This window comes from Acinetobacter sp. BD54 (assembly GCF_044778325.1).
GTDB lineage: Bacteria > Pseudomonadota > Gammaproteobacteria > Pseudomonadales > Moraxellaceae > Acinetobacter > Acinetobacter baumannii.
In genome coordinates this window covers 1-41,878 of sequence record NZ_JANJEP010000020.1, presented here as the reverse complement: position 1 = coordinate 41,878, position 41,878 = coordinate 1, and the positions used below count along the sequence as shown (strand labels likewise).

General features: G+C 39.9%; 39 protein-coding genes, 2 tRNA genes, 1 other RNA gene and 2 pseudogenes. 36 read left to right on the top strand and 8 right to left on the bottom strand.

The window, feature by feature from the left end; translation table 11 throughout:
• From NQ782_RS19255 to NQ782_RS19165, 19 genes and pseudogenes are all read left to right on the top strand, one after another.
• Positions 1–479: pseudogene (locus NQ782_RS19255) on the top strand (phage tail protein); the annotation flags it as partial.
• Between the two features lie 52 nt (positions 480–531).
• The gene (locus NQ782_RS19250) at positions 532–1,449 is read left to right on the top strand and encodes a phage tail tube protein (protein ID WP_267581305.1); all 918 of its coding nucleotides are present in this window, start codon (positions 532–534) and stop codon (positions 1,447–1,449) included.
• Between the two features lie 69 nt (positions 1,450–1,518).
• The gene (locus NQ782_RS19245) at positions 1,519–2,034 is read left to right on the top strand and encodes a hypothetical protein (protein ID WP_267581304.1); all 516 of its coding nucleotides are present in this window, start codon (positions 1,519–1,521) and stop codon (positions 2,032–2,034) included.
• Positions 2,035–2,536: 502 nt separating this feature from the next.
• Positions 2,537–2,836 carry a DUF4258 domain-containing protein gene (locus NQ782_RS19240; protein ID WP_032021506.1) on the top strand — a complete coding sequence of 100 codons (300 nt, stop codon included), beginning with the start codon at positions 2,537–2,539 and terminating at the stop codon, positions 2,834–2,836.
• An 8-nt stretch (positions 2,837–2,844) separates the two neighbouring features.
• Complete coding sequence (locus NQ782_RS19235) at positions 2,845–3,303, top strand: DNA-binding transcriptional regulator (protein WP_032021507.1); 459 nt, start codon at positions 2,845–2,847, stop codon at positions 3,301–3,303.
• Positions 3,304–3,414: 111 nt separating this feature from the next.
• Complete coding sequence (locus NQ782_RS19230) at positions 3,415–3,852, top strand: surface-adhesin E family protein (RefSeq protein ID WP_032021509.1); 438 nt, start codon at positions 3,415–3,417, stop codon at positions 3,850–3,852.
• Positions 3,853–3,942: 90 nt separating this feature from the next.
• The gene (locus NQ782_RS19225) at positions 3,943–4,704 is read left to right on the top strand and encodes a hypothetical protein (protein ID WP_032021510.1); all 762 of its coding nucleotides are present in this window, start codon (positions 3,943–3,945) and stop codon (positions 4,702–4,704) included.
• A 68-nt stretch (positions 4,705–4,772) separates the two neighbouring features.
• Entirely contained in the window at positions 4,773–5,174 is a 402-nt protein-coding gene (locus NQ782_RS19220; RefSeq protein WP_032021511.1) for a J517_1871 family lipoprotein, read from the top strand.
• A 61-nt stretch (positions 5,175–5,235) separates the two neighbouring features.
• Positions 5,236–9,744: a tape measure protein gene (locus NQ782_RS19215; RefSeq protein ID WP_267581303.1), complete on the top strand. Its 4,509-nt coding sequence runs from the start codon at positions 5,236–5,238 to the stop codon at positions 9,742–9,744.
• A gap of 90 nt (positions 9,745–9,834) precedes the next feature.
• Positions 9,835–10,422 carry a hypothetical protein gene (locus NQ782_RS19210; protein WP_267581302.1) on the top strand — a complete coding sequence of 196 codons (588 nt, stop codon included), beginning with the start codon at positions 9,835–9,837 and terminating at the stop codon, positions 10,420–10,422.
• Between the two features lie 92 nt (positions 10,423–10,514).
• On the top strand, positions 10,515–10,913 hold the full coding sequence (locus tag NQ782_RS19205; RefSeq protein ID WP_000277446.1) for a hypothetical protein: 399 nt from the start codon (positions 10,515–10,517) through the stop codon (positions 10,911–10,913).
• Positions 10,913–11,419, top strand: a complete 507-nt coding sequence (locus NQ782_RS19200) for a DUF1833 family protein (RefSeq protein ID WP_000368382.1) — start codon at positions 10,913–10,915, stop codon at positions 11,417–11,419. Before NQ782_RS19205 ends, NQ782_RS19200 begins: the two co-directional genes overlap by 1 nt.
• Entirely contained in the window at positions 11,416–11,778 is a 363-nt protein-coding gene (locus NQ782_RS19195; RefSeq protein ID WP_002057089.1) for a hypothetical protein, read from the top strand. Before NQ782_RS19200 ends, NQ782_RS19195 begins: the two co-directional genes overlap by 4 nt.
• Positions 11,771–15,196, top strand: a complete 3,426-nt coding sequence (locus tag NQ782_RS19190) for a host specificity factor TipJ family phage tail protein (protein ID WP_267581301.1) — start codon at positions 11,771–11,773, stop codon at positions 15,194–15,196. The genes NQ782_RS19195 and NQ782_RS19190 overlap by 8 nt, the downstream gene beginning before the upstream one ends.
• Positions 15,197–15,262: 66 nt before the next feature.
• Positions 15,263–15,538 carry a holin gene (locus NQ782_RS19185; protein ID WP_267581300.1) on the top strand — a complete coding sequence of 92 codons (276 nt, stop codon included), beginning with the start codon at positions 15,263–15,265 and terminating at the stop codon, positions 15,536–15,538.
• A complete protein-coding gene (locus NQ782_RS19180) occupies positions 15,522–16,031 on the top strand; it encodes a lysozyme (RefSeq protein ID WP_114166607.1) in 510 nt (169 codons plus the stop codon). Before NQ782_RS19185 ends, NQ782_RS19180 begins: the two co-directional genes overlap by 17 nt.
• Entirely contained in the window at positions 16,031–16,399 is a 369-nt protein-coding gene (locus tag NQ782_RS19175; protein ID WP_267581299.1) for a hypothetical protein, read from the top strand. The genes NQ782_RS19180 and NQ782_RS19175 overlap by 1 nt, the downstream gene beginning before the upstream one ends.
• A gap of 314 nt (positions 16,400–16,713) precedes the next feature.
• Positions 16,714–16,782: pseudogene (locus NQ782_RS19170) on the top strand (lysozyme); the annotation flags it as partial.
• 124 nt (positions 16,783–16,906) lie between these two features.
• A complete protein-coding gene (locus NQ782_RS19165) occupies positions 16,907–17,101 on the top strand; it encodes a hypothetical protein (RefSeq protein WP_000084538.1) in 195 nt (64 codons plus the stop codon).
• Here the strand turns inward: NQ782_RS19165 and NQ782_RS19160 are convergent.
• The gene (locus NQ782_RS19160) at positions 17,098–18,312 is read right to left on the bottom strand and encodes an integrase arm-type DNA-binding domain-containing protein (RefSeq protein ID WP_057691460.1); all 1,215 of its coding nucleotides are present in this window, start codon (positions 18,310–18,312) and stop codon (positions 17,098–17,100) included. The two genes, NQ782_RS19165 and NQ782_RS19160, sit on opposite strands and share 4 nt — an antisense overlap.
• A gap of 321 nt (positions 18,313–18,633) precedes the next feature.
• On the opposite strand from NQ782_RS19160, the gene coaD reads away from it, so the two are divergent.
• The 5 genes from coaD to NQ782_RS19135 all read left to right on the top strand — a co-directional run bounded on the left by coaD (position 18,634) and on the right by NQ782_RS19135 (position 21,247).
• The gene (gene coaD / locus NQ782_RS19155; RefSeq protein WP_000047853.1) at positions 18,634–19,125 is read left to right on the top strand and encodes a pantetheine-phosphate adenylyltransferase; all 492 of its coding nucleotides are present in this window, start codon (positions 18,634–18,636) and stop codon (positions 19,123–19,125) included.
• Position 19,126: 1 nt separating this feature from the next.
• Entirely contained in the window at positions 19,127–19,390 is a 264-nt protein-coding gene (locus tag NQ782_RS19150; RefSeq protein ID WP_001979799.1) for a YfhL family 4Fe-4S dicluster ferredoxin, read from the top strand.
• Positions 19,391–19,417: 27 nt separating this feature from the next.
• Positions 19,418–19,772: RNase P RNA component class A (rnpB, locus tag NQ782_RS19145), an RNA gene on the top strand.
• Positions 19,773–19,836: 64 nt separating this feature from the next.
• Positions 19,837–19,913, top strand: a tRNA-Met gene (locus tag NQ782_RS19140).
• Positions 19,914–20,062: 149 nt separating this feature from the next.
• Positions 20,063–21,247 (top strand): porin, encoded by a 1,185-nt coding sequence (locus NQ782_RS19135; protein WP_057094037.1) that lies wholly within the window; start codon positions 20,063–20,065, stop codon positions 21,245–21,247.
• A gap of 52 nt (positions 21,248–21,299) precedes the next feature.
• On the opposite strand, the gene NQ782_RS19130 is transcribed toward NQ782_RS19135, so the two are convergent.
• Complete coding sequence (locus tag NQ782_RS19130; protein WP_001061609.1) at positions 21,300–22,280, bottom strand: LysR family transcriptional regulator; 981 nt, start codon at positions 22,278–22,280, stop codon at positions 21,300–21,302.
• 103 nt (positions 22,281–22,383) lie between these two features.
• Here NQ782_RS19130 and NQ782_RS19125 point away from each other — a divergent pair, with 103 nt between their 5' ends.
• From NQ782_RS19125 to NQ782_RS19095, 7 genes are all read left to right on the top strand, one after another.
• Entirely contained in the window at positions 22,384–23,496 is a 1,113-nt protein-coding gene (locus NQ782_RS19125) for a tartrate dehydrogenase (protein ID WP_001129656.1), read from the top strand.
• A gap of 20 nt (positions 23,497–23,516) precedes the next feature.
• Positions 23,517–25,169 (top strand): BCCT family carnitine transporter, encoded by a 1,653-nt coding sequence (locus tag NQ782_RS19120; RefSeq protein ID WP_002059763.1) that lies wholly within the window; start codon positions 23,517–23,519, stop codon positions 25,167–25,169.
• A gap of 11 nt (positions 25,170–25,180) precedes the next feature.
• Entirely contained in the window at positions 25,181–26,155 is a 975-nt protein-coding gene (locus NQ782_RS19115; RefSeq protein ID WP_057094035.1) for an alpha/beta hydrolase, read from the top strand.
• 42 nt (positions 26,156–26,197) lie between these two features.
• Positions 26,198–27,313, top strand: a complete 1,116-nt coding sequence (gene cntA / locus NQ782_RS19110) for a carnitine monooxygenase subunit alpha (RefSeq protein WP_001277084.1) — start codon at positions 26,198–26,200, stop codon at positions 27,311–27,313.
• A 64-nt stretch (positions 27,314–27,377) separates the two neighbouring features.
• Positions 27,378–28,829 (top strand): NAD-dependent succinate-semialdehyde dehydrogenase, encoded by a 1,452-nt coding sequence (locus NQ782_RS19105; RefSeq protein ID WP_000096957.1) that lies wholly within the window; start codon positions 27,378–27,380, stop codon positions 28,827–28,829.
• A gap of 47 nt (positions 28,830–28,876) precedes the next feature.
• Positions 28,877–29,833: a carnitine monooxygenase, reductase subunit CntB gene (cntB, locus tag NQ782_RS19100; RefSeq protein ID WP_032038612.1), complete on the top strand. Its 957-nt coding sequence runs from the start codon at positions 28,877–28,879 to the stop codon at positions 29,831–29,833.
• A 157-nt stretch (positions 29,834–29,990) separates the two neighbouring features.
• Positions 29,991–30,067: transfer RNA gene (locus NQ782_RS19095), tRNA-Met, on the top strand.
• A 43-nt stretch (positions 30,068–30,110) separates the two neighbouring features.
• On the opposite strand, the gene NQ782_RS19090 is transcribed toward NQ782_RS19095, so the two are convergent.
• The 6 genes from NQ782_RS19090 to NQ782_RS19065 all read right to left on the bottom strand — a co-directional run bounded on the left by NQ782_RS19090 (position 30,111) and on the right by NQ782_RS19065 (position 36,525).
• Positions 30,111–31,139 (bottom strand): hypothetical protein, encoded by a 1,029-nt coding sequence (locus NQ782_RS19090; protein ID WP_057094033.1) that lies wholly within the window; start codon positions 31,137–31,139, stop codon positions 30,111–30,113.
• Positions 31,132–32,757, bottom strand: a complete 1,626-nt coding sequence (locus tag NQ782_RS19085) for an NAD+ synthase (protein WP_000834616.1) — start codon at positions 32,755–32,757, stop codon at positions 31,132–31,134. Before NQ782_RS19085 ends, NQ782_RS19090 begins: the two co-directional genes overlap by 8 nt.
• 384 nt (positions 32,758–33,141) lie before the next feature.
• Positions 33,142–33,702, bottom strand: a complete 561-nt coding sequence (locus NQ782_RS19080) for a hypothetical protein (RefSeq protein ID WP_002031436.1) — start codon at positions 33,700–33,702, stop codon at positions 33,142–33,144.
• 90 nt (positions 33,703–33,792) lie between these two features.
• Positions 33,793–34,653: a pirin family protein gene (locus NQ782_RS19075; RefSeq protein WP_002046558.1), complete on the bottom strand. Its 861-nt coding sequence runs from the start codon at positions 34,651–34,653 to the stop codon at positions 33,793–33,795.
• Between the two features lie 171 nt (positions 34,654–34,824).
• Positions 34,825–35,277 carry a protoporphyrinogen oxidase HemJ gene (gene hemJ, locus NQ782_RS19070; RefSeq protein WP_000339890.1) on the bottom strand — a complete coding sequence of 151 codons (453 nt, stop codon included), beginning with the start codon at positions 35,275–35,277 and terminating at the stop codon, positions 34,825–34,827.
• An 18-nt stretch (positions 35,278–35,295) separates the two neighbouring features.
• Positions 35,296–36,525, bottom strand: coding sequence for a beta-ketoacyl-ACP synthase II (locus NQ782_RS19065; RefSeq protein ID WP_000832710.1), 1,230 nt, complete (start codon positions 36,523–36,525; stop codon positions 35,296–35,298).
• Between the two features lie 296 nt (positions 36,526–36,821).
• On the opposite strand from NQ782_RS19065, the gene NQ782_RS19060 reads away from it, so the two are divergent.
• The 5 genes from NQ782_RS19060 to NQ782_RS19040 form a co-directional block, all read left to right on the top strand.
• Positions 36,822–38,147 carry an EcsC family protein gene (locus NQ782_RS19060; protein ID WP_000160004.1) on the top strand — a complete coding sequence of 442 codons (1,326 nt, stop codon included), beginning with the start codon at positions 36,822–36,824 and terminating at the stop codon, positions 38,145–38,147.
• A 200-nt stretch (positions 38,148–38,347) separates the two neighbouring features.
• Positions 38,348–38,722, top strand: coding sequence for a 30S ribosomal protein S12 (gene rpsL / locus NQ782_RS19055; protein WP_000246374.1), 375 nt, complete (start codon positions 38,348–38,350; stop codon positions 38,720–38,722).
• A gap of 159 nt (positions 38,723–38,881) precedes the next feature.
• Positions 38,882–39,352 (top strand): 30S ribosomal protein S7, encoded by a 471-nt coding sequence (rpsG, locus tag NQ782_RS19050; protein WP_001138055.1) that lies wholly within the window; start codon positions 38,882–38,884, stop codon positions 39,350–39,352.
• A 178-nt stretch (positions 39,353–39,530) separates the two neighbouring features.
• Positions 39,531–41,669 carry an elongation factor G gene (gene fusA, locus NQ782_RS19045; protein ID WP_000113824.1) on the top strand — a complete coding sequence of 713 codons (2,139 nt, stop codon included), beginning with the start codon at positions 39,531–39,533 and terminating at the stop codon, positions 41,667–41,669.
• A gap of 94 nt (positions 41,670–41,763) precedes the next feature.
• The coding region (locus NQ782_RS19040) for a GTP-binding protein (protein ID WP_041172161.1) at positions 41,764–41,878 on the top strand (115 nt) is incomplete at its 3' end.

Sequence of the window (41,878 nt, the reverse complement as noted above, 5' to 3'; positions counted from 1 at the left end):
TTATTAAAGCCGCTTCGCCAGTCGTTAAGCTTTTCCAAAGTCATATTGAGCTAAATAACGATGCAGCTAAGCAACCAATCACTTTCGATAAGTTGGGTACTGGTGATTACTTAGTGAAAGGCTCATTAGGTTTTGCTCAGGAAGGCTGGTACATCGAAGTACCTAAGGATGCCAATGGTAATACGGTAGTAGCAGTTGAATATTCAACCTTAGAAAATGGTGATCTTTCTATTAAAACTTATAAACGTAAGTTTGATGTGGAAAAGGCAGCCATTGTAGCTGATCTCGAAAATCCGCTCGATATTCCAGAAGGCCGCTGGATTGATATACGTCTGCATGAAGAACCTGAGCCGGAGCCTGAAGAGCCGTTGAGTGAAACACCAGTGGATTTCCAGCCGACTAACTTATCTCAGGCAGTTGCTGCAGCAATGAATGGTGTAGAACCGCCCGAAATCTCAGATACAAACGAAACACTTTAATAACCCGCTAACTCAGCGGGTTTTTTATTGCCTAAATTTTGGAGAACCATAAATGAGTTCAGGCGCAAAAATTCGATTATATGCTTGTGAAGAAGCAGTATTGGGTACAACCCCGGCAAAACCGATCTGGTACACGGTTCGCCGTGTTACTGATAGTTTGACTGAAAATGTTACTACTGAAGATAGCAGTGAAGTAGTTGATTCACGTTTTCGCCAAGGTGCTGTTGTAACGGAAGCCGAAGTAACAGGTCAACTAGAGTTTGAATTATCGCTCGGCACCTTTGATTTGTTCTTAAACGTTCTAGCATTCAATAACTGGGCTGGTAATGCTTTAAGTTTTGGTGGTGGAGTCCGTAAGTCACTTACCTTAGTAAAAGTCTTTGAAGATATTGGTCAAGTCTTTATTTATCGAGGTATTCAAGTGAATACAGGTGAAATGACGATCCAGACCACAGGTAAAATCACTGGTAACTTTGGTTTAGTGGGTAGCTCATTTACGCGACAGCAGGTTAATCCTGTTACCAATCCTATTCCAGCATCGACTCGCCCTCTAGTGAGTATGCCGAACGTTGAAAAGCTACTTATTAATGGTCAGTCAATTCAAGGTAAAGCTTGTCTGCAGACACTCACCATCAACTTTAGTAATAATCTGGAAGCGATCCGTTGTATCGGTTCTGGTAAGTACACGCCTGAGTTCTACTTGGAAAAAATGATGGATATTGGTGTAAATGCCAATTTCATGTTTTCAGCAACATCTGCTGCTTGGATAGATGCCATTAAAACCCGTGATGTATTTACATTGACCTTTGATATTACAGACAGCAAAGGCAGTAAGTACTCGTTTAACTTCCCGCAACTTGAAGTTAAGGAAGCAAATCACCCGGATGGTGGTGGCGATGACATCATTACAATAGATATCAATTTTGCCCAAGTGCGTACTAGTCCAACAATTGTACGTGCTCTTGTGTAATCAACTTAATCAATAACAAAGCCTATGGAATCCCATGGGCTTTTTTATTACTAAAAATTAGAGGTTGTTATGGCTTTAAAAGTCGGAATTATTAAAAGCTCAGACGTATCAAAATGGTGTGAATACAAAGGGGTTGATGGAGAGGTACAGGCAGAGTTCAAAGTCCGGGGTGTTGCGTATAAACCCTTTCAAGTAGCAATAGAGCGAGCAGGTAACCAGATCTCGTCTAAAGGTTATGATGTAATGGTCAAAGATGAAAACCCCAAGCTCTATCACGAACTGTTAATGGATGCATGTGCTGCCCATTTAATTGAAGACTGGAAGGGCGTGGTTTTTGCCGAAATCATAGACGGTAAAACGGTCGAGTCCGAAAAACCTTATACACCTGAGAATGCTTCGAAATTACTGAATATGGGTGATATCGGCATTCAAATCTGGTTGTTCATTAAAGAGCAGGCCCAGAAGATTCAGGAAGAAGCCGACAAGGACAAGGCTTTAATTTTGGGAAAGTCATCGAGCTCTACAAATACCAAAAAACGTATGCGTCGAAAACGCCGCACGAAATCGAACAAATTAAAATCTTAGGTGGTCGAATTCCTGATCCTCCAGAATATTCATATGCGGCTGAATCTATTCTTTCGGCATTTAGCACTATTTGCAGATCTAGGCGTTATGAGCAGGGCATTCCCTTATCATTAGACCAGCAGGCAATCAATGTATATGCTGAGCATAATGATTTGCCTGTGGCTGCTCATATTTTTAATGACTGTATTTTTGCTTTGGATAACTTGTTTTTGGACGAGGCACACAGGAAGCATTCTGCTAAAAACAAAGGTAAATGACCTATTTGGGCTATTGCCAAGAATAGCAAAGCCCAAATAGGTCAAAACCTCAAACAATTAAGTAGTTGTTCGTAAACGCGACTCAAAATAACGTAGTTGATGTTACAAAATACTTAATCTGGATTGACAGAAATTTACCTTTAAGGTATTGCACGTAAATATCAAATGATGAATAATCACCTTACCGTCAATATTTGACGGTTCAGCATTCTTTTACTCTTTTCGAGAACTTGGTGTTTGCTTGTATGTGTTTAACATTAACTGAAGCTAAACAAAAACTTAGAGCATTTGCTAGAGATACTAGCAAAATCAGGTTAACTGCACATGCAAAAGAGAGAATGAAAGAACGCTGTATCTCTATGAAGCAAATTATTTGCTGTTTTGAACATGGAGAAATTACTGAGGGGCCGTACCCAAATACTCGTGGTGATTGTCAGTTAAATGTTTCTGTTCGTACTGCAGGCGAATACATAACAACTGCTGTGGCAATCAAACAGAGCGAGAACGGTGAATTCTCAGTAGTAGTCACTACATTTAGAGAGTAGGCTAAATTATGTATCACTATGAAGAATGCGGTTTGAGCAATATTTGGCTGCGCAATGGATTTACTATTGAAAATGATGAAGACTATGGCGAACTCGTATCAATTGAGTCTGTCCATGAACTTCATAATGCCATTGGGTTGTACTTAATTACTCAAAAGCCTGACCTGAATGGTGAGGAAATTCGTTTTTTACGAAAAGAATTGAACTTATCACAGAAAAATCTTGCTGGGCTTTTAGGTGTCGGTGAAACTAGTATTAGACATTGGGAAGCTGATCGCGGTTTAATTGGCAAACCTACAGAGCTTTTACTTCGTGCTTTATATAAAGAGCATGTGCAGGGTGATGGTGAATTACGAAATATGATCGAATCATTAAATCACCAAGAAAGAACATTAGTCCCAAGTGAAATTAGCTTCTCATATGGAACTAATCATTCTTGGCATCAAAGTAATTGTGAAATAGCTTAGTTAGTCTTGTTTGATAAAAACCACCTTCGGGTGGTTTTTTAATGTAGCTTTATGTCGAATGTGTGATTGATAACTTTCTGGTATTCTTTCTTCATTCATGAGGAGAGAATAATGAATAAATTAGTATTTTTAGCACTTTTATCGTTGGGTACAAATTCTCTTGCTGCAACATGGGAAAAGGTTGGGGATAATGATGCATCTGTATTTTATTTTGATTCAGATAGTATTACACCTATAAATTATAATGGTAAAAGTATTATTAAGGCTTGGGAAAAAGTTATAGTTAAGAAACCAATTGCCAAAACCAAAGTTAATGATGAAATACTATCGCTAACTTATTTTGATTGCGAAAACAGACTTTCTGGTGCTAAACAGATAGTCACTAGACGAAATGGTAAAGTATTCGATGAGTTAACAACTTCAATAAATTATCCAAAACTAGAAGATCTTGTACCTGAAAGTGCCTCAGAAGTAATGTTAAATTCTATATGCGCAACTTATCAAATCAATACAGGCACACGTAGCTATATGAAGATGAATGGAGAATAAATCCAACAAGAACCCGCCAAGTGCGGGTTTTTCTTTATGTGACATTTAGTAACCAGTTTGTTAAATTACCCCTAAACAAGGGGTATTTTTATGCTTAAAGACTATCTTGGCCCTGCTGCCGAGCATAAACTCAAAGCCGATGAGGCTATTAAAGAAAAAAGGTTTGATGATGCTTGGCGACATCTTAACGAGCAGAAAATAAATTATTTCAAGCACGCAAAACAATGTAACTTTACTGAAAAGCAAACTTTGGGGCTTGATGCTATTGTGCATATCACAATGGGAAATTTACTTAGAATAGAAGGAAAACATTTACAAGCTTTGTATCACATTGCTTATGTTTATAAAGTGGGTAAGCTAGAGAACCCTTTGAATGATAGTAATGATGATCGATTAAGAGTTTACTATAAAAGAGCAAAGAAGGATGATGGATTCGAGAACTTTAAACAAGGACTAGATCTATTTCCTAGTTATGATTATCAGTCAGTACAACATTTTTCAAGCAGCCTTTTGAGTTCTGAAAATGGAACAAAAGAGATTGTTACTTCTCCTCAAATTGAGGAAAAGCCTATTATAAAAATTCCAGAAAACAATAAAGATGTTATAAACAATAGGTTTTTGGCTGAACGAAAGAATAAAAAAAAGGAAGAGCATATTGGGATTCCTCCTCCATTAAAAAAGCCAGAGAAGAAGCAAATTAGGGAGTTTGAAAAGACTAATAATCTAATAAAATCCACACCTACTGAAAGTAAGTCAAATAATGAAAAAAGGACAGGGATAAGCTCAGGATTCGCTATAACAGTGATTTGTGTTGTGATGGGTTTAATTCTATTGCTGTGGTTGCTATCTTAAAAAGAGACAAAAACAGAAGCTAACCAAAGTCGATGTTAAATTCTATCTGAAGATAAGGGTTTGGAAATATGCAAAAGATAATTTTATTAGGCCTTGCGATCTCATTAAGTGGCTGTGTTACTCCAGTAACTCAAATGATAAATAATAAATTCAGTGATATTGTTCCAACAAAGCCGCAGGCTACAGGTATTTGGACAACTTCGGTTGGTCCAGGGCTTTCTACGATTAAGTTGAATGAAGATGGCAACGGGATTCTTTGTGAAGACACAAGTGGCAACATAACTCTGAATAAGATTAAGTATTCAAATGGTCAACTTTATTCTCAAAATGGAATGGTCTTAAAAGTTATAGCCCTTAACCAAGAAGTTTTAGAAGCAAAAACAACATTATCTGCATTTAATATAGATATGGTTTACAAGAAAGATAATGCCTTAAAAGCTGCATCACTTAAATGCGCTAAAGAAATATAGATTCAACTAAACCAACAGCCCGGCCAAGTGTCGGGTTTTTTATTGCCTGGAGAAAAGTGATATGGCACAAGAATCCCGTTTGGTCATTGTTATTGATTCGCAAAATGCTGAACGCAATGCTAAAGCCTTAGCTGCAGAAATGTCTAAGATTACTGAAAAAGGCGATTCAGCTACCCGTACCTCTGAAGAGCTAGGCAAGCAAATTAAGGTCACAAATAATATTGTTCAAAATTTTAATACTACAGTTAATAATTCATCTTATGTAGTAAATAAAACTGCTGAGGCTACTAAACAAGCTACACAACAAGCTCAAAAATATGGGCAAGAAATAAAAACGACAACACAAGAACTAGATAAACAGGAAAAATCTGCTCGTTCTTACAGTACTGCTATTAAGTCATTAGCAGGATATATGGCTGGATTGGTAACGATTAATGCAGCCATAAATAATATGGATACTTATACAGGTCTTCAGAACCGTCTTAAATTAGTCACTAATAATCAAGCTGAACTAAATAAAGCAACTGAAGATACGTTCCAGATCGCACAAAAAACATATTCAGCTTGGGATTCTGTTTTACAGGTTTACCAACGCTTTAGTGATAATGCTAAAACGCTGAATCTTACAATGGATGACACAGCGCGTTTGACTGAAACAGTGTCAAAAGCAGTGGCGATTAGTGGTGCAAGTGCAGAGGCAGCTGATGCAGCATTGGTACAGTTCGGGCAAGCGCTTGCCAGTGGTACTTTGCGCGGTGAAGAGCTTAACTCGGTAATGGAGCAAACCCCAGCTTTAGCAAAAGCTATTGCTCAGGGCATGGGTATTACTGTTGGGCAATTACGTTCAGTAGCTGCAGAAGGAAAGATTACTTCACAAGAAATTGTTAAGGCTCTTAAAAATGTACAAGATGATGTCGATGCATTATTCGCAAAAACAGATATAACCATTGGTCAATCACTCACACTTTTAAATAACGAAATCACTAAATTTGTGGGTGAGGCTGGCAAAGGCAGTGGTGCCGCACAGGTATTAGCTGGATCCGTTCAAACTCTTGCAAGTAATTTAGATTTAATTGCAGATGGAGCATTGGTGGTTGGTATTGGTTATATCACTCGTGCAATTTTGATGAAGAGCGCAGCGGTTAAAGAGGGAATGGCATCAACATTAGCAAGCCGTCAAGCCTCTGTATTAAATGCTCAAGCAGAATATGCAGAAGCTACCGCTACTTTGAATGCAGCTAAAGCTCATCTAGCAAATGTACGAGCTACAAATGCAGAAACCCAAGCTAAATTTGGTGCTACTGCAGCGGCGACTCGGTATGCACAGGCACAAGCCGCAGTAACTGCTGCTACAAATGCACAAACTGCTGCACAAACACGGCTCTCAGCAGCTTCCTCTTTAGTTGGTAGTATTGGTAGCCGAGCATTAGGACTGATCGGTGGTCCAATTGGAGCAATTACCTTAGGTGTATCCGCTCTAGCAGCAACATATACTTATTTTAAAGGTAAGGCAGAAGAAGCGAATAGAACACTTGCTGAACAAGCCGAAGTGGCTAACCGTACAGCTGAAGAATTAAAAGGCTTAAAAGGTGAGGCAAAAACCAAAGCTATTAACGACTTAACAACGGCCTTTAAAGCTCAAAATGAGGAGTTGAAAAAAACAGAAATGGCTGTTGGTTCAGCTTTAATTGATATTCAAAACTTCGGTAAAGGTAATGTTGAACTTACAAGGATTTCTAATGAAGCTCGATTGGGCACAATTAGCTACAAGGAGGCTATGGAGCAACTTGCTAAACAGAAGTTACCCCCAAGCCTAAGAGATGCATTACAGGAGCAAATCGACAAATATAATGAAGCTTATGATAAGGCTGATAAGACCAAAACAGCCATTAAATTGTTTGGTATTGAAGTTACCTTAACGGGTAATAAAGCCCAAAATGCAGCAATTGAGCAACAGAAGCATGCTGAAGCTATCAAGAATACAAAACAGGCTGCAGATGAGGCTCAAAAGTCCTTACAGAAATTGTATGCAGATAAATTGTGGGATACACAATTTGTCGAGATAGTAATGAAAAAGGGTTTTTCTGAATCTCAGGCTAATGATTTACTGAAGCTTTGGAAAGATTCAGTAGCTAAGGGTCTTAAGGCAGTAGACCAAGAAGCGTTGAAGTCATTAGTGGATACTTGGAAATCAGAAGAATCAATCAAAGCCATCACGGATGCTAGAACTGATTCTATACGTGAGCAAAACAAGGAGAGTAAGAAGAGACTTAAAATCACGCAGGCTGAGTTGGAGGTAGCCAAACGCTCTGCTGCTTTAATTGAAGCAAGTGGTTTAGGCAAGTATGCAGAAAGCAAAGGAATACCATCAAGTGTAATTGCAGGCTTGTTGGCTCAAGAATCCAAAGGTATTCGAGATGCCAAGAGTCATACTGGTGCAATAGGATATTTTCAAACAACAAGTGGCTATCGTAAACAGAATAACATGTCTGTTGCAGATAGTTATGATCTGGAAAAATCGGGGAAAATTGCAATTGATAATATTGCTAAGGTTTATGAAAAAACAGGTAACCTGGCTCAGGCAATACTTTCACATAATGCAGGTGAGGCAGGTGCAGAGCAGTTCATTAAAACAGGCAAGGTATCTGGCAGCAAGGCAAGAAATAAGGAGGTATCAGAATATGTAGGCAAGGTTTCCCGTTATTCCGACATCATTGCTGGTGGTGTTGGCAAAGGTGGCTTGTCCGAAGGTGATAGTGACAGGGCTTATGGAGAGCAAATCAAAGCGCGTTTAGAGTTGATCAAGCAGGGTTTAAACCTACAAGATCAATATGAAAGTGAGCAGGCGAAGCGAACTAAGGCGCGCAATGAAGAAATTAATCTAGCACTGCAGACAGGTCAGGCTAACCTAATCCCAAAGATCAAAGAGCGTTTTGATGCGGAAGATCAATTGGCTCAAAAACAATTTGATTTTGAGGTGAATGGCCATGAGTGGACTGAAAAACAAAAGCTTGAGCACACATATGAAACCAATTCATTACGTCTGGTTGCTGAGGGGAAATTAACAGACGAACAGCGCAAAATTGCGATTGATTCATTTAAGTTACAGATGAAGCAAGAAATTGCATTATCAGAATTGGCGAAAGAGCAGCGCTTGTTTCAAGCTGAGCAGTTCATGATGGCCGAAATGGAGCGTATAAAAAAACGATATGCTCTTGAGTATGATGAAATATCGAAAATCACTGATCTTGAAGAGCGCAGAAGGAGGATGAGTGCATTTCAGGCGGATTTTATTCGCAATGGTGTTGGAAGCCCTTTAACTGATAAATATGACACTTCTGGTCAATTTCTTAAGTCCATGAATTATGCCAAGCCCCAACAAACCAATATGCAAGTATTGGATGAAGATTACGCTCAAACTTATCAGAAGCTAAAAGACAATCTTAATGCTGTTTTAGAGTCAGAGAAAGCAAGCTATCAAGAGAGATTGGAAGCGGAGCGAGTATTCAAGGAAGCCAGACAGCAAATGGAGGATGAGTACCACCTAAAGGCGATTGATGCAAGAAAAGCAGATCACGACAGTCAATTGCAGTTATACAGTCAGATGCTTTCATCTGCTTCAAGCACATGGGGGAATTTGACTCAAATTGTTAAGGATGCTCGTGGTGAAAACTCACGCTCTTATAAAGCAATGTTTGTGGCTCAACAATCTTTTGCTATAGCTTCAGCAATTATCTCCGCTCACTTGGCTGCTGCACAAGTGATGGCTGATCCATCCGCATTAACATTGGCTCAAAAAACTACTTATGCCACGATGATAACTGGACTTGGTTATGCAAATGCCGGGATCATTGCTGGACAAACTATCGCAGGATTCTCTGACGGTGGCTATACAGGAAATGGGCTTAAACACACTCCAGCAGGCATTGTCCACAAAGGCGAAATTGTATGGTCCCAAGAAGACATTAAAAGATGGGGTGGTGTTGGTTTAGTTGAGAAAATGCGTAAGAGTTCAAGCCCTGAAGCTTTCCTCAATAACAATGCCTCTGCTGATAGTGTCATGCGCCGTGCAATGATGAGCTCTAATGCCTTTATAGAAAGCCAAAAGCAATCTGACATCTTTAATCAACCGGTTCAAGATACTCAGATTATTTATAAGGGTAATAGAGACGCACATAAGTTAGCTTCTTCGGTAAATTCTGATCTATTCCATGATGGCAAGGTCTATTTTTCTTCAAATGGCTTGGTTCAGGATCGCTCAAATCTGGATGATGTGCAGGACTTTACCTTAGGGCAATCTTCACGTCCTCAAGCTGAGATTATGCCTTCAATTGAGCCAGCTTCACCGACAATCAATTTTAAAATTGAAGTGATTAATCAGGTGAGTGGAGCAACAGTTGAAGCTGAACAACTGGATGAGAAAACAGTCCGGATCATTGTTACAGATGAACTGGATAAGCAGCTTCCAAGAAAGGTACCGAAACTTGTAAGTGACCAAATCGCAAATCCAAACTCAACCATTAGTCGGTCTTTGACTGAGAATACGACAGCAAGACGGAATCGTACTTAATAATTTGAACCCTTTTCGGAGGGTTCATTTTCATAATATTTAAATTTCAAGGTGATAGAGTCTGTTGGCATTAAAATTGATGGCTAAGACATGAAAAAAATAATTGTAATTTCTACAACACTTTTAGGCCTTACGGGATGTGCCATTCCTGCGGTAAATAATCTCGTAAAATCTACAAATATGTATCAAGATGAAATAGCAGGTGATACAGCGAATTTAAGGGTTTATAGAAGTAATGTACCCATGGTGCAGTTCTATATTACTTATCAAAATAATGAGGGTGAAAAAATTTCAAAAAACCTAATAACTAAGCAGATTTCAAATAATTTAACAAAGTATGGCTCTATGCATGAGCCCAAAAAATTAAATATGCCTAAACCCACAATCAGTTTAAATAATGGTGAAGAATTTTTTGAGTTTAAAGTACCCGCAAATAAGAAGTTAACTTTCAGGCTTACTTCTGTTATTGGGTCAACTACTATGTATAGTTGTGATGTAAAAATGGACTATCAGTTGAAAAGCAATGGAAATTATGAATTGATCCGTTTTAAACAGATCAAAGATTTTGTGAATCCAGCTTTACTGACTGAACCATCTCAAGATGGAGCCTACTGCAAGTTTGTAGTGAAAGAGATTTTTGAAGATGGTAAAGAAACTATTATTAAATCGATTTCTTAATGTTAAATTGTTTTTGTAATTAATTTAAATATCTAAAACTTATTTCATCAAACCACCCTTCGAGGTGGTTTTTTATTACCTGAAGGAAAGTTATGTACAAGTTAAAGCTAAATCCTCAGACCAGCGGCTATGGCGTAACACCAGGTGATGATGTAAAGCGTCAGCAGATGGATGGCGGGCGTGGTCGCTATTACATCGATGTAAAACGTAATAGCCATATTGTCGATGTGAACTGGAATTTAAGTAAAACCGATTTCAATAAAATGATGGCGTTCTGGCGGGTCTACCAGAATAAACCGGCCTCATTTTATGCAGATCTGGTGATTGATCAGGGAGCACGTCAGCAATACCTATGTAACTTCATTCCGAACTCGTTCAAGACCAATGAAGTGAATGGCAATCTTTACCGGGTAAATGCACAGCTCGAAGTTGTTCAAAACCAGCCTAACCTTACGGCCGATATAGCTTTGATTAAGGATTGGGAGGTCTAATGGATAACGAATATGCCAAGTTCTTTTTCAACCGGAAAGTTGATGTCTATCAACTGGAGTGTATTGAGCTTTCTCATCCTTCTTTTATGAACACATACCGAATAGTTCGTAATGATGATCGCGGGGTGTATGTACAACATAAGGAAGGATCCGGTCAGGTCTATTATGAATTTTTGCCAGCATCTATTCAAAGATCCGGAATGCTGGGTGATCTGGACCAGACTTTAACAGTCTCTATATCTGGTTTAGGTGATGTAATGCCTGATGAGTTTGAACGGGTAATCGAAGGCCAATATCCAGATGTAAAGCCAACAGTAAATTACCGGATTTACAGTTCAGACAATCTGAATTCTCCAATGTTTTATTTACTCGGACTGCAACTCTCCAGTGTTGCAATGAACCATAAAGCTGTGACATTCAAGGCTGAATCACCACGATTAAATACCACTAAAACTGGGGACATTTTTGCACTGGATCGCTTTAGTGGTTTGAAGGGGGCTATATGAAAAGTCATGATCATTTGCTCGATAGGCAATATGACGAGGATCACTACAACTGTGTTCACTTTGTTCATGAAGCTGCAATGGACCTATACGGCATAGATCGGGCGGAAGCGCTTGAACTCTTTATGCAGCCTAAGGGCAAAATTACTTTTTTATCTTCACGGTTAAAACTTTTAAATCCGCTACCCATGCCCAAGGAAGGCTGCATAGTCGCCTTCCATCCTAGACAAAGAAATAAGCCCCCGCATGTGGGGCTTTTTCGTGGGCAAAAGATTCTTCATCTCATGGAAAGCGGAGTCACTTATTTGCCTGAAGAGTTCGTGATGGGAATGGGGTTTAATCGGGTCAGTTATTATGATTAAAGTTATTTATAAAAAAGATGCTTTGTCTGAAGAAAAGACAATTGAGCAGGCTCAAACCATTGGGCAATGGCTCACTTCAAAATATGAACATATGCCTGAGCATGTCCGTATCTTTCATACCACAAGCAATATGGATCATGCGGAAATTTCATTTGCGAACGAAGTCACACCGAAGAATGCTTATGAGTTAAAGCAGCTTGATTTCTTACCGGGTACTTTTATCGTAGTTGAGAACCCAAAATGGGTTGCTGCTATTGTTTCGATTGTGATTAGTATTGCGATCGCATTTTTAATGCCGACTCCATCGATAGCCCAGACTACTCAAAATACTAACCAGTCTTCTTCAGCAAACAATGAACTTTCTAACCGGGAAAACAAGATCCGGGTGAATGGTCGTATTGCTGATAACTATGGAGCTGGGTGGAATACTCCCGACCTAATCGCAGTACCTTACAAGGTATATGAAAACAACGTTGAAGTTGAGCATGTAGTGGGTTGTATTGGTCGTGGACACTATAAAATTAACGGTGCATATGACGGTGAAACCAACATTGTTGATATTGCTGGCGCATCGGTAGAAGTCTTTCGACCAGGTGTAGATATTGTTTCAGGTGAGCCATATTTCTCGCTTGGTACCGAAATTACCACGCCGCCACTAACGGTTCAGCATCAAACTTCTGTTAATGGCCAAGTTCTCCGTCCAGCAGACACACAGTCTTTAGAAGGTACGAACTACCTTCATTTTGCATATCCAAACGAGATCCTACGGGCAACAGCAAACAATACGGATTTAACCACTAAGTTTGTAAGTAATGACCGTGTAGAAATCACCAATGCCTCATTTACGTTTAACGGCCAGACTTATGATTTAAACGGCACTTACAGCGTTCTATCAGTAGCTGATGATCGCATGACGTTATCAAATCCGGCGGCCGTTAATGCTAACTGGTTAAAGGTTAAAGAGTTAAGTAACCAGCAAACAGCAGCTTTGTCACCAAAGATCAGTTCAATAGGTGAAAAATGGATTGGTCCATTCATTCTGGACAATGTTGAACGTAGTCGGGTGCTGTGTAATTTTGTGGCCACCAATGGACTTTATACCGTTTCAGCAGGGGGGAATCAGGCCGCTGTTAACGTCACGATTGAAGTTGAAGTAACACCGGTTAATGAATCTGGTGCAGCTATTGGCAATCCGATGCTGAAACAGATCATTTTGAAGGGTTCGGCAAAGTCACGTCAGACCGTTGGTGCAACACTTGATATGGTCACGTTTCAGGGGCGTTGTAGTGTCCGTGCACGCCGATTAACACCAACACCCGCGGTTACAACGGTAGTGGATGAAGTAAAGTGGCAGGCGCTTTACGGTGCATATCCTTTGCAAAGCACAGTGTATGAACATGAAACGGTTTTTCGTGCGCGTACTTATGCAACCACTGGAGCTTTATCTGTTAAGTCCCGCAAGATCAATTTTGATCTCCAGCGAATGTTGCCGACTTATAAAAACGGGGCAATGACAACAGAGCTATATCCAACGTCTAGCTTTGCTGATGCTTTGGTATCTATGGCACTCGATGACAAGATTGGCCGCCGTTCGATCGATGAGATTGATCTTGAAAACATCTATCGGACCTATAATGATGTAGTTGATTATTTTGGTACGCCGCTAGCGGCTGAGTTCTGTACTACCATTGATGATACGAATCTATCTTTTGAAGAGCTGGTTACCAATCTTTGTGATGCGGTGTTTTGTACTGCATATCGGCAAAACAATAAGCTCAAGCTTTATTTTGAACGGCCAACTGATAACTCGGTAATGCTGTTTAACTTCAGGAATATCATTCCGGATAGTTACAAGCATGACCTGACCTTTGGCGTGATGGATGACTACGACGGACTGATCTATGAATACACGGATCCGACCGACGATAGCCGTATCAATATCTATTTACCGGATAAAGGAGCCAAAAACCCAAAAGAGGTGAAATCTGTTGGTGTACGAAACAAGTGGCAAGCGCATTTCAATGCATACCGGATTTGGAACAAGATGCGCTTCCAGCGCAAATCCATTACCTTTGATGCGGCACCAGAATCAGAATTATTGGTTTTACGTGACCGGATTGCTGTAGCGGATTATCGCAATGGTATTCATCAAAGCGGTGAGGTGGTACAGCAAGAGGGCTTAATTCTCACCTTAAGCCATGATGTAGATTTCATTGCAGGCAAGAGCTATGTGATTTATTTGCAAATGGGGGATGGTACCGTGGACCTGATTCCCGTTACGCCGGGTTCAGCCAAGAACAAAGTAGTTTTAGGCCGTTTACCGAACGGGGCCTTAAAGCTTAGTCCTGATGATTTTGTAAATACTATCTACACGGTGGTTAATGACGATACCAAAGGCTCATTGCCTTATCTGGTAGCGAAAAGAGAACCGGCTGACCAGTTCTCTAATACCATTACTGCAATTAATTACGATGAGCGCTATTACCTCAACGATAAAGACTTTATTGATGTACCGGTTGATGATTCACCGATCTACATTCGATATGACCAGCTTGATATTAATCTCGCACGTTTATATCAAATGCAAAGAGGTGATTTACCAACGACTGGAGAAATTAGCTTTGTAGTTGAAGCTGGTGCGCTGGTTTCAAGCTCAAGTTCTTATCGACCGGAAACCAGATTTGTCTATAAATTCGACTATAAGTCTAGTCCTGCAAAACGAGAGTATATCGTTCCTGCTGCAACTGAATTACCAGCGATAGATACAGGGGAGTTCCCACCTGATCTGGTGGTGAATCTGACGATTAAAGGTGCTGTAGTTGGACGTGGTGGTGATGGCGGTTTACCTCATTTGGCATTTGGCGCTTGGGAAACCGATCCGGATTACAACTTTACCAAAACCCGCCGTGATGGGTTTCAGGGAGCACCCGGTTTATTGAACCGGCACAGCAAACTAAACCTGATTATTGATGGCGGTACTCTAGCTCGAGGCGGATCTGGTGGCGGCGCAACACCAAGCGGTATTTATACAGGATTATCGTATGGAGTTCAGGGTATTCCCGGTGGAGCTGGAGCACCTTTTGGTCGGGTTATGACCGGACAACCTATTACTAACGATTCACAAGACTGGCGTTGGTACTTTAATGGAGACTTTATGGTTGTCAAAGTAACCGATGCCGAAGCTTCGGTACCCGGTAAAGGTTACCGAACCCAAAATGACCGTTATGGGTCTCCATTATCAGGTGATGGTGGAAACTGGGGCGAACGAGGTACCAAATCCACCAATGATGGAACATGGAACTGGCAATACCATGGCACAACTGAAGGCCAGCCGGGGCCGGGTGGACCTGCAATTGTTGGGGTGGCGCCGCTAACAACTCAATTGATTAACGGAGGGAAAATCTTACAAACCCTTTAAACTTTAAAAGAACTTTGAGCACCCAATTCGGGTGCTTTTTTTATTGCCTATTTCTGGAGAAACAAAATGTCTGAAACTCAGTCTGCACTTGAAGCTAGTGCAGCAACATTAACATCAAAAGTAACAGCAACCAGCGGTGTGGGGTCATTTATCGGATTTGCAGCAAAGATCGATGTTATCGCATGGGGCGGCTTGCTAATTGCTGCACTTGGCTTAGCAATTCAAATTTATTTTGCAATTGCCCGTAATCGCCGTGAAAAGTTGGAGCACGAAATGCGAAAGGCTGAATACAAGTTGCGTATAAAAAACTTAAAAGGTGACTGTGATGTCAAACAAGACTAAATATATTGCAGCAGTCTTAGCAGCTTCGGCTGCTTTTTTTGTGGGCGTAAAAAACGATGAAGGGTTTACATCAAAGCCAGTGATACCCGTTAAAGGGGATCGTCCAACACAGGGCCATGGTTCAACATTCAAACCAGATGGCTCACCCGTAAAAATGACAGATCCACCAATTACACGTGCGACCGCAGATAAGTGGTTGCGAAATGATGTGGCTAAGCGTGAAGTCGCGTTTAAAGATTCATTGAAGGGCGTGAAATTATCACAAACTGAATATGACCTATACCTCGATTTCACGTATCAATACGGGATTGGTGCATGGTCTAGCTCATCAATGCTGAAAAATCTAAAGGTAGGGAAGTATAAGGCAGCTTGCGAATCGTTATTGAAATGGAAATATGTTGCAAAGCGCGATTGCTCAATCCGTTCTAACGGCTGCTATGGGGTTTGGACCAGACAGCTTGAACGACACGCAAAATGTATGGGAGCGCAGTGATGTGGATTGTATTTGCTGCTAAATATTGGCGAGAAATCATTATTGTGTTTCTCGCTTTTTTATTGGCCATATCTTTGGCTGTACTCAATTACAAAACTGGTCAGTTAAAAGAAGCTGAACAAAAGTGTCAATCGCAGATCCAAGAGATTGAGCGCAAGAATTTAAAAGCACTTGCGGAAAAGCAAAATCAGATCAATAAAGTGAGCGCAGACTATGAAAAAGTCAAAGCAGAGCAAAGCACTAAAGTCGAATATATTGAGCGTGAAGTGCAAAAGATCGTTGAGCGTCCTGTTTATAAGTCTAGCTGTGTTGACGATGCTGGGGTGCAGCAACTCAATGAACTCATTAAAGCCGGTAATACCAGCTAACCTATTGCAACCATGCCCAGATCTGAACGAATTGGCGGGAACAACGGGCAAAGATTTAATGATCTGGTCAGTTGATACAGTTGCAAAATATAATGACTGCAAAGCAAGACACGGTGCGATTGTGAAGGCTCTTAAGTAAGAGCCTTTATTAATGTGTAATTATTTGCTCAATAATCTGGATAATTGCACATTTTGAGCAAAATTATTCTCATCTCTTTTTCTCTCGAGGTTTTATCATACAGCAATTAATGATTATGGTCACAGAAGTTGGAAAGCTTGAGCACACATGTAATTTGCTTGCTGAGGTAAACTAAGGCGGTAAGGTTATGAAGGGCCTTGTTCGTCGCCGAGAAGCAGAGCGAGCACTCTTTTTAAAGAAGTAACTAATATGTGCAAACGTACCAAAGTTGCATCGATCATCACATTGCTGTGTTTAATCTTCTCAGGTTGCACAGCTCACACAATTAATAGTAACGTTAATGTCTCGATTTGTGTAAGGGCTTTGTGATGTCGCAAGTCATGATCATGGTTTCGGAAGCGGGCAGAATGGAGAATACTTGCAATCTACCCGCTGATTTAGATAAGAATGGGAATGTTCTTAAAATTTATGACTACTCATTAAAAGAGTTGCCGATTAATTTAGATGGCACAGTGACTTACAATGGCAAAAGATGGACCTTTGATAAGAAGCAAAATTATTAGTCTTTCCAGCTATCAACAATATCAGCCCAGTCTTGCATCATTTTTCGCCTAGCATCCAAGTGCTGTGAATGGTCATAAGATGCTTTGGTTTTGTTAGATTCAGCATGAGCAAGCTGTTTTTCTACCCAAGCTTCCTCATAGCCCTTTTCATACAGTAGGGTAGAAGCTGTAGCTCTAAAATCATGAGTGGTAACGCCTTTTAAGCCAATATATTCAAGCATACTGTTAAGCGTTTCTTTAGCTAACATGCCATCATTTTTCTTACTGAAAATAGCAGGGAAAACTAATTCGCTATCACCAGAGATTGTATATTGACGCTTAAGTACTTCATATACTTGGTCAGATATAGGGAGAATATGGATTCTGGATTTCTTCATTGCCTCTTCTGGAAATCTAATAAGTCGTGTATCAAACTCGACCCATTTCCATTGCATTTTTCTAATTTCAATTGCCCGAAGCATTGTATATAAGAGAATGAAGCCAGCATTCTTAACAGTCTCTGTTCCATTGTATTTAGGCAATTGAGTTCTTGCCTTTTTTCTATCTTCTTTAGTTAAGGCTCTTGCATGTTTTACACGAGGGCGCTTGATCACATCACGTACAGCATAAGTAGGGTCGTTCTCAAGCCTTAAAGTAGCAATTGCATAACGGGTTACAGCACCAATGAATCTTCGATTTTGTAAAGCAGCAGATTCACCCGTCATTTTTCCATTGGTTTCTTTAGTAACACGATTAATCGTATTATTTAAAATCTTCAATACGTCAGCCGCAGTCACATCTTTAATATTTTTTTTGCCAATAACTGGGCATATATCTTTTTCTAAAGCAGTATCGAACTTCTCTTGATAAATTTCAGACTTCAACGTCATACGTTTTTCTTTAAATTCGGCTGCAATAGCGTTGAATGTATTTTTTCCTTCTTCTAATGCCTTGGCCTTATTATTTTGTCTATCTTCTACTGGGTGTATGCCTTTGGCTAATTTTGCTCGCATTTCATCCTTTAAGATTCTAGCGTCTGCCAAAGTAATAGCCGGGTATTCGCCAAGACTCATAGAAGATTCTTTACCATTAAAAACAAACTTAAACCGCCAAACTTTAGCTCCTGAAGGACGAACTTCTATGTAAAGTCTATCTGCATCCAATATTCTGTAGACTTTTTCTTTGGGTTTTAGTGCTTTAATCTTTAGGTCGGAAAGTTTTACAGAGGCCATGAGGTAAGGGTAAGTAGTTTGTTACCCGCATTATTACCCGTTTTTTTGGAGGATGTAAACAAACTATAAGGAACTAATAAGAACAGCAACTTTTATAATTCAATAACTTAGCTTTAAAAAAGGAACTATAGAGAATTAAAATAAACATCGACACTTATTATTCTTTACTACTGTTGCTTTCGCCATAATTCAAACTTCCACAATTGTCCCTATTGTGCCGTAAACTGATGCCAAGGTGAAGTTTTTTCCCACATATCAATATTTCGTCTCATGTATAACTTTTGCTAAAATAGGCGCACAATACAATTAGAGTACTAGCGGATGTCTAAAACGCGTGTAATTTATCCTGGAACATTTGACCCTATCACGAATGGGCACGTTGATTTAGTTACTAGAGCATCAAGAATGTTTGATGAAGTTGTAGTAGCGATTGCAATTGGACATCATAAAAACCCTTTGTTCAGCTTAGAAGAAAGAGTTGCACTGGCGCAATCATCATTAGGCCATCTATCAAATGTTGAGTTTGTAGGTTTTGATGGTTTGTTGGTTAACTTTTTTAAAGAACAAAAGGCCACAGCAGTACTTCGTGGTTTAAGAGCAGTTTCTGACTTTGAATATGAATTTCAACTGGCCAATATGAACCGTCAGCTTGATCCACATTTCGAGGCGGTGTTTTTAACACCTTCTGAACAGTATTCTTTTATTTCTTCGACATTAATTCGAGAAATTGCTCGTTTAAAAGGAGATGTAACCAAGTTTGTTCCGCAAGCTGTGGTTGAAGCTTTTGAACGTAAACATCAACAAGGTTGGTAACGTGTCGTTATATATCACTGATGAATGCATAAACTGCGATGTTTGTGAACCAGTTTGTCCCAATGAAGCGATCTTTATGGGCGAAGTGATTTATGAAATCAATCCGGATTTATGTACAGAGTGCGTTGGTCACCATGACCAGCCACAGTGCCAATTATTTTGTCCAGTAGACTGTATTCCAAAAGATCCGCAGCATGAGGAAACGGAAGAACAGTTACTCGACAAATATAAAAGATTAATTGCTCAAAAAAGCACAAGCAATTAGTCAATAAATTTGTTAATATGCGCCCTCGAAGTGAGCCGGATGGTCGCTGCTGTGGAGGTCTCCGTGACTGAAGCAGGAGAGGAAAGTCCGGGCTTCATAGGGCAGGGTGCCAGGTAACGCCTGGGCGGTGAAAGCCGACGGAAAGTGCAGCAGAGAGTAGACCGCCTCATTCGTGAGGTAAGGGTGAAAGGGTGCGGTAAGAGCGCACCGCGTGTCTGGTAACAGTTCACGGCATGGCAAACCCCACCAGAAGCAAGACCAAATAGGAATCCTAGGTGCGGCCCGTACTGGATTCGGGTAGGTCGCTTGAGCGTATGAGTGATTGTACGCCTAGAGGAATGACCATCCTCGACAGAACCCGGCTTATAGGCTCACTTCACCTAATTTTATTGAAAATTTTTCTTGACGCGCGGTTAAGAAGCTAAGATAATGCGCGCACAGTTTACGGCTATGTAGCTCAGTTGGTTAGAGCACCGCACTCATAATGCGGGGGTCACAAGTTCAAGTCTCGTCATAGCCACCATTTTACAGACCACGCTCCTGCGTGGTCTTTTTTTATGCTTGTTTTTTTGATTAAACACAGTTTGTAAAGACCGACTTCATACTTCTGGCATTGTTTGTCTAAGCCAATTTCTTCATGTTCTTATAACACTTAACAAGGATGTTGAAGACATGAAAAGGTCATTATTATTTTTAGGAATTTTAAGTTTAACGGCGGGAGTAGAGGCTTCTGCGGCTGATTTAAGTTGGGGAGATCCAACTTTAGATTCGGGTCAATTTAAAGTTTCTGGCGCAGTACGTTCTCGTTATTTGCATAAAGATTATGTAGTTGATGCAAATGAAGGTTCTCAAAATGATGACTGGCGATTAACTGATATTAAATTAGTGCTAGGTTATGAAAATCCAGATTGGATTGCAGGTGCGGATGTCCGTTGTTATCAATATGATCGCTTGTGTGATGCGATTTTTCTAAAAAAAGCTTGGGTAGGGTATAAGTTATCTGACCAACAAAGAGTCACGGCAGGTTTGCAGCCTGTTGATTTTGGCTTTGGTGAATTTTGGGGAAGTAGTTATTACGAAACGCTTTTAAATACCGTTGGTTTAGAAGATATTGATAATCTGGGGATTAAATATAAATTTGCAGATGACAAATACAATTTAACCTTAGGATTCTATCCAACTGATGGAGGAAATTATAAGGGGACATCAAAAGACTCAAGCCGATATAGTGGTAATTTCGTTGAAGCTGATGATTTAACTACAGGAACCAATATTGAAGAAAAAAATATGTGGATTGCTCGAGCTTCTAGAAAATTTGAGCTTGATAAAGCTCAAAAATTTTCGACCGAGTTAGGTGGTTCAGTTTGGTATTCAGATTTAGAAAATAAAAGAACAGATGAAGATGGACACCGCAAATCATGGAATGTATTTGCTCAAACGCAATATCAAGCATGGCAATGGATGTTCTTAGCAGGTAAGCAAGATGTCACTAATGGCGATAATTTATTGCCAAATAGCTCAACCATTGGAGCATTTGATTATCCGTATCAAGTTGCTAACAAAGGCAAATATCTAGTCAATGAAATTAACTATACCTTTGCTCAGCCATTCCACAAAATTGAAAATATTAAGCCCTATATCTCTCATAGCCGCTTTTTCAAAGATGAGGATGGATATAAAGACTCTGAGCGTTTAATTGCAGGCGTTTATTTTAATTACAAAGCCATTGGTATTCAGGGTGAATATATTATGAGTAAAAATGATCCAATGGTAGGTGGTGGGGCGAATGGCCTTGCACAAGGTAGCAGTAATGATTGGGATAAACTGTTTTATCTTTCAATTGGATATTATTTCTAAAAGTTAAAAGTAAACTATTGCCCTAAGTGAACAGGCCCACTTAGGGCTTTTTTTATAGAAAGACTTTTTCAGGCGGTGGTTCTCGTTTGACCGCTGGTGAAATGAGTTGACCACGGCTTAGGTTTTGCACATGCTGTAAACGATTGAGCAATTCATTTTGAATAAACAAAATACAGGTTTGCAGTTTGGAGGAGCTTTTGAGTCGTGATGGATAAACTGCCCAGACATCTGCATCTTGCCAGTACTCAGGCAAAATATGCTGAAGTTGGCCGGTAATCAATTCATCTGCAACATCCCAAATCGAACGGAAAATAATACCGTGACCTTCTATGGCAAGTTGATGAATAATTTCGCCGTTATTTGAAACAAAGCGGGGTTTGATATGTACTGAGACATCTTCGGAAGCATGCCTAAATTTCCATAAAACCGAGGATTGGTCGCGTTCACTAATTGTTAAACAGTCATGTGTTTGTAAATCTTCAATACTGTCAGGTACGCCGTGTTTAAGTAAATAACTCGGTGACGCGCACAAAATACGAAAATTAGAAGCCAGCTTCTTCGCAATCATATTGGGTGCAATTTCATTACCAATTCTAATGTCTAAATCAATACTGTGTTGAATCAGGTCTTTGGTGTTGTCGATGGTATCAAAATGAATCTGTAGTTTTGGATACAGCATCATTAATTTAGACAAAATTGGTGCGACATGTTTTCTGCCAAAACCAAAGCTACTAATAATATCCATACGACCCGTAGGCGTACTGAGCGGGTTATTGACCAGTTCACAAACTTCATCAAATTCTTCAAGAATATTTGAAACTCTCTCAAGAATGAGTTTGCCATCTTCTGTCAGGCTAACGTGACGTGTACTGCGATGAAAAAGTTTGCAGCTCAACGTGTTTTCTAAAATATTAATTCGCTTGCTAATAAAAGCTGGCGATGTCCCGAGTTCCTCAGCAGATTCGACAAAACTTTTTAGTTTGGCGACTGTGCAAAAAACCTTTAAATCCGATAGGTTAGGTAGATTATTCACGATCCGTGTCCATTGGAGTGATAGTTCTGTTGTTGATCATTTTTGCTTAAAACATCATGTTTAAGCCATACAAGGATATTAGTCGAAGGTGTGAAGGAAGCTTATGGCAAAAAGATATAAAGTTGCCACGATTGCAGGCGATGGCATTGGTTTAGAAGTTCTACCAGAAGGTATTAAGGTTGTAAAGGCAGCAGCAGAGAAGTACGGCATTGATCTTCAGCTAGATGCTTTCGATTGGGCAAGCTGCGATTACTACCTTGAGCACGGCAAAATGATGCCAGATGACTGGTTCGAAACTTTGCAGGGCTACGATGCAATTTATTTTGGCGCTGTAGGCTGGCCAGATAAAGTGCCTGACCATATTTCGCTTTGGGGTTCGCTGCTCCAGTTCCGTCGTGGTTTTGACCAATATGTGAATTTACGTCCAGTGCGCTTAATGCCGGGTGTGAAATGTCCATTGGTAGGTAAAAAACCGGGCGATATCGACTTCTACGTGGTTCGTGAAAATAGTGAAGGTGAATACTCAGCGATTGGCGGTAAAGCTTTTGAAGGAACAGACCGCGAGTTTGTTTTACAAGAAGCCGTATTTACACGTCATGGCGTAGACCGAATTTTGCGTTATGCATTTGAGTTTGCAAATCAGCGAGATGCGAAAAAAATTACCGCAGCGACCAAGTCAAATGGTATTGCAGTGAGCATGCCGTACTGGGATGAGCGCGTTGATGCGATGGCAAAACAGTATCCACAAATTCAAGCTGATAAACAGCATGTTGATATTTTAGCGGCTCGTTTTGTTTTACAACCTGAACGTTTTGATGTGGTTGTGGCATCGAATTTATTTGGCGATATTCTTTCCGATTTAGGTCCTGCATGTACGGGAACCATTGGTTTGGCAGCTTCTGCAAATTTAAACCCAGAAAGAAAATTTCCATCACTGTTTGAACCTGTCCATGGTTCAGCACCAGATATTTACGGTAAACAAATTGCCAACCCAATCGCTGCGATTTGGTCGGGTGCCATGATGTTCGAATTCTTTGGAGAAGAAGACGAGCGCTGTATCCAAGCGGGTCAAGATATTATGCAGGCGATTGAGAATGTATTAATTAATGGCCCAAAAACAGCCGATATCGGCGGTCAGGCAAAGACTTATGAGGTAGGAGATGCAATTGCATCATGTGTAGCCCAAACTAAAATGGACGTATTCGCTATGGAATAACGCCATCCAAAAATGGATGTATGGATATGGATAATCAAAACACAAAAATTTATACGGATAAATTCCTTGCCGTAACCAGCTTACTGTTTGTATTTATTTCAGTTGCTGGTTTGGCGATTTATTCGCAAGAATCGATAAAGATTGCTGCAACGTGGATGCAGTGGACGACATCGGTATTTACAACCCCAGTATTACTGTTTGCTTTTTTAGCTATCATTTTTACTTTTGGTCTTGCCTTTAGTAAATACGGAAAAATTAAGCTTGGAGAAGGAAAACCTCAATACACCACGATGTCATGGATTTTTATGTTCATCTTGTCGGGTATTGGGTCTTCTACATTGTACTGGGGCTTTTTGGACTGGGCCTACTATTATCAAACTCCGGGTTTGAGCTTACCGCCTGAGTCAGCAGAAGCATTGAAATATAGCGTGGCTTACTCGTTTTTTCACTCTGGCTTAAGTGCTTGGGCAATTTATGCTTTGGCATCAATTTCTTTGTGCTACAGCTACCATGTGAGAAAAAACAAGGGTTTAAGTTTAGCTTCAGTGATTGAGGCTGTGACAGGCTTTAAATCAACTGGAGTGGTTGGTCGTTTGGTCGACTTAATGTTTTTGCTTTGTATGTTTGGCGCATTGACGATTTCATTGGTACTCACTGCCGTGACATTTACCAATATTTTGTCTCAGCTCACAGGTATTCCAAATACCTTTATGACCAAGGTCATCATTATTTTGGCAGTTTCAGTTCTGTTCGCACTCAGTTCATATGTAGGTATGGACAAGGGCATGCAGCGTTTAAGCCATATGGTGTGCTTGGGTGTAGTGTTATTTGCAATTTATGTACTTTGCTTTGGTCCGACTCAATTCATTTTGAATAATTCATTAATGAGTTTCGGGTTAATGGCAACTAACTTTGTCGATATGAGCTTGTTTACCGATCCAATGGGTGACGGCAAGTTTACCCGTGAATGGACTGTTTTCTACTGGTTATGGTGGATTTCATATGCACCAGGTGTGGCACTCTTTGTAACGCGTGTTTCCAAAGGCCGTACTATTAAAGAAGTGATCTTTGCCATGGTCATTGGTGGCAGTGTTGGTCTTTGGTTCATCTTTGGTGTATTTGAAAACTATAGCGTTTATAGCTTTATTCATGGGGCTGTAAATGTGCCACAAATCTTGAGCCAACAAGGTGGTGAGGTTGCGATTGGTCAATTGCTCAGCCTATTACCTGCCGGAAAACTCATGATGTGGATTTTCCTCGGCATTATGGTGGTGTTCTTGGCAGCGCATATGGATGCAGTTGGGTATGCGGTTTCAGCAACATGTACACGCGGTTTAAGTGAAGGGCAAGATCCATCGCCAAATGCACGCTTGTTCTGGTGTGTCATGCTGACCTTGGTTCCAATTGCCATGATCTTTAGTAAAGCACCATTAGATACCATGAAAACGGCAACTATTGTGACGGCTTTACCATTCATCGTGATTATTCTGATTCAGACCTATGGCTTAGTGAAATGGCTCATACAAGATTATGCCAAAGTCCCATCACATTTAATTGAGCAACAAGGTTATGATGATCAGGAAATTGGTTTAAACCAGACTCAAGATGAACATGCAAAACGGATGCAGCTTGAGCTTGCAAGCTCAATCAAACTGGATAGAAAAACCAGCTAGAGGGAACGGTAATGACGACATATGAACAGGCTACTTATGCCTTAAGTGAAGAAATGCAAAGCCTTGTGTATTGGAGCAGCATTTATTCACCAGCAGATGCAGATATTGACTCAGTCCGTGCGGCATATGATGCCATGTGCCGACACTACACTTTGCCACGTGATGACAAGTTAGATGTAGAAGATCAAGTGATTGCAAATGAAGAGCATCCTGTGCCTGTTCGTGTGTATTTACCAAAAACAAATCGACCTGAGTCTGGTTGGCCATGTGTGTTGTATCTACATGGTGGTGGTTGGATGGTGGGTGGACTCGATTCACATGAGTTTATTACCAGTTATTTGTGTAAGGACTTAAATGCGGTTGTTATTAGTGTGGATTACCGCTTGGCACCAGAGCATCGCTTTCCAGCAGCCTTTGAAGATTGTTTAGCAGTCTATCACTGGCTTAAACAACATGGTTCAGCTTGGCAAATCGATAGTGAAAATATCGTTCTAGCAGGCGATAGCGCGGGCGGTAATTTAGCAGCTGCCCTTGCAGTGGAACTACAACATAGTGGTTTACAAGCTCAAGGGCTGGTATTGGTTTATCCATGTTTAACGACAGCATTTGATACTGCATCCGCACAAAAGCACGCCCATGCGCCGTTGTTAACGACAGAAGATATGCATTTTTATTTAAAGGAATATGCTCCGAACTCACAAGATTGGCAGGATTTACGTCTAGCCCCTTTATTGGCGACGGACTTTTCAGATATGCCTACAAGTTTTGTGGCTGTTGCAGAATATGACCCTTTAAGTGATGACGGTTATCTCTTTACCCAAAAACTGGAACAAGCAGGCATCCCTAACGAGTTTCATTTAGGTAAAGGTTTATTACATGGCAGTTTACGTCTGATGCGTGACTGTCCGGAAGTTCAACATTTATATCAAAACATGCTTAGTGCGATACGCCGCATGTTTGGCAGTGTCGAAAAGACATCAATTTAATATCGAGTCATTTGGACGAAAAGAATTTAATGGAGTAAAAACATGAGTGCAGTTGAAAAATTACCTGAAGATTTTTGCGCAAACCCAGATGTTGCATGGACTTTCCCTAAAGTTTTCTATACTTCATCTCAAGTTTTTGAGCACGAGAAAGAGGCAATCTTTGCTAAAAGCTGGATTTGCGTTGCACATGGTAGTGAGTTGGCTCAGCCAAATGACTATATTACCCGTAAAGTAATTGGTGAAAATATTGTCATCATTCGTGGTAAAGATAGTGTTCTACGCGCATTTTATAATGTGTGTCCACACCGTGGTCATGAACTTTTAAGCGGTAGTGGTAAAGCAAAAAATGTAATTACCTGCCCATATCATGCATGGACGTTTAAGCTAGACGGTAGCTTGGCATTGGCACGTAACTGTGACCACGTTGAATCTTTCGATAAAGAAAACTCAAGCATGGTGCCTTTAAAAGTCGAAGAATATGCAGGTTTCGTATTTATTAATATGGATGAAAATGCGACTTGTGTAGAAGACCAGCTCCCGGGCTTTGCTGAACGTTTAAATCAAGCATGTGGTGTGATTAAAGATTTAAAATTGGCAGCACGCTTTGTGACAGAAACACCAGCAAACTGGAAAGTGATTGTTGATAACTACATGGAATGCTACCACTGTGGACCTGCACATCCAGGCTTTGCTGACTCTGTACAAGTCGATAAATACTGGCACACAACGCATCAAAACTGGACATTGCAATATGGTTTTGCACGTTCATCTGAGAAGTCATTCAAACTTGATCCATCAGTAACAGATCCTGAGTTTCATGGTTTCTGGACTTGGCCTTGCACCATGTTCAACGTACCACCAGGCAGCAACTTCATGACAGTTATTTATGAATTCCCTGTTGATGCAGAAACAACTTTGCAGCATTACGATATTTACTTTACGAACGAAGAACTGACTCAAGATCAAAAAGATTTGATTGAGTGGTATCGCAATGTATTCCGCCCGGAAGATTTGAACTTGGTAGAGAGCGTACAACGTGGATTGAAATCACGTGGTTATCGTGGTCAAGGCCGTATCATGACTGACAAGCAACGTTCTGGTATCAGTGAGCATGGTATTGCTTACTTCCAACATCTTGTGGCGCAGTACCATCAATAAAAACAAAGGGATTTATTCAGGTGTAAACATGACTTACACCTGATTCTTCAGTTAGGAAGACGATATGTCGAGTTTACAAAGTACTGAACTATTTCAGCAACAAGCCTATATTAATGGGCAATGGCTAGCTGCACAGTCAAATGCCACGGTTCCGGTGAGTAACCCAGCTACAGGCGAAGAAATTGGCACAATTCCTAATATGGGAGCAGCGGAGGCAACCCAAGCAGTTGAAGCTGCCTATACGGCTTTACAAAGTTGGAAAGCTTTAACGGCCCAAAACCGTGCTGATATCTTATTGGCTTGGCATAAACTGGTTCTCGATCATACCGATGAACTTGCTTTAATCATGACCATTGAGCAAGGCAAGCCTTTAGCAGAAGCAAAAGGTGAGGTCCGCTATGCTGCATCATTTATTCAATGGTTTGCCGAAGAAGGCAAGCGTATTTATGGTGATGTGATTCCAACCGTAAATAACCAGCAGCGCTTTATTATTAGTAAAGAACCTGTGGGTGTGGTGGCTGCGATTACGCCGTGGAATTTCCCAATTGCCATGATTACTCGTAAAGCAGCGCCAGCTTTAGCAGCGGGTTGTACGGTCGTGATTAAGCCAGCCAATGAAACACCTTACTGTGCATTAGCGATTGCAAAGCTTGCAGAAAAGGCAGGTATACCAGCTGGTGTGATTAATGTTGTTACTGGTAAATCTCAAGAAATTGGCTCGGTATTTACTTCACATGAAAAAGTGAAGAAGTTAACTTTTACTGGTTCAACGCCAGTGGGACGCTTACTGATGCAGCAGTGTTCAAGCACCATTAAAAAATTGGCGCTTGAGTTGGGCGGAAATGCTCCTCTGATTGTGTTTGATGATGCCGATTTAGATAAAGCTGTACAAGGTGCGATTTTTGCCAAGTTTCGTAATGCAGGCCAGACCTGTGTTTGTGCTAACCGCATTTATGTACATGACAATATTTATCAAGCTTTTGCCGAGAAGTTTGTACAAGAAGTACAAAAGTTTAAAGTCGGTAATGGACTTGAAGATGGCGTACAAATTGGCCCATTAATTAATGAAAAAGCAGTTTTGAAAGCACAGCAGTTAATTGATGATGCAGTGAGCAAAGGCGCTAAGATTGCCTGTGGTGGTAAGCAGCATGCTTTAGGACAAACCTTTTATGAACCATCAGTTTTAACTAACGTTGACCGTACAATGGAAATTGTCCAAGAAGAAATTTTTGGTCCAGTTGCGCCGCTCATTCGCTTTACAGATGAAGCAGATGTGGTTGCTCAAGCAAATGACACTATCTTTGGTTTGGCTGCGTATGTTTATAGCGAAAATATTTCACGTTTATGGCGAGTGTCAGAACAGCTTGAATATGGAATGGTCGGTATGAATGCCACTGCAATTTCAAATGAAGTTGTACCATTTGGCGGTGTGAAACAATCAGGTGTTGGGCGTGAAGGCTCAAAATATGGTCTTGAAGAATTCATGACCATTAAATACATGTGTTTAGGGCTTTAAGGATAAGCCCTAACAACAAAAATATGCGGTAAAAGAAGGATTCTAATATGGCGAGTCATTATGAAATGTTCCCAGCGGTTGTTACTCGTGTGGAACAGCTAACCCCTTTAATCAAACGGTTTACGTTCAAACGTCAAGATGGGCAGAACTTTCCTCGATTTAGTGGGGGAAGCCATATTATTGTCAAAATGAATGAACAACTTTCCAATGCCTACTCATTGATGAGCTGTACGCAAGATTTATCAACTTACCAAGTCTGCGTTCGTAAGGATGTGGAAGGTAAGGGTGGATCAGTTTTCATGCATGATCAGTGCAATGAAGGCTGTGAAATCCAGATTTCAGAACCAAAAAATTTATTCCCGCTAGCTGAAACAGGCAATAAACATATCTTGATAGCTGGTGGTATTGGTATTACACCATTCTTACCTCAAATGGATGAGCTGGCAGCACGTGGAGCAGAGTATGAGCTACATTATGCTTACCGTTCACCTGAACATGCAGCTTTACTTGATGAGCTAATACAGAAACATGCAGAGCACGTATTTAGTTATGTCGATTCAGAAGGCAGCATGCTTAATTTAGAAGAATTAATTTCATCGCAACCAAAAGGCACACATGTATATGTATGTGGACCTAAACCTATGATTGATGCTGTGATTGATTGTTGTAACAAGCACCGTTACCGCGATGAATACATTCATTGGGAACAATTTGCCTCAACAGTTCCTGAAGATGGTGAAGCATTTACGGTGGTGCTTGCCAAATCTAATCAGGAAATTGAAGTACAAAGTAACCAGACTATTTTACAAGCCATCGAGACATTAAATATTGATGTGGAATGCCTATGCCGAGAAGGGGTTTGTGGTACATGTGAAACCGCTATTTTAGAAGGTGAAGCAGAACACTTCGATCAATACTTAAGTGATGCCGAAAAAGCTTCACAAAAGAGCATGATGATTTGTGTATCAAGAGCCAAAGGCAAAAAATTGGTATTAGATCTTTAATATATTTCTGTGGCCGATCAATTGCTTAAAGTAAGAATTTGCTAAAAAATGAACAAATAATAGTGATCTGAATCATATTTGTTCATTTGGTGGGCATAAAGAGTTTTGAAGTATTGACCTGCTATACAGAACTATAGATAATGCGCACACAGTTTACGGCTATGTAGCTCAGTTGGTTAGAGCACCGCACTCATAATGCGGGGGTCACAAGTTCAAGTCTCGTCATAGCCACCATTTTAAAAACCACGCTCCTGCGTGGTTTCTTTTTATCTATTTTTTACTCACTAAAATGTTTTTCAATTATATCGAGTGTTTTTGAGCTTTGATAAAAAGGAGCTAAGAGCGCTTGAAGTAACGGTTCCAAAATACCGTGCTCATTAAAGGTATCCATAACTTTTGGATAAAAACGTAAAGCTTCAGTTTGTAAGTCAGTTTCGGATAAACCAATTGCACTTAATACTTCAAATAAACTCTGATCTTTATAAAAATCATAAAAAACTTCGACACCATACAAAATAAGACCTTGCATAAATTGTGACTGTCGTAATTCTTTCCAGTATTCATAAATTAAAACAAAGAACTCCTCAACATCGAGAGGAGTGAGCTGTTTCATAAACTCATAGATTTTTTTATGTCTAATATCTTCCCAGATATGACGTACTAAGCTTTCTAAATCTTCAGCCGATAAAAGGCTTAATTCTGCCAGTTGTTCATGAATAAAGCTGGCAATCCACGTTTCAAGCTTATGCTCAAGACGTTGTTGCTGTAAAAAAGAGAATTTTTTGAGTTTATGTTGCCATTCAAAATGGTAGTCATCCACTCTAGAGGCCGTTAGAAATTTAGGTAATTTTTGTTCTAAGGTTGAAGTGGCAATATATTGGCAAAGTTGTTGAACAGAAGGGCTAGTTCTTAAAAACTGATTGAGATAATGTGGAATATGCTCCATTTCCAAAAACTTGGAAAGCCACATTTCAAACTGGTGATCGGATACCAAGTCTTGTAGCTGAACTGGAGATTTCATGGCAGATAAATAAATACGCTGTGCAATTTCCCCAATAAACTCAAGCAAGCCTGCACCAAGCTGCATTTCAAAAGCATAGCGTTTCACAACGGCTTGTAATTGTTCTAAATCCACAACTTCATAAAGTTTAATTTCATCGGCATGTTGCATAAAAAGCTGAATAAATTGCCGGAAATAAATAGGTGAGTTTTCTATAGATAATTGTTTTTTGAAAAATTCCACCTGCTCAAGCAAAAGTGCTTGAGCAAGTGCTGTAGTTTTTGATGAGTTTTTCTGCTCAGTCATTCGCTGTCCAACCGTTGACAATCGGATAACGTCGTTCGCGACTAAATGCACGAGAAGTAATTCTCGGGCCAATCGCACCTTGACGACGTTTATATTCATTACGATCAACTAAACGGATGACTTTTTCAACAACTTCTTTATCAAAACCTTTGGCAATAATATCTGCCTGACCTAAATCTTCTTCAATGTATGCATAAAGGATAGCATCCAATACATCATACGCTGGTAAAGAGTCTTGGTCTTTTTGATCTGGACGTAGTTCTGCTGAAGGTGGGCGAGTAATTACACGCTCAGGAATAACCGGAGTTTCACTTAAGCTATTACGGTATTTTGCTAATTCAAACACGATTGTTTTATAAACATCTTTGAGAACAGCAAAGCCACCCACCATGTCACCGTAAAGTGTGCAATAGCCAACTGAAAGTTCAGATTTATTACCTGTAGAAAGGACTAAATTACCAAACTTGTTAGATAAGCCCATAAGTAATGTGCCACGAGCGCGCGCTTGTAAATTTTCTTCAGTCGCATCGGCTGGTGAATTACCAAAGAACGGATACAAAGTTTGCATGAAGCTATTTACGATTGAATGAATTTCGGCAATACCGAAAGTCACGCCCATACGGCGAGCTTGTTCCGCTGCATCTTCTACACTAATTTGAGATGTGTAAGTATATGGCATCATCACAGCTTGAACTCTCTCAGCACCGATTGCATCAACTGCAATAGCAAGCGTAAGGGCAGAGTCAATACCGCCAGAAAGACCTAAAATTACTCCAGGAAAACCTGAGCGTTCTACATAGTCACGTGTTGCCATGACTAGACCTTGATAGATCTCTGCAAAAGTTTCTAGTGCAGGAGCAGACTCGACAACTTTATATAATTTTGTATCGCGGTCAAATTCAGCAATATAGAGATCTTCTTTAAAGCTAGGTGCTTGTAAAGCAATTTCACCATTTTGATTGCTGACAAAACTTGTACCATCAAAAATTAAATCATCTTGTCCACCAACTTGGTTAACATAAACAATATTTAAATGAAGCTGCTTTGCAAGCTCACTTAATGTCTGTTTACGATGCTGTGGTTTACCCACTTCATATGGCGATGAATTAAGCACAAGTACAGTATCAACATTTAATTGGCTTAATTGTTTTACTGTATTGATTGACCAGATATCTTCACAAATGAGTACACCAAACTTATGGCCTAAATACTCAAATACCAAGTGCTGATGGCCTTTTTGGAAATAACGTTTTTCATCAAAAACGCCATAGTTTGGCAAGTTATGTTTATTGAAGACACCTAAAACCTGACCGTCTTTCATGACAGCAGCTGAATTATAACGTTGGCCATCTTCTGTCTGGTTTACGAAGCCGAAAACCATCACAATATCTTTAACTTCACTAAGTTGAGCAAAAGCCTTTTGCATCCGCTTATTTAAATTTGGACGTAACAATAAGTCTTCAGCTGGATAACCAATCACAGAAAGCTCAGGAAAAATAATCAGGTCAGCGTCTTGTTTTTTCGCCTGATTTGCTTGCTCAATCATCTTTTGGGTGTTTGAGTCAATATTGCCAATATGCGGAGAAAACTGAGCAAGGGCAACTTTAAAACTTTTCATTCAAACCTAATCCTAGATCATAACGAATATAAATACACATAGTGTTGATTTTTATGGATATAATTTTTCAACGATGTGTATAGCACGATAATAAACACGTAAAATAGTAAACAAAAATGTCAAGATCAATAATATATACCAATCACATATTTTCTGCGTAAAAATAACGAGATTTTCTGTATACAATAGAAACAAGCTTCATTATTTTTATTGTTTGTATACTGCCTTATCACTCGAAAATTTGAAATAAGTTTTTATACTTATTTTCAATAATTTGACATTAATAAATTCAGATCTCAACTTTATTTTTATGTTTTTTGTTTATCAAATTTCTATTGATAAGTTAGCAAAAAAGTTACGTTGAAAACAAACTGGATTATTTGGTTACAAATCAAGTTGAGGTAAACAAATGATATTTGGCAGTTTACCTGAACAGATATCTCTAGCAATTTCTCCTTGCTGCTCAATATTGTAAGAACTAAATGCTTTCTGAGGATCATAAGTATATTTATAAGGATTGTAATACTTAAAACTCAAATAGTAGGCGGATTGCAGTAACGCACCTTTTAGTAATACATGAATACCTCGTTGGTATTGCATAACATGAGCTAGCTCATGAATAAAAATCCCTTGTATGAATTTAGACTCTAGCGCGTAATTACTGCTGTAGTCAGAAAGATTGACGTATATATTCCCATTTGGAGCCATCAAAATTCCATGCGCTTGCCACGGTAAGTAACGAGTAGCAATAATTTTAGGACGTTCACAATCTAGCAAACCCCCAAACACCCTTTGTGCTAAAGCTTTTTCTTCAGGTGTAAGAAATCGAATTGGATAGCTTTTTAAGTGACGAAATATAAAAAGGGTGAAAATAATAAATTGTCGATATATGACAAATTTAAAAGCGTTGAGAGTGAACATAGTTTTGCTAGTAAATAAGTTCATCTATTGGTTTGTAGCATAACATACATCAACTATGTTGAAAGACAGACGCAAATAACTGTCATTTGTTTCTCATGCGGCAGCTGGTCTGTTTTACTTGGCAAATCTTCCATTTTTAATATCATCATAGGCTTGTAAAATCTCATCATAAGTATTCATTACAAATGGACCATGACCATTAATCGGTTCTGTGATGGGTTGTCCTGTCAAAATAAGTAATTTGCAACTTTGCAGGGCAGTAATAGAGAAATGCTCTCCTTGGTTTGACATGACTGCTAGGCCTTGTTCCTCTAAAACGTCTTCATCTTTTTGAAATTGTGCCCGACCTGAACGTAAATAAACTAAAGCTGTTTCACCAGATTGAGCAGGAAAGGCAGCTTGCTGACCTGCATGGAGCTCTACATCTAATACGGTAATAGGAGTGTGAGTAAGTGCAGGGCCCATAACATGCTTAAACTGCCCTGCAATAATACGTACAAATCCAGCTTCATTTTCCAGTTTCACCATAGGTATTTCAGCTTTCTTTAAACTTTGATAGCGCGGAGAATTCATTTTATTTGCTGCTGGTAAATTGACCCAAAGTTGAATCATTTCAAAAGGACCACCAGATCGAGAATACTCTTCACTAAACAATTCCCGATGAATCACACCAGAGGCTGCGGTCATCCATTGCACATCGCCAGCACTTATAAATCCACCTCCACCAGATGAATCTTTATGTTCCAGTTCACCTGCATAAACAAGTGTTACCGTTTCGAATCCACGATGGGGATGATCATTAACTCCTCTACGTTTCATAGAAGGTGCAATTTTTCCGGGACCTAAATGGTCGAGTAGTAAGAAGGGTGAGAGGGTATTGCCTAACTCATGGTAGGAAAAAACAGAAAGAACTGGATAAAAATCACCGACCGCAAAGCGAGTATCGTTACGATGAATAAAAGCCAGACTTTTCATGCTTTATCCTTTCTGTTGATTGAATTTATAAAAAAGATGAGATGTTTTTATAAGAATGTATTAAGACTGGTATAAAAGTCTTTTGCTCTGAATAATAAATTATGAATAGGTTGAGTCAGTAAAATGCATAAGAGAATGAGATGAGAGTCCTAGATAATAAAAAAACCCCAGTTAAAACTGAGGTTTTACAACAACTAAAATCACAACAGCAAATAAAATTAAAGTTGGCATTTCATTGAAGAAACGCCAGAACTTATGTGATTTGTAGTGAGCATTTCCAATAAGCTTTTTGCGATAGTAACCACAAACTAAATGGTAGATCACTAATAAAGCCACTAATCCAACTTTTAGATAAAACCAAGTAGCTTCATGGTAATGTCTAGTTGCATCGCCCCACTCTACAAGAAAGTGTGCGGTAATTAATGTGGCAATCATAGATGGCCACATAATACCTCGATACAACTTACGTTCCATTACTTCAAAGCGTTGATGGCTTGTAGCATCATCACTCATTGCATGGTAAACATAAAGACGTGGTAAGTAGAACAAAGCAGCGAACCAACAAACCACAGCAATAATATGTAATGCTTTTACCCACAAAAAGGCATCAGAAGGTGCATCCATCGATAATCCTACGCGGGATTATGCATCCCACTTCTTGAAAATTAGGCAAGCGTTAACACCGCCAAAGCCAAAACTGTTACTCATTACAGTATTCAATTTTGTATCACGTTTTTCAAGCACAATATCAAAGCCTTCAGTACCTTCATCAAGCTCAGTCACGTTGATGTTTGGCGCGATAAAGTCATTTTGAAGCATTAATACAGAGTAAATTGCTTCATGAACACCAGCAGCACCTAAGCTGTGACCAGTCATAGATTTAGTTGAACTAAGTGGTGGAACTTTACCTTCACCGAAAGCACGTTCCATTGCTTTAAGCTCAGTCACGTCACCTGCTGGTGTAGAAGTACCATGCGTATTTACATAGTCAATTTTATCTACGCCGTGTTGTTTCGCTTCTTCAAGAGCCATCAAGATACAGCGAGTTGCACCTTCACCACTTGGAGCTACCATGTCAGCACCGTCACTGTTTGCAGCATAAGCAACAACTTCAGCAAGAATATTTGCACCACGTGCTTGAGCATGTTCAAGAGATTCAAGAACAACGAAACCGCCACCGCCAGCAATAACGAAACCGTCACGGTCTTTAGAATATGGACGAGACGCTGTTTCAGGTGTGTCGTTGTATTTAGAACACAAAGCACCCATTGCATCAAACAATAAGCTTTGAGACCAGTGATCTTCTTCACCACCACCAGCAAGCATAAGATCTTGTTTGCCTAGAGCGATAAGGTTATATGCATAACCAATTGCGTCTGCAGAAGTTGCACAAGCACTTGCAATTGAGTGAGCAATACCTTGAAGTTTAAATGCTACACCCACGTTTGCAGTGATTGTATTTGTCATGTTACGTGGAACAAAGAAAGGACCAACTTTACGAGCACCTTTAGTTTCTAAAAGCTCAGTCATTTCTACAACAGAAGCAGTTGAACCACCGCCTGAACCACCAGCAATACCATAACGTGGATTATCTGCTAAATCTTCTGCTTTTAAGCCAGCATGTTCAACAGCTGCAACAGCAGAGTTATAAGCGTACATTGCACATACGCCCATGAACCGTTTTAATTTACGATCAATATTGTCAAAATCTTGTTCTGCCGCAGCGCTGACATGACTTTTAAAATTGAGTTCAGCATAAGTTGGGTTAAAACGTGTCCCGGAGATTCCATTTTTAAGTGAATGAGTAACTTCTTCTAAAGAGTTACCGATACATGAGTTAATACCCATACCAGTGATTACAACACGTTTCATCTACAGGTCCCTTTATGGTGATATTTAAAGTCTATGATCATGAGCAGCTATTAAATGATAGGAGAATATAGCTGTAAGAACAGTAGACCCATGTTTTCGTTGCTACCATGATAGCAGAAAGGTTTTTTATTTCTTATGGCAAATCTTTATGTCAATTTTGCATTTAAAAAAAATAACCAAATACACAGTATGTTGCATTTAGGGTTAACTAAAATACACACATTCAAGTTGAGATAAATCCACATTCCACCTAGTATTTATCTCTAATTAGATAAATTAAAAAATCGAGGTACTGGATGACAAAATTTAATAATAATCAATCTGACAATTTGTTTTCTCAGGTCTTCGGAGTGGCTAAAAAGCTCAGTTCTACTGGTTTAAACATCTTGCAGCAAAGTCAAATTGGTGAGGTAAGTAAATTGGTTGAGCCACTTTCAAATGGCAAAACAGTAGAAGGTAGTGCCAGAAATAAAAGTCCGTTTGAAGTGGAGCAGTATGAAAGCCCACAACAAATGTTACGTGAACATTTACCTAAAGTTACTCGTCAGGTATTTGGACGCCATTTTAGAAAGGTCAATGGTATCGCTACATTTATTTCACCTGACTGGAATGAAAAAATATCAAGCTATTTATTTGATTGGTTGAATGACTTTAGTTCGAAAAGTACGTTAACTGAAAAAATTTTAGAAGAAGCGGGGGCTAAAGACTTATTTGAGCTTACAAAAGATACCTCGCGCTCCCAACGTTTAAGTCAGGCACTTATTGAACAAAATAAATTGATTGCCAGTATTCAAGGTGCAATTACGGGCGTATCTGGAATGGTTGGAGCAGCCATAGATATTCCAGTTTCATTAGTCCTTGTTTTGAGAACAATTTACCAAACAGGTAGATCACACGGCTTTGATTTAACCGAAGCAACTGACCAAGACGTTGTTGAATTTATTTTTAAAGAAGTTGATATCAGCTTAATTGCGGAAAAGCAGACTTTACTCTTGGCACTTAAAGCCTTACGAAATATGTTGGAGACTCAAGATATTCAACAGTTCCAGCAAGTACTTGGCTCTTCAAATGATATTGAAACCTTAAAAAGCTGGTTAGTTGATGAAAATGGTGAGTTTAAATGGAACTGGTTAAATAAAGTTCCGCAACTTGCTGTGGTAGGCAAGTTTACTCCAGTAGCTGGTGCAGTGCTTAGTGCTGTTTATAGTTGGAAGTTACAAGAAGATGTAGGCCATAAGGCACAAGCTATTTTCGGTGCAGCAAGACATTATTTAAATGAACATCCAAATGAGCATTTATCACCATTACAGGCGTACTATGCGGCGGTAACTCTAATTCAAAAAGCGAGTCCACGTCTTTTAAATGTGGGTGAAAATGGTAGTGTCCATGCTACGCAGCATCATAAAATTGAAAATCATGATGTAATTTCAAAAGTATCTGTTGTGGTCAAATCAAATACTTCTGAAAAAAGCGAAGAAAAAGTTCAAGAAAATGTTCACCAAGGAATTGAGCATCTTGCAGAGAAACATGTAGTTGAACATGAACATAGTGAACAAAAGCCAGCATTAGAGCCTGAAAGTGAAGAAAATGATGATGTTATAGAGGGGCAAAAGTACTCTTAACAATACAATTACAAAGGTAGGGTTTGAAAACTAAATTTCACCCCTATTTAAATTTGTAAATAATCCTGTCAATCATTGATATGGTCAACATTTGGCAACTGCTGCCATGTTGACCATTTTTGCATCTTGGCTTACAATTATGTGCCCTTAAAAAGAGGTGTTTTCTTTTTAAGGTTTTTTAATAACGGGAGAATTGCCATATGGCAACAACGAATCAGTTGATCCGTAAGGGTCGTACGACTTTGGTTGAAAAATCCAAAGTTCCTGCGTTGAAGGCTTGTCCACAACGTCGTGGTGTTTGTACACGTGTTTATACAACTACACCTAAAAAACCTAACTCAGCTATGCGTAAGGTTTGCCGTGTTCGCTTAACTTCAGGTTTTGAAGTATCTAGCTACATCGGTGGTGAAGGCCATAACTTACAAGAGCACAGTGTTGTTCTTATCCGTGGTGGTCGTGTTAAAGACTTACCGGGTGTACGTTACCATACCGTTCGTGGTTCTTTAGACTGTGCTGGTGTTAAAGATCGTAACCAATCACGTTCTAAATACGGTGCTAAACGTCCTAAGAAGTAATTCTGGGAAACTAGTCCAAAAGCCCTTTAGCGTTTCGCTTGTTTGAATTCTTCATAGATTTGTAATTCAAGCGACGTATAGTAAGGCCAGCGTCGTGTACATGACACTTGTACAAACTGCTGGATCATCCTGAAGTGTCATATTATTAGGTGTATTAAAATGCCAAGACGTCGCGTAGTCGCTGCTCGTGAGATCCTTCCAGATCCTAAATTTAGCAGCCAAACAATCGCTAAATTCATGAACCACGTAATGCAAGATGGTAAAAAATCTATTGCTGAAAGTATCGTTTACGGTGCTTTAGAACGCGTTCAAGAAAAAAACAAAGTAGACCCAGTTGAATTTTTCGAGACTACTCTTGAAAAAGTTCGTCCTATGGTCGAAGTAAAAGCACGCCGTGTTGGTGGTGCTACTTATCAAGTACCTATGGAAGTACGCCCATCCCGTCGTACTGCCTTAGCAATGCGTTGGTTAGTAGATGCTGCTGCTAAGCGTTCTGAAAAAACTATGGCTTTACGTCTTGCTGGCGAGTTGCTTGATGCAGCTGAAGGCAAAGGTGCTGCGATCAAAAAACGTGAAGACGTGCACCGTATGGCAGAAGCTAACAAAGCCTTCTCTCACTACCGTTTCTAAGCGGATAAAACAGTCCCTAATCAGGAGAATACTCATGCATACAGTAGCTAGATTCAACATTGCTCTCTACCAAAGTGGGGGCTTTGCGGGTATTTAAGTTGCCCCGCTTGAGTATTCGTGCGCATCAATTTAATTGGTGCGCCCTGTTTTAAAGATAACATTTAGGAATGTAGACATCATGGCTCGCCAAACCCCAATTACTCGTTACCGTAACATCGGTATCTCTGCGCACATCGACGCAGGTAAAACAACTACAACTGAACGTATTTTGTTCTACACAGGTGTATCTCACAAAATTGGTGAAGTACACGACGGTGCAGCAACAATGGACTGGATGGAACAAGAGCAAGAGCGTGGTATTACAATTACCTCTGCTGCAACAACTTGTTTCTGGTCTGGTATGGGTAACCAATTCCCACAACACCGTATCAACGTAATTGATACACCGGGACACGTTGACTTCACAATCGAAGTTGAGCGTTCTATGCGTGTTCTTGACGGTGCTTGCATGGTTTACTGTGCAGTTGGTGGTGTACAGCCTCAGTCTGAAACTGTATGGCGTCAGGCTAACAAATATAAAGTGCCTCGTTTAGCATTCGTGAACAAGATGGACCGTACTGGTGCAAACTTCTTCCGTGTTGTTGAACAAATGAAAACACGTCTTGGTGCGAATCCTGTGCCAATCGTTGTGCCAATCGGTGCTGAAGACACATTCACTGGTGTAGTTGACCTTATCGAAATGAAGGCAATTATCTGGGATGAAGCTTCTCAAGGTATGAAGTTTGAATACGGCGAGATTCCAGCTGACCTAGTTGATACTGCTCAAGAATGGCGTACAAACATGGTTGAAGCTGCTGCTGAAGCTTCTGAAGAGTTAATGGACAAATACCTTGAAGAGGGTGATCTTTCTAAAGAAGACATCATCGCAGGTTTACGTGCTCGTACATTAGCTTCTGAAATCCAAGTAATGCTTTGTGGTTCTGCATTCAAGAACAAAGGTGTTCAACGTATGTTGGACGCTGTAATTGAATTCTTACCATCACCTACAGAAGTTAAAGCGATCGAAGGTATCCTTGACGATAAAGACGAAACTAAAGCGTCTCGTGAAGCATCTGACGAAGCTCCGTTCTCTGCGCTTGCGTTCAAAATCATGAACGACAAATTCGTAGGTAACTTAACATTCGTACGTGTTTACTCTGGTGTTCTTAAACAAGGTGATGCTGTTTATAACCCAGTTAAATCTAAGCGTGAACGTATCGGTCGTATCGTGCAAATGCACGCAAACGAACGTCAAGATATTGATGAAATCCGTGCAGGTGATATCGCAGCGTGTGTAGGTCTTAAAGACGTTACTACTGGTGATACATTATGTGATGAGAAAAACATCATTACACTTGAACGTATGGAATTCCCAGATCCAGTAATTCAGTTAGCGGTTGAACCAAAAACTAAAGCTGACCAAGAAAAAATGTCTATCGCTTTAGGCCGTTTGGCTAAAGAAGACCCTTCATTCCGTGTTCACACTGATGAAGAATCTGGTCAGACAATTATTGCTGGTATGGGTGAGCTTCACCTTGACATCATCGTTGACCGTATGAAGCGTGAATTCGGTGTTGAAGCGAATATCGGTAAACCAATGGTTGCTTATCGTGAAACGATTAAGAAAACTGTTGAGCAAGAAGGTAAATTCGTACGTCAAACAGGTGGTAAAGGTAAATTCGGTCACGTATATGTTCGTTTAGAACCGCTTGACGTTGAAGCTGCTGGTAAAGAATACGAATTCGCTGAAGAAGTTGTTGGTGGTGTAGTACCTAAAGAATTCTTCGGTGCAGTTGACAAAGGTATTCAAGAACGTATGAAGAATGGTGTCTTGGCTGGTTACCCAGTTGTAGGCGTTAAAGCTGTTCTTTTTGACGGTTCTTACCACGATGTCGACTCTGACGAATTGTCGTTCAAAATGGCTGGTTCTTACGCATTCCGTGATGGTTTCATGAAAGCAGATCCTGTTCTTCTTGAACCTATCATGAAAGTTGAAGTTGAGACTCCAGAAGACTACATGGGCGATATCATGGGTGACTTAAACCGTCGTCGTGGTATGGTTCAAGGTATGGACGATCTTCCTGGTGGAACAAAAGCAATTAAAGCAGAAGTTCCACTTGCTGAGATGTTTGGTTACGCGACTCAAATGCGTTCTATGTCTCAAGGTCGTGCGACATACTCAATGGAATTTGCTAAATATGCTGAAACTCCACGTAACGTGGCTGAAGGCATCATCGCTAAATTCCAAGCTGGCGGTAAAAAAGGTGACGACGAGTAATCTTTCGATTACTATAAGCCCTAACTAATTCTTAGTTAAAAACCAAGTGCTCATGGAGCGACCCTCCATGAGTAGTTAATAAAGGAAGATCATCATGGCTAAAGCCAAGTTTGAACGTAATAAACCACACGTAAACGTGGGTACAATCGGTCACGTTGACCATGGTAAAACAACTTTAACTGCTGCGATTGCAACAATTTGTGCAAAAA

What these genes read in the sequence shown, in the direction of transcription:
- NQ782_RS19210 (WP_267581302.1), top strand. Translation starts at nt 9,835, where the DNA reads ATGAAAAAAATAATTGTAATTTCTACAACACTTTTAGGCCTTACGGGA.
- NQ782_RS19235 (WP_032021507.1), top strand. Translation starts at nt 2,845, where the DNA reads ATGTATCACTATGAAGAATGCGGTTTGAGCAATATTTGGCTGCGCAAT.
- NQ782_RS19125 (WP_001129656.1), top strand. Translation starts at nt 22,384, where the DNA reads ATGGCAAAAAGATATAAAGTTGCCACGATTGCAGGCGATGGCATTGGT.
- NQ782_RS19215 (WP_267581303.1), top strand. Translation starts at nt 5,236, where the DNA reads ATGGCACAAGAATCCCGTTTGGTCATTGTTATTGATTCGCAAAATGCT.
- fusA (WP_000113824.1), top strand. Translation starts at nt 39,531, where the DNA reads ATGGCTCGCCAAACCCCAATTACTCGTTACCGTAACATCGGTATCTCT.
- rpsL (WP_000246374.1), top strand. Translation starts at nt 38,348, where the DNA reads ATGGCAACAACGAATCAGTTGATCCGTAAGGGTCGTACGACTTTGGTT.
- NQ782_RS19080 (WP_002031436.1), bottom strand. Translation starts at nt 33,702, where the DNA reads ATGAACTTATTTACTAGCAAAACTATGTTCACTCTCAACGCTTTTAAA.
- cntA (WP_001277084.1), top strand. Translation starts at nt 26,198, where the DNA reads ATGAGTGCAGTTGAAAAATTACCTGAAGATTTTTGCGCAAACCCAGAT.
- NQ782_RS19085 (WP_000834616.1), bottom strand. Translation starts at nt 32,757, where the DNA reads ATGAAAAGTTTTAAAGTTGCCCTTGCTCAGTTTTCTCCGCATATTGGC.
- NQ782_RS19220 (WP_032021511.1), top strand. Translation starts at nt 4,773, where the DNA reads ATGCAAAAGATAATTTTATTAGGCCTTGCGATCTCATTAAGTGGCTGT.
- NQ782_RS19065 (WP_000832710.1), bottom strand. Translation starts at nt 36,525, where the DNA reads ATGAAACGTGTTGTAATCACTGGTATGGGTATTAACTCATGTATCGGT.
- NQ782_RS19245 (WP_267581304.1), top strand. Translation starts at nt 1,519, where the DNA reads ATGGCTTTAAAAGTCGGAATTATTAAAAGCTCAGACGTATCAAAATGG.
- NQ782_RS19075 (WP_002046558.1), bottom strand. Translation starts at nt 34,653, where the DNA reads ATGAAAAGTCTGGCTTTTATTCATCGTAACGATACTCGCTTTGCGGTC.
- NQ782_RS19165 (WP_000084538.1), top strand. Translation starts at nt 16,907, where the DNA reads ATGTCGCAAGTCATGATCATGGTTTCGGAAGCGGGCAGAATGGAGAAT.
- NQ782_RS19205 (WP_000277446.1), top strand. Translation starts at nt 10,515, where the DNA reads ATGTACAAGTTAAAGCTAAATCCTCAGACCAGCGGCTATGGCGTAACA.
- NQ782_RS19200 (WP_000368382.1), top strand. Translation starts at nt 10,913, where the DNA reads ATGGATAACGAATATGCCAAGTTCTTTTTCAACCGGAAAGTTGATGTC.
- NQ782_RS19240 (WP_032021506.1), top strand. Translation starts at nt 2,537, where the DNA reads ATGTGTTTAACATTAACTGAAGCTAAACAAAAACTTAGAGCATTTGCT.
- NQ782_RS19135 (WP_057094037.1), top strand. Translation starts at nt 20,063, where the DNA reads ATGAAAAGGTCATTATTATTTTTAGGAATTTTAAGTTTAACGGCGGGA.
- NQ782_RS19230 (WP_032021509.1), top strand. Translation starts at nt 3,415, where the DNA reads ATGAATAAATTAGTATTTTTAGCACTTTTATCGTTGGGTACAAATTCT.
- NQ782_RS19115 (WP_057094035.1), top strand. Translation starts at nt 25,181, where the DNA reads ATGACGACATATGAACAGGCTACTTATGCCTTAAGTGAAGAAATGCAA.
- NQ782_RS19105 (WP_000096957.1), top strand. Translation starts at nt 27,378, where the DNA reads ATGTCGAGTTTACAAAGTACTGAACTATTTCAGCAACAAGCCTATATT.
- cntB (WP_032038612.1), top strand. Translation starts at nt 28,877, where the DNA reads ATGGCGAGTCATTATGAAATGTTCCCAGCGGTTGTTACTCGTGTGGAA.
- NQ782_RS19180 (WP_114166607.1), top strand. Translation starts at nt 15,522, where the DNA reads ATGTCAAACAAGACTAAATATATTGCAGCAGTCTTAGCAGCTTCGGCT.
- NQ782_RS19225 (WP_032021510.1), top strand. Translation starts at nt 3,943, where the DNA reads ATGCTTAAAGACTATCTTGGCCCTGCTGCCGAGCATAAACTCAAAGCC.
- NQ782_RS19185 (WP_267581300.1), top strand. Translation starts at nt 15,263, where the DNA reads ATGTCTGAAACTCAGTCTGCACTTGAAGCTAGTGCAGCAACATTAACA.
- hemJ (WP_000339890.1), bottom strand. Translation starts at nt 35,277, where the DNA reads ATGGATGCACCTTCTGATGCCTTTTTGTGGGTAAAAGCATTACATATT.
- NQ782_RS19160 (WP_057691460.1), bottom strand. Translation starts at nt 18,312, where the DNA reads ATGGCCTCTGTAAAACTTTCCGACCTAAAGATTAAAGCACTAAAACCC.
- NQ782_RS19120 (WP_002059763.1), top strand. Translation starts at nt 23,517, where the DNA reads ATGGATATGGATAATCAAAACACAAAAATTTATACGGATAAATTCCTT.
- NQ782_RS19190 (WP_267581301.1), top strand. Translation starts at nt 11,771, where the DNA reads ATGATTAAAGTTATTTATAAAAAAGATGCTTTGTCTGAAGAAAAGACA.
- NQ782_RS19060 (WP_000160004.1), top strand. Translation starts at nt 36,822, where the DNA reads ATGACAAAATTTAATAATAATCAATCTGACAATTTGTTTTCTCAGGTC.
- coaD (WP_000047853.1), top strand. Translation starts at nt 18,634, where the DNA reads ATGTCTAAAACGCGTGTAATTTATCCTGGAACATTTGACCCTATCACG.
- NQ782_RS19250 (WP_267581305.1), top strand. Translation starts at nt 532, where the DNA reads ATGAGTTCAGGCGCAAAAATTCGATTATATGCTTGTGAAGAAGCAGTA.
- NQ782_RS19195 (WP_002057089.1), top strand. Translation starts at nt 11,416, where the DNA reads ATGAAAAGTCATGATCATTTGCTCGATAGGCAATATGACGAGGATCAC.
- rpsG (WP_001138055.1), top strand. Translation starts at nt 38,882, where the DNA reads ATGCCAAGACGTCGCGTAGTCGCTGCTCGTGAGATCCTTCCAGATCCT.
- NQ782_RS19090 (WP_057094033.1), bottom strand. Translation starts at nt 31,139, where the DNA reads ATGACTGAGCAGAAAAACTCATCAAAAACTACAGCACTTGCTCAAGCA.
- NQ782_RS19175 (WP_267581299.1), top strand. Translation starts at nt 16,031, where the DNA reads ATGTGGATTGTATTTGCTGCTAAATATTGGCGAGAAATCATTATTGTG.